Annotated in this window: 50 protein-coding genes, 1 tRNA gene and 1 pseudogene (1 of these 52 running past the window's edge); 38 read left to right on the plus strand and 14 right to left on the minus strand. The window is 55.1% G+C overall.

What is annotated here, in order from left to right; all coding sequences use genetic code 11:
- From U8U01_RS09000 to U8U01_RS09010, 3 genes and pseudogenes are all read left to right on the plus strand, one after another.
- Positions 1 to 99 (plus strand): annotated as a pseudogene (locus tag U8U01_RS09000) (IS5/IS1182 family transposase); the annotation flags it as partial.
- Between the two features lie 51 nt (positions 100 to 150).
- Positions 151 to 1,506, plus strand: a complete 1,356-nt coding sequence (locus U8U01_RS09005; RefSeq protein WP_322173508.1) for a sulfatase family protein — start codon at positions 151 to 153, stop codon at positions 1,504 to 1,506.
- Positions 1,507 to 1,518: 12 nt separating this feature from the next.
- Entirely contained in the window at positions 1,519 to 2,328 is an 810-nt protein-coding gene (locus tag U8U01_RS09010; RefSeq protein WP_322173510.1) for an alpha/beta hydrolase, read from the plus strand.
- A gap of 921 nt (positions 2,329 to 3,249) precedes the next feature.
- Here the strand turns inward: U8U01_RS09010 and U8U01_RS09015 are convergent.
- Positions 3,250 to 3,336 (minus strand) — tRNA-Leu (locus tag U8U01_RS09015).
- Between the two features lie 163 nt (positions 3,337 to 3,499).
- On the opposite strand from U8U01_RS09015, the gene U8U01_RS09020 reads away from it, so the two are divergent.
- From U8U01_RS09020 to sigE, 6 genes are all read left to right on the plus strand, one after another.
- Positions 3,500 to 4,456: an ROK family protein gene (locus U8U01_RS09020; protein WP_322173512.1), complete on the plus strand. Its 957-nt coding sequence runs from the start codon at positions 3,500 to 3,502 to the stop codon at positions 4,454 to 4,456.
- Positions 4,457 to 4,459: 3 nt separating this feature from the next.
- On the plus strand, positions 4,460 to 5,497 hold the full coding sequence (locus tag U8U01_RS09025) for an aldose epimerase family protein (protein WP_322173514.1): 1,038 nt from the start codon (positions 4,460 to 4,462) through the stop codon (positions 5,495 to 5,497).
- A 60-nt stretch (positions 5,498 to 5,557) separates the two neighbouring features.
- Positions 5,558 to 5,971, plus strand: coding sequence for a bis(5'-nucleosyl)-tetraphosphatase (locus tag U8U01_RS09030; protein WP_322173516.1), 414 nt, complete (start codon positions 5,558 to 5,560; stop codon positions 5,969 to 5,971).
- Between the two features lie 291 nt (positions 5,972 to 6,262).
- On the plus strand, positions 6,263 to 6,502 hold the full coding sequence (locus U8U01_RS09035) for a helix-turn-helix domain-containing protein (RefSeq protein WP_322173518.1): 240 nt from the start codon (positions 6,263 to 6,265) through the stop codon (positions 6,500 to 6,502).
- A gap of 126 nt (positions 6,503 to 6,628) precedes the next feature.
- Positions 6,629 to 7,474 (plus strand): sigma-E processing peptidase SpoIIGA, encoded by an 846-nt coding sequence (locus tag U8U01_RS09040; protein ID WP_322173520.1) that lies wholly within the window; start codon positions 6,629 to 6,631, stop codon positions 7,472 to 7,474.
- Between the two features lie 23 nt (positions 7,475 to 7,497).
- Entirely contained in the window at positions 7,498 to 8,226 is a 729-nt protein-coding gene (sigE, locus tag U8U01_RS09045) for an RNA polymerase sporulation sigma factor SigE (RefSeq protein ID WP_437124390.1), read from the plus strand.
- Positions 8,227 to 8,333: 107 nt separating this feature from the next.
- Here the strand turns inward: sigE and U8U01_RS09050 are convergent, their stop codons facing one another.
- The gene (locus tag U8U01_RS09050; protein WP_322173522.1) at positions 8,334 to 11,060 is read right to left on the minus strand and encodes a family 78 glycoside hydrolase catalytic domain; all 2,727 of its coding nucleotides are present in this window, start codon (positions 11,058 to 11,060) and stop codon (positions 8,334 to 8,336) included.
- A gap of 254 nt (positions 11,061 to 11,314) precedes the next feature.
- The gene (locus U8U01_RS09055; RefSeq protein WP_322173523.1) at positions 11,315 to 11,542 is read right to left on the minus strand and encodes a hypothetical protein; all 228 of its coding nucleotides are present in this window, start codon (positions 11,540 to 11,542) and stop codon (positions 11,315 to 11,317) included.
- Between the two features lie 255 nt (positions 11,543 to 11,797).
- On the opposite strand from U8U01_RS09055, the gene U8U01_RS09060 reads away from it, so the two are divergent.
- The 18 genes from U8U01_RS09060 (at position 11,798) to U8U01_RS09145 (ending at position 31,431) form a co-directional block, all read left to right on the plus strand.
- A complete protein-coding gene (locus U8U01_RS09060) occupies positions 11,798 to 13,474 on the plus strand; it encodes a formate--tetrahydrofolate ligase (protein ID WP_322173656.1) in 1,677 nt (558 codons plus the stop codon).
- Entirely contained in the window at positions 13,461 to 13,910 is a 450-nt protein-coding gene (tsaE, locus tag U8U01_RS09065) for a tRNA (adenosine(37)-N6)-threonylcarbamoyltransferase complex ATPase subunit type 1 TsaE (RefSeq protein WP_322173524.1), read from the plus strand. The genes U8U01_RS09060 and tsaE overlap by 14 nt, the downstream gene beginning before the upstream one ends.
- A 1-nt stretch (position 13,911) precedes the next feature.
- Positions 13,912 to 14,607, plus strand: a complete 696-nt coding sequence (tsaB, locus tag U8U01_RS09070; RefSeq protein ID WP_322173525.1) for a tRNA (adenosine(37)-N6)-threonylcarbamoyltransferase complex dimerization subunit type 1 TsaB — start codon at positions 13,912 to 13,914, stop codon at positions 14,605 to 14,607.
- Between the two features lie 45 nt (positions 14,608 to 14,652).
- On the plus strand, positions 14,653 to 15,099 hold the full coding sequence (gene rpiB / locus U8U01_RS09075) for a ribose 5-phosphate isomerase B (protein ID WP_322173527.1): 447 nt from the start codon (positions 14,653 to 14,655) through the stop codon (positions 15,097 to 15,099).
- 12 nt (positions 15,100 to 15,111) lie between these two features.
- Positions 15,112 to 15,750, plus strand: a complete 639-nt coding sequence (gene upp / locus U8U01_RS09080) for a uracil phosphoribosyltransferase (RefSeq protein WP_322173528.1) — start codon at positions 15,112 to 15,114, stop codon at positions 15,748 to 15,750.
- A gap of 204 nt (positions 15,751 to 15,954) precedes the next feature.
- Positions 15,955 to 17,214 (plus strand): EF-P 5-aminopentanol modification-associated protein YfmF, encoded by a 1,260-nt coding sequence (yfmF, locus tag U8U01_RS09085; RefSeq protein WP_322173530.1) that lies wholly within the window; start codon positions 15,955 to 15,957, stop codon positions 17,212 to 17,214.
- Positions 17,214 to 18,482, plus strand: a complete 1,269-nt coding sequence (gene yfmH, locus U8U01_RS09090) for an EF-P 5-aminopentanol modification-associated protein YfmH (protein WP_322173531.1) — start codon at positions 17,214 to 17,216, stop codon at positions 18,480 to 18,482. The genes yfmF and yfmH overlap by 1 nt, the downstream gene beginning before the upstream one ends.
- A 35-nt stretch (positions 18,483 to 18,517) precedes the next feature.
- Positions 18,518 to 19,531: a prolipoprotein diacylglyceryl transferase gene (lgt, locus tag U8U01_RS09095; RefSeq protein ID WP_322173534.1), complete on the plus strand. Its 1,014-nt coding sequence runs from the start codon at positions 18,518 to 18,520 to the stop codon at positions 19,529 to 19,531.
- A gap of 20 nt (positions 19,532 to 19,551) precedes the next feature.
- Positions 19,552 to 20,409, plus strand: coding sequence for a bifunctional methylenetetrahydrofolate dehydrogenase/methenyltetrahydrofolate cyclohydrolase FolD (folD, locus tag U8U01_RS09100; protein ID WP_322173535.1), 858 nt, complete (start codon positions 19,552 to 19,554; stop codon positions 20,407 to 20,409).
- A 10-nt stretch (positions 20,410 to 20,419) separates the two neighbouring features.
- Positions 20,420 to 22,309 (plus strand): 1-deoxy-D-xylulose-5-phosphate synthase, encoded by a 1,890-nt coding sequence (gene dxs / locus U8U01_RS09105; RefSeq protein WP_322173537.1) that lies wholly within the window; start codon positions 20,420 to 20,422, stop codon positions 22,307 to 22,309.
- Between the two features lie 10 nt (positions 22,310 to 22,319).
- Positions 22,320 to 23,099: a TlyA family RNA methyltransferase gene (locus tag U8U01_RS09110; RefSeq protein WP_322173658.1), complete on the plus strand. Its 780-nt coding sequence runs from the start codon at positions 22,320 to 22,322 to the stop codon at positions 23,097 to 23,099.
- 11 nt (positions 23,100 to 23,110) lie between these two features.
- Positions 23,111 to 23,647: a hypothetical protein gene (locus U8U01_RS09115; protein ID WP_322173539.1), complete on the plus strand. Its 537-nt coding sequence runs from the start codon at positions 23,111 to 23,113 to the stop codon at positions 23,645 to 23,647.
- A gap of 25 nt (positions 23,648 to 23,672) precedes the next feature.
- Positions 23,673 to 24,506, plus strand: coding sequence for an NAD(+)/NADH kinase (locus tag U8U01_RS09120; RefSeq protein WP_322173541.1), 834 nt, complete (start codon positions 23,673 to 23,675; stop codon positions 24,504 to 24,506).
- Between the two features lie 29 nt (positions 24,507 to 24,535).
- The gene (argR, locus tag U8U01_RS09125) at positions 24,536 to 24,988 is read left to right on the plus strand and encodes an arginine repressor (protein ID WP_322173543.1); all 453 of its coding nucleotides are present in this window, start codon (positions 24,536 to 24,538) and stop codon (positions 24,986 to 24,988) included.
- A gap of 45 nt (positions 24,989 to 25,033) precedes the next feature.
- A complete protein-coding gene (recN, locus tag U8U01_RS09130) occupies positions 25,034 to 26,692 on the plus strand; it encodes a DNA repair protein RecN (RefSeq protein ID WP_322173545.1) in 1,659 nt (552 codons plus the stop codon).
- Positions 26,693 to 27,043: 351 nt separating this feature from the next.
- Positions 27,044 to 27,517 carry a GNAT family N-acetyltransferase gene (locus U8U01_RS09135; protein WP_322173547.1) on the plus strand — a complete coding sequence of 158 codons (474 nt, stop codon included), beginning with the start codon at positions 27,044 to 27,046 and terminating at the stop codon, positions 27,515 to 27,517.
- Between the two features lie 5 nt (positions 27,518 to 27,522).
- Positions 27,523 to 28,743 carry a tyrosine--tRNA ligase gene (gene tyrS / locus U8U01_RS09140; protein WP_322173549.1) on the plus strand — a complete coding sequence of 407 codons (1,221 nt, stop codon included), beginning with the start codon at positions 27,523 to 27,525 and terminating at the stop codon, positions 28,741 to 28,743.
- Positions 28,744 to 28,866: 123 nt separating this feature from the next.
- Positions 28,867 to 31,431: a YfhO family protein gene (locus U8U01_RS09145; protein WP_322173551.1), complete on the plus strand. Its 2,565-nt coding sequence runs from the start codon at positions 28,867 to 28,869 to the stop codon at positions 31,429 to 31,431.
- A 162-nt stretch (positions 31,432 to 31,593) separates the two neighbouring features.
- Here the strand turns inward: U8U01_RS09145 and U8U01_RS09150 are convergent, their stop codons facing one another.
- From U8U01_RS09150 to asd, 4 genes are all read right to left on the minus strand, one after another.
- Positions 31,594 to 32,052, minus strand: coding sequence for an ACT domain-containing protein (locus U8U01_RS09150; protein WP_322173552.1), 459 nt, complete (start codon positions 32,050 to 32,052; stop codon positions 31,594 to 31,596).
- Position 32,053: 1 nt separating this feature from the next.
- Positions 32,054 to 32,821 (minus strand): 4-hydroxy-tetrahydrodipicolinate reductase, encoded by a 768-nt coding sequence (gene dapB, locus U8U01_RS09155; protein WP_322173554.1) that lies wholly within the window; start codon positions 32,819 to 32,821, stop codon positions 32,054 to 32,056.
- 30 nt (positions 32,822 to 32,851) lie between these two features.
- Entirely contained in the window at positions 32,852 to 33,742 is an 891-nt protein-coding gene (gene dapA, locus U8U01_RS09160; protein WP_322173555.1) for a 4-hydroxy-tetrahydrodipicolinate synthase, read from the minus strand.
- An 80-nt stretch (positions 33,743 to 33,822) separates the two neighbouring features.
- A complete protein-coding gene (asd, locus tag U8U01_RS09165) occupies positions 33,823 to 34,902 on the minus strand; it encodes an aspartate-semialdehyde dehydrogenase (protein WP_322173557.1) in 1,080 nt (359 codons plus the stop codon).
- A gap of 190 nt (positions 34,903 to 35,092) precedes the next feature.
- Here asd and queA point away from each other — a divergent pair, with 190 nt between their 5' ends.
- A complete protein-coding gene (gene queA / locus U8U01_RS09170) occupies positions 35,093 to 36,118 on the plus strand; it encodes a tRNA preQ1(34) S-adenosylmethionine ribosyltransferase-isomerase QueA (RefSeq protein ID WP_322173660.1) in 1,026 nt (341 codons plus the stop codon).
- Between the two features lie 532 nt (positions 36,119 to 36,650).
- On the opposite strand, the gene U8U01_RS09175 is transcribed toward queA, so the two are convergent.
- Positions 36,651 to 37,541 (minus strand): LysR family transcriptional regulator, encoded by an 891-nt coding sequence (locus tag U8U01_RS09175; RefSeq protein ID WP_322173559.1) that lies wholly within the window; start codon positions 37,539 to 37,541, stop codon positions 36,651 to 36,653.
- Positions 37,542 to 37,672: 131 nt separating this feature from the next.
- Here U8U01_RS09175 and U8U01_RS09180 point away from each other — a divergent pair, with 131 nt between their 5' ends.
- The 4 genes from U8U01_RS09180 to U8U01_RS09195 all read left to right on the plus strand — a co-directional run bounded on the left by U8U01_RS09180 (position 37,673) and on the right by U8U01_RS09195 (position 40,962).
- Entirely contained in the window at positions 37,673 to 37,915 is a 243-nt protein-coding gene (locus U8U01_RS09180) for a hypothetical protein (protein WP_322173560.1), read from the plus strand.
- Positions 37,916 to 37,920: 5 nt separating this feature from the next.
- Positions 37,921 to 39,105 (plus strand): MFS transporter, encoded by a 1,185-nt coding sequence (locus tag U8U01_RS09185; RefSeq protein WP_322173561.1) that lies wholly within the window; start codon positions 37,921 to 37,923, stop codon positions 39,103 to 39,105.
- A 22-nt stretch (positions 39,106 to 39,127) separates the two neighbouring features.
- Entirely contained in the window at positions 39,128 to 39,691 is a 564-nt protein-coding gene (locus U8U01_RS09190; protein ID WP_322173563.1) for a flavodoxin, read from the plus strand.
- Between the two features lie 80 nt (positions 39,692 to 39,771).
- The gene (locus tag U8U01_RS09195; RefSeq protein WP_322173565.1) at positions 39,772 to 40,962 is read left to right on the plus strand and encodes a DUF362 domain-containing protein; all 1,191 of its coding nucleotides are present in this window, start codon (positions 39,772 to 39,774) and stop codon (positions 40,960 to 40,962) included.
- Between the two features lie 88 nt (positions 40,963 to 41,050).
- Here the strand turns inward: U8U01_RS09195 and U8U01_RS09200 are convergent, their stop codons facing one another.
- From U8U01_RS09200 to U8U01_RS09220, 5 genes are all read right to left on the minus strand, one after another.
- Positions 41,051 to 41,509, minus strand: a complete 459-nt coding sequence (locus U8U01_RS09200) for a nucleoside deaminase (RefSeq protein ID WP_322173566.1) — start codon at positions 41,507 to 41,509, stop codon at positions 41,051 to 41,053.
- Positions 41,509 to 42,666 (minus strand): CPBP family intramembrane glutamic endopeptidase, encoded by a 1,158-nt coding sequence (locus U8U01_RS09205; protein WP_322173568.1) that lies wholly within the window; start codon positions 42,664 to 42,666, stop codon positions 41,509 to 41,511. Before U8U01_RS09205 ends, U8U01_RS09200 begins: the two co-directional genes overlap by 1 nt.
- Positions 42,667 to 42,894: 228 nt before the next feature.
- A complete protein-coding gene (locus U8U01_RS09210) occupies positions 42,895 to 43,812 on the minus strand; it encodes a helix-turn-helix transcriptional regulator (protein WP_322173662.1) in 918 nt (305 codons plus the stop codon).
- 42 nt (positions 43,813 to 43,854) lie between these two features.
- The gene (locus U8U01_RS09215; protein WP_322173569.1) at positions 43,855 to 44,406 is read right to left on the minus strand and encodes a response regulator; all 552 of its coding nucleotides are present in this window, start codon (positions 44,404 to 44,406) and stop codon (positions 43,855 to 43,857) included.
- Positions 44,407 to 46,104: a sensor histidine kinase gene (locus tag U8U01_RS09220; protein ID WP_322173570.1), complete on the minus strand. Its 1,698-nt coding sequence runs from the start codon at positions 46,102 to 46,104 to the stop codon at positions 44,407 to 44,409.
- A gap of 216 nt (positions 46,105 to 46,320) precedes the next feature.
- Between U8U01_RS09220 and U8U01_RS09225 the strand changes: the two genes are divergently transcribed.
- From U8U01_RS09225 to U8U01_RS09245, 5 genes are all read left to right on the plus strand, one after another.
- On the plus strand, positions 46,321 to 47,871 hold the full coding sequence (locus U8U01_RS09225; RefSeq protein WP_322173571.1) for an ABC transporter substrate-binding protein: 1,551 nt from the start codon (positions 46,321 to 46,323) through the stop codon (positions 47,869 to 47,871).
- Between the two features lie 103 nt (positions 47,872 to 47,974).
- Positions 47,975 to 48,898, plus strand: a complete 924-nt coding sequence (locus tag U8U01_RS09230; RefSeq protein ID WP_322173573.1) for an ABC transporter permease — start codon at positions 47,975 to 47,977, stop codon at positions 48,896 to 48,898.
- A 22-nt stretch (positions 48,899 to 48,920) separates the two neighbouring features.
- Positions 48,921 to 49,811: a carbohydrate ABC transporter permease gene (locus U8U01_RS09235; protein WP_322173574.1), complete on the plus strand. Its 891-nt coding sequence runs from the start codon at positions 48,921 to 48,923 to the stop codon at positions 49,809 to 49,811.
- A gap of 83 nt (positions 49,812 to 49,894) precedes the next feature.
- The gene (locus U8U01_RS09240; RefSeq protein WP_322173576.1) at positions 49,895 to 51,001 is read left to right on the plus strand and encodes a Gfo/Idh/MocA family protein; all 1,107 of its coding nucleotides are present in this window, start codon (positions 49,895 to 49,897) and stop codon (positions 50,999 to 51,001) included.
- Positions 51,002 to 51,200: 199 nt separating this feature from the next.
- Complete coding sequence (locus U8U01_RS09245) at positions 51,201 to 52,166, plus strand: uroporphyrinogen decarboxylase family protein (protein WP_322173578.1); 966 nt, start codon at positions 51,201 to 51,203, stop codon at positions 52,164 to 52,166.
- A 208-nt stretch (positions 52,167 to 52,374) separates the two neighbouring features.
- Here the strand turns inward: U8U01_RS09245 and U8U01_RS09250 are convergent, their stop codons facing one another.
- The gene (locus U8U01_RS09250) at positions 52,375 to 55,020 is read right to left on the minus strand and encodes a glycosyl hydrolase family 2 protein (RefSeq protein WP_322173580.1); all 2,646 of its coding nucleotides are present in this window, start codon (positions 55,018 to 55,020) and stop codon (positions 52,375 to 52,377) included.
- A 197-nt stretch (positions 55,021 to 55,217) separates the two neighbouring features.
- Between U8U01_RS09250 and U8U01_RS09255 the strand changes: the two genes are divergently transcribed.
- Positions 55,218 to 57,671, plus strand: partial view of an extracellular solute-binding protein gene (locus U8U01_RS09255; protein ID WP_322173582.1) — the 5' portion only. Its footprint extends 21 nt past the window's final position; only the first 2,454 of its 2,475 coding nucleotides appear in the window; the start codon lies at positions 55,218 to 55,220; the stop codon falls past the right edge of the window.

Here is a 57,671-nt window from a genome sequence, read left to right on the forward strand (position 1 = left end):
TGGAGAGGTATTGCCACTCGTTATGCCAAAACCTCGGATGCTTTTATCGCCGCGGTACACGTCCGTTGTATCGCCATTTGGGCTGCTATCCGTACTTAATTCGTGTAGACACTATCTAGAAGAAATCTATTATTTTAGGAGTGATTCTGCATGAAAAAACGACCCAATATCCTCTTCCTTTTTTCTGACCAGCAGCGGCATGATACGGTGAGTTGCTATGGGGAACCCTTAGGAGCCCACTTCAAGTTGACCCCCAACTTAGACCAGCTTGCGGCCGAAGGTACCCGGTTCGACAATGCCATGACCTGCCAGCCAGTATGTGGCCCGGCCCGGGCTTGTATACAGACAGGGAAACTTCCCTCCCTTTTGGGATGCCAAGTCAATGACCGTATGCTTCCCTTAAGTGAAAAGGGCATTGCCCATTTTTTTAACGAGGCCGGATATGAAACCGCCTATGTGGGCAAATGGCATCTGGCTTCCCACCACTCCTTAGAAGGAGGGCCGGATAGTGTTGACTATGAAACCACTGCCATACCACCCATTTACAGAGGGGGATACAAGGACTTTTGGGTGGCAGCGGATATTCTAGAGTTTACTTCTCATGGTTATGGGGGCTATATGTATGATGGAGATGGGGTAAAGAGGGAGTTTACCCACTACCGGGCCGATGCCACCACCGATTTTGCCCTGGAGTACCTACGCAAGGAGAAAACAGCCCCTTTCTTCCTATTCGTTTCCTATATTGAGCCGCACCACCAAAACGACCGCCGGTGCTTTGAGGGACCAGAGGGCAGTAGAGAACGGTTCAGTGACTTCCCAATACCTGGCGATCTGGAGGGAACAGCGGGGGATTGGCGAGAGCAGATGCCCGACTATTTAGGCCAATGCCAGAGCCTGGACGAGAATGTAGGGCGCATAGTGGAAGAACTGAAACGGCAGGGGGTGTATGAGGACACTATCATCCTGTATACCTCTGACCACGGCTGTCATTTTTGTACACGTAACGGCGAATATAAGCGTGCCTGCCAGGATAATAGCATCCATGTGCCGTTTATAGCAAGGGGCGGCGTGTTCAACGGCGGCCATGAAGTTAAGGAACTTACAAGCTTGCTGGATATTGCGCCAACCCTTCTGGAGGCAGGGGGAATCCAGGTTCCAGCCTATATGCATGGTGTACCCATGCAGCAACTGCTCACCCAGCCAGGCGTGCCTACCCATCAGGAAGTCTTTATCCAGATAAGCGAAAGCTGTGTAGGCCGGGCCTTGCGTACTCCGCGTTGGACCTACTGCATAGAGGCTCCAGAGGGTACGAACCCGTTGCTGGCAAGTTCACCGCTGTATGAGGAGCGCTACCTCTATAACTTGGAGGAGGATCCCTACCAGCGGGTAAATTTGGTCGCGGATCCGAAACATCAGTCAGCGCGGGAGTTTCTGCGGGCAAGGATGTTGGAACTCATCTGCCAGGAGGAAGGGCTACGTCCAGAAATCCGTCCGGCCCTTTCTTGAAAGGAGAGGCCTATGAAAATTGTTCGCTTTCATCCCACAACTGATACGGAGGCTAGCGTAGTGGGCTATCTGCACAGCCCTATGGGGGAGATGGAACAGCAGAGAGAGCGGTTCCCGGCCATAATTATTTGTCCGGGAGGAGGGTACCAGTGGATTGCTGACCGGGTGTCTGATCCGGTGGCCCTTCCCTTTTTTGCTAGGGGCTATCAGACCTTCATACTTAGTTATTCAGTAGGGGAGAATGCCCGGGGATTGCGCCCGTTAAGAGAACTGGCGGAAACAGTGCGGGCCCTACGGGATAATTCGGTGTGGCAGGTGGATCCGGGGAAGGTTGCGCTATGCGGGTTTTCCGCAGGAGGGCATCTTGCGGCATCCCTGGCAACGCTATGGGATTCCCCGGCGATCCAGGGACACTTGGAAATCCAAGACGACTGTTATCGTCCCAATGCCCTATTGCTAGGGTACCCAGTCATCACTGCCGAGGAGTTTGGCCATGTTCCGTCCATAGAAACTGTCAGCGGTTGCAAAAAAGGTGAGCCCGGATACGAGTTTTTCTCTATGGAACAGCACGTTACCTCCAAAACCTGTCCTACATTCCTCTGGCATACCGCTGCTGATGAGTTAGTTCCTGCAGAGAACAGCCTGCGCTTTGCTGAGGCTCTTCAGCAGGCGGGAGTGCCCTACGAACTACATATCTTCCCTAATGGCGGCCATGGTGCATCTGTATGTACCCAGGAGGTGGGACACTTAGACCCTCATACAGGGCAGTGGCTGGGATTGGCGCTTAACTGGCTAGACAGGGAATTTGGATTCAGGCAGTAGAAGGGGAGAAAAAGCCCAAGGGGAAGAACGCAGCGGGCGGCAAAGAGAGATTGTAAGAAAAGAGAGGAAGTGGCAAAAAGTTAGCATACAAAACCTCTCTTCTGAAATTTTGAAATAGGGATTGCCAGGTAGGACGGTGTGCGTCACGTCATCAACCTGAAATGTACAGGTGCTTTGTCTATCCTTCGATATAAAAAGGTTTATAACTGTGCTGCTATCGACCTGTTTACCTGGAAAGCAGTTGCCTAATAAATTGGGGGAAACTAACAGTACCCAAATGAGTCAAGAGCGCTTTCCACACGGTATACGGAAACTGAAAACAGGAGAGCCTTCGGTATTCTATATCGACCGCGGTATGATATACTTGGAGAAAGCATTTTGTGCTTAACTTAAGAATTGTTGGGAGTTACCCAATCGTTTTCAAGAGCCCATGTTCCATATAATAACTCCGTAACTGAGGAATTCTTCTTCAACCTAAAAGAGGGAGAACTCTACGGAACAAAATGCCGCTCTGGAAATGGTTGCAGGGTGGCAGTAGGCCATTACATGGCTTTCTATAAACGAACTGTGGCCCTATATTGTCAACCGACACTAGACACCTGATCAAAATGAACTTGTTTTTTCAGGAATCATATGGGGGCAAGTGAAAATTCTGATTAGAACATAGAAGATTGATGTTGGACAGTGCTTTTTTACAGCCATTTTGGACTTTTGGGACGTATATGTCCAAGTCAATAGAATGAAGTGCATACTCAGAACTCCATAGAGAGCCTGAAGAAAAGAAAATCACCTATTGTTGTCCAAACCCTGAGGTTTCAGATTGCAGTAGGTGATTTACTTAATTACAAAACCGTCTGCTTGCGGGTAAAAAAATTCGCGCACCCATCCATGTGGGTGCGCGAATTAGGATCAGCATTACGCTGGTGCCGCCGACCGGGCTTGAACCGGTACAGTATTTCTACCGAGGGATTTTAAGTCCCTTGTGTCTGCCAATTCCACCACGGCGGCTTATTTAAGGTTATTTTAGCATGAATAAATGTAAAAATCAAGAGTGCTGCTTTTTTGTAAAAAAATATGGAAATATTTTCAGAAAATATTTGCTTTCGAAGATGAAATATAGTATACTGTAACAGAAGGGGTGCGCCCCAATTTTTTCTAAGGAGTATGCGCTATGTATTATCTGGGAATTGACCTTGGCGGCACCAATATCGCCGTCGGAATTGTGGACGAGGACTGCAAAATCGTGGCAAAGGCCAACTCATCTACCGCGACCGAGAACGCGGAGCAGATTGCCGACGCTATGGCGGCCACAGCCCGCCAGGCGCTGGAAAAGGCTGGTATCACCCTGGCAGATGTACCTTGGGTCGGCCTGGGCTCTCCCGGCACCATTAACAAGGCCACGGGCATCATTGAGTATGCCAACAACCTGCCCTTCCTGAACACCCCCATGCAGAAGATGCTTTCGGAGCGCCTGGATGGTAAGCCTGTGTATATGGAGAATGACGCCAATGCAGCGGCCTTTGGTGAGTACATGGCCGGCGCGCTGAAGGGTGCCCAGGTGGCAATGGCCATTACCTTAGGCACCGGCGTAGGTGGCGGTATTATCATCGACGGTAAAATCTTCTCTGGTAGCAACTTTGCGGGAGCGGAGTTGGGCCATACGGTAATTGTGGAGGATGGTTGGCCCTGCACCTGTGGCCGGTTGGGCTGCTGGGAAGCCTATGCCTCTGCCACAGGGCTGATTAAAGCCACAAAACTACATATGGATGAGGCGCCTAAGGATGCCCCCCTGTGGACCATTGTGGGTGGGGATATTGACAAGGTGAACGGCCGCACAGCCTTTGACGCCATGCGCCAGGGTGACCCGGTCGGCCAGAAGATCGTAGATGAGTATGTAAAGCATTTGAGTGTGGGCCTGATCAACATGATCAACATTTTCCAGCCCAACATTCTGTGTGTAGGCGGCGGCGTGGGCAACGAGGGTGAGAACTTGCTGGCCCCTGTGCGGGTCATCGTGGAGAAGGAGCAGTACGGCCACAACCCCAACGCGGCTACTAAGATCTGCAAGGCACAGTTGGGCAATGATGCGGGCATTATTGGCGCTGCGATGCTGGGTAAGGAAGGCTGAGTTATGGCGGTTGAGAGCAAACACTTTGGAAACCTGCCTGGCGGACGGGCGGTACACGCCTATACCCTGCGTAATAAAAACGGCATGGAGGTCATTGTGTCCGATTATGGTTGCCGCGTGTTGCACCTGATGGTAAAAGACCGGGACGGTGTGCCTGGTGATGTGGTGCTAGGCCACCGGTCGTTGGAGGAATACTTCGGCAAGAACTATCAAGGGGCTGCGATTGGCCGGTTTGGGAACCGTATTGGCGGGGCTAGCTTTACCGTAGACGGTCAGGATTGTATGCTTGCCAAAAATGATGGGGAAAACTCTTTGCATGGTGGACCGGGCGGTTTCCATCAGGCCCTATGGGCTGCTAACTGCCAGGAGGATGAAGTGGTCTTTACCTTGGAGAGCCCGGACGGGGAGGAGGGTTTCCCCGGTGCGGTGCAGGTGTCTATTACCTATGCGCTGACAGAAGATGACATCTTGGCCATTACCTACCGGGCGAAAAGTGACAAGAAAACCCCCTTTAATCCCACGAACCACAGCTTTTTCAACCTTTCTGGCAACCCGGACAAGGATGTACTTGGTACCACGTTGACCATTAACGCCCAACGGGTTACGGCGGTCAGTGATGATCTTATTCCAACTGGTGCATTTATCCAAGTGGCCGGCGGACCACTGGATTTCCTCAGCCCCAAGCCTCTGGGGCAGGATATGTTTGCCCAGGATCATCTGATCCAGCTTTGCGGTGGGTTTGACCACAATTTCTGTGCCGACGGGTTTGGCTACCGCAAGATCGCAGAAGCCCATGAGCCGGAAAGCGGCCGTACCATGGAGGTATTTACCGATATGCCCGGCGTGCAGCTATACACCTTTAATAAGCCTGAGGAAGGGCTGACCGGTAAAAATGGGCGGCCTATGATGCCGCATACAGCTTTCTGCCTGGAAACACAATTCTACCCGGATTCCGTGCATCACCAGCACTTCCCGGGTGGTTGGCTGGAAAAGGATACGGAGTTTGTAAGCAAAACGGCCTATAAGTTTTCTGTAAAATAATTCAAAAGGGGCGTGGAGCGCTGAAAGCGCCCGCCCCTTTGCTTATATGGGGTGATGTAAATGAAGATGGAAAAATCCTGTGGGGCCATTGTGTGCAGGGAGAAGGAAGGCCTGCCGCAGGTATTGGTCATCCGCCATAGGAATGGGGGGCATTGGGGGTTTCCAAAGGGCCATGTAGAGGGTAACGAAACAGAGGAAGAAACGGCTAAAAGGGAAATCCGGGAAGAAACTGGGATGAAAGCCAGGATCGATACGGGGTTCCGCAAGGTGATTACCTACTCTCCTAAACCTCAGGTAATGAAGGATGTAGTTTTTTTTGCAGCTTCCTTAAACGGTGGCAATCTGGAACGCCAGGAGGCCGAGGTGGAGGAAGCACGTTGGGCCACCCTGGGCGAGGCCCTGGAACTGCTGACCTATGAAACGGAACGTGCGGTCTTGCGGGCATTTATTATCTATTACGAAAACAGGGGGTAAAAAGCCAGCATATAGGCTTACCGTCGTGGGCGCTGAAAAGGCCCACGGCGGTTTTTTGTTTCCTCCCCTTGTAAAAGACAAATAACCCCTAAAGCCAGCCCAAGTCCCCATGCAGCCCGGTGAAGGAACGCCAGTATGATGAAAACAATCCAGAAGTCCATGCAGCTAATCTCCTTTTCTTTTTGTTGAGTATACAACATTTGTGTTCATTTGTCAACATATGTATTCATAAGGCGTTGATGGGTATACTACACTCTTAAGATAGAGAGAAGAGGAGGGGATTTGCCTGTTATGAGCACAGCACAGTTGGATCCGCGGCTGGTAGGGCAAGTGATTGCCCGGTTCCGCCGCAGGAAAGGCCTAACCCAAGAGGTGCTGAGCGGGTTGGCGGACATTGGCCGTACGCATTTAAGTGCCATAGAAAACGGTGAGCGCAAGCCAACTCTGGAAACGCTCTATCGGATTAGCGGCGCATTGGGGGTGTCTATGTCTGCTATTGTGGCTGAAATTGAGAAAGAGATCGGGGAATAACCCTGATCTCTTTTTTTCTTTGATAGAATTTTTCTGCCACCCATAAACCGACAGAATCAAGCCCTGTGCCAGTCCTATAATGAAAGGGCGCGGAAAAACTGGTGGAGAGCGTTAGGGAGGAGCCGCATGACTGTTTATGCTGACGTGCTGGTGATTGTCAATCTCTATGTGGATTTCCTTTTGCTGCATTGTGTGCGGGGGTTCCTACGGCTGAAAACCGGGAACGGCAGGCTGATACTGGGGGCCTTGGCAGGGGCGGTTTGCGCGTTGGTGGGACTTCTGCCTATGCCGCGATGGATGGGGCCTTTAGCAGGTGGGCTTTGTGCTTTGGCTGCTGCCGCCGCTGCCTTTGCGCCGGTGCGTTTCCGATTGTTTGTACGTTGTTGGCTGTGTACCTGGCTGTTTTCTTTCCTATTGGCGGGGTTCCTGCTGTTCCTTATGCAGTTTGCCCCGCCCGGCTATATGGCGGTGGTAGGTGGGGCGGTCTACTTAAGCCTTTCTTTGCCACTGCTGTTTGTGTCCACCTGCCTGGCTTACTTGGGGTTTTGGCTATTTCGTCGGGTATTCCCCAGGGAATCATCAGCCCCTTTATGCCGGTTACGGGTAGAATACCAAGGGAAAAGTACCGAGTTATTTGCCAAGGCCGATACCGGTAATGCCTTGCGGGAGCCTTTTTCAGGCTTGCCGGTGATCGTCTGCCAAGCTGCGCCGTTAAAGGGTTTGGCTCCCCAGGCAGCCCTCCAAATGTTAGGGGCGGATACATCTTCAGCCGGGCTTGATGGCTATGAGGGGCTGCGGCTGATTCCCTTTGAAAGCGTGGGGGGCAAAGGATTGTTACCCGCCTTTAAGCCGGAAAAGGTCATACAGTCCAAAACGGGCCGGCAGCTAGAATGTTGGCTTGCTCTGACACAGACGCCCCTTTCTGCGGGACAGTTTTCGGCGCTATATAACCCGGATTTGTTTCCCGAATAAATCCACGAAGGAGGTCTTTTCCTATGTTGACAACAACCCTTTCCTCAATGATCCTCTGGGGGAGAATCCTGTTGCGCCGGCTGTTCCCCTTTTGGGGCGCAGAGCCGTGCCACTATATCAACGGCCCGGATACCTTGCCGCCACCGCTTACCAAAGAGGAGGAGGCCAGGGTTATGGAGGACATACGCAATGATGTGCCTGGGGCGCGGGAACCATTGATCACCCACAATTTGCGGCTGGTGGTGTACATAGCGAAAAAGTTTGAGAGCCCGGGGGCCGGGGTAGAGGATTTGATCTCTATTGGCACAATCGGGTTGATCAAGGCAGTGAACACGTTCCGGGTAGAGAAGAATATCAAGTTGGCTACTTATGCCTCCCGGTGCATTGAAAATGAAATTTTAATGCATCTGCGTAAAAGTTCCCAGCTACGTAACGAAGTTTCCATTGATGACCCCCTGAATGTGGACTGGGACGGCAACGAATTGTTACTCTCGGATCTCCTTGGCAGCGAGCCTGACGCGGTGAACCGTGACATCGAGCAGGAGGCGGAACGGGATATGCTGCTTAATGCGGTGAGCAGGCTGCCGCTTAGAGAGCAGAAGATCATGACGTTGCGCTTTGGGCTAGCATCTACCAGAGAGCACACCCAGAAGGAAGTGGCGGATGAGTTGGGGATTTCACAGTCCTACATATCCAGGTTGGAGAAACGGATTATCACCCGGCTACGGAAGGATTTGGAGAAAGCAGGATGAACCAAAAACAAAAAAGCGCCCCCACATAGCCGCCAAAGGCTTGTGGGGGCGCTGAATGTTGCTGTAGGTATTACACTCTGCTGGCCTGCCTATAATGACTTTAAGGCTTAGAAATGATAGGTGCCGGCACTTAAGGTTGCCTCCCTGCCGTCGGGTAGGGACAGCCGGGCAGTACAGTCAAAGGGGATCGTGACAGTGTAGTGGAGTGTTTCGCCGTCATACCGCCAGCTTACCTCATAGAAACCGGACGCCGTGTGCATGGACATTTTTGCACTGCGGATACGGGGGTCTGGCATTGGCCGTATAATGGCACGCTTATAACCGGGTGCATCCTCCACTGGGTTGAAACCGCACATATTCCGATACATCCAGTCCACAATAGATCCATAGGCGTAGTGGTTCAGGCTATTCATACCCATGCCGCTAATGGAGCCGTCCGGCAGTAGGGAATTCCAGCGCTCCCACACGGTGGTGGCTCCTAGCTTGACCTCGTTGAGCCAACTGGGGTAGTCGTCATTTAGGAAGAGGGTATAGGCCACGTCATTGGCCCCATTGTCCGAGAGGGCTCGGCATAAGAAGGGGGTGCCACAGAACCCGGTATCCAGGTGCCAGTTTTTGGCCTTGAGGCGGTCCTTTAACTGTTCCATGACCCGGTCTTTACAACCCTGGGGATAGAGGCCAAAAAACAAGCTGAGCACACAGGCGGTCTGGGTACCCTCAATTTTAAAGCTGCCGTCCGCGTGGAAGTATTCGCCCACAATGGCGGTGCGGATTTTTTCATGTAGAGCGGTATAGTCTGCCGCATCCTTTTCGTAGCCCAGGGCTTTAGCAGCCTTTGCGGTCAGCAGTGTGGAGTAAAAATAGAAACAACTGGCAGTGTATTGCAGGTCAGTGGCACCGAAGGGATTTTCCGCATCTTTAGGGTCGGGCTTGTCCAGGGCCAGCCAATCGCCTAGCTGATTACCACGCAACCATAGGCCCCGGTTACCGTCCAGTTGATCGTCTTGCCGGATGCGTTCTACCCAGGCTTTCATCACCGGGTACTCTGCCCGCAGAAGGGCCAGGTCGCCGTAATTCTCATACACAGCCCAGGGCATCATGGTGGCTACATCGCTCCAGATGGCACAGCCCTTGTGATTGTTCTTCTCAAAAGAGATATTGTCTGCCAGAACTCCTTTCAGGAATTCCTCCCGTTCGCCGGCAGGGCGGGCCTCCATAGCCGCCCGCAGAGCAGGATATTTGGCTAAAGCAGCGGCAAGCCCTTCGGTATCTTCCGGTTTCAGGCGGACAAAATCAGCCGGGTCAATGTCAAACTCGAAAGTCCGCTCTTCGGCTGCCTTAGGCGCGGGCACGTATACCGGCACTGCCCCCTTGTGATAGATCTGTTCCGCCCGCACATTCTCCATAAAATGGTGGAAGAAAGCAGGCATATAGATATTTTTGCAGGCAGTAGCGCTGATAATGGCCGCATCGCCTGTCCAGCCCAAGCGCTCATCCCGCTGGGGACAGTCGGTGGGGAGATCCAGGAAGTTGTCAAACTGCCCCCACAAAGCATTATGGAACAGTTGGTTTACCCGCACATTGTCTGTTTCAATGTGGCCAATGGGGTCTATGTCCGAGCGGATATGGCAGGCGGTGAAGTCACCGGGGTTTAGTGTTTCCAGACCCTCTACCATTACATAGCGGAACCCATAGAAGGTAAAACGGGGACGTACCCGCCGGGGCTTGCCATCAGAAATATATATGTACTTGGCCTTGGCAGAGCGCAAATTGTCCCGGTAGAAGCAACCCTGCTGCATGACCTCGCCGTAGCTGAGTTTTACCGTCCGCCCAGCAGGAACATCCACATTAAACTCTACCCAACCGGTCATATTCTGTCCAAAATCCAGCACCGTTTCCCCCTTCGGGGTGTGGATGACCTCCATAGGGGCAAACTCTTTTTTCTTCACAATCTTTGGCCCACGGCGGGGAACCAGAGGTGTCTGCTCCACCCGCTCTATTGCCGGGTGGGCGCTGGCTGTACAGCCAGGGGCGGACCATCCGGGGACGAGCCGGTTGGCGTCAAAGTGTTCGCCATCGTATATGTTGCTGAAAGTAACAGGGGAAGGGTAGCTTTTCCAACTGTTATCGGAACATATCATCGTTTCGCTGCCGTCTTTTGCGGTGATATGCAGTTCACAGATGGCTTGCATGGTATCGCCATATAGGTCATGGTAGCGGCTAAACACAATGTCGCCTTTATACCAGCCAGGGCCAAGCGCCAGCCCGATCACGTTCTGGCCGGCCTGTAGCAGGCTGGTCACATCAAAGGTCTGGTATTCCAGCGCAAAATCATAGCAGTGGTAGCCAGGCAGCAGGTATTCGTCCCCTGCCTTTTGGCCATTGATTTCTAGTTCATAGATGCCAAGGCCGCACACATAAGCCCTGGCGCTGGCAACCTCCCCAGCAAAGGTGAATTCTTTTGCCAACAGGGGCTGGGTTTCTTTGTCGGTGAACCCCCCGGAGATCCAACGGGCCTGCCAGGGTTCATCCTGTTTGGCGGTTTCAAACCAGGAACAAGCGCTGGCGCAGTCACCACCATCGCCCCATACGGTAACAGTCCAGTCATATCGGGTACGGGGGGCCAGGGGAATAGGGACCTCAAAGCCCAGGGAGGAGATATCTGCCCGTTTGCCACTGTCAAAAACCGTGTTGCCGCCTGTGGCAACAGTGATCTGTGCGGCGGCCTGTTTTTTGTCGATGGTATTCCCTGCGACCCAGGAGAATACCGGGTGTTCCATAGCAAGCCCTAACGGGTTAACAATGTGATTGGTGCGTAAATGGGTTAGTTTCACCTTTATCGTCCTTTCATTTTTAAATATGCCGGGCGGACTGTGTAAGTTACCTGTGAGATAGTGTTGAATGGGCAAATTGAGCAGGGAAAGCGGCGGGGTGTGCTGGAGTTTTCCTGTGCTACCTGCATTATACACCAAAACCATGCGGAATGGTAGGGGGATTTTGAAAAAACTACCAACTGAATTTGTAACAACCCAATGTAAAAAGGCAAACCGCTTAATTTTTGGCGGCTTACCTTTTTGGTACAGGGCGATTACAGCTTAAAGTCTTCCGGGTTGAAGGGGTTGGGTTTAAAGGTAGGGGCAGGGCGTGGATCCCGAAGGAGCGGGTCATACAGGTATTTGGGGCAGCCCCCCTCTGCACCGGGCGTACGGCCCAGGGTACAGACAGGGGAATCTCCGGGCTGGCCGTTATAGCTACAATAAGAGCAGTCTGGCGGTACCGAACCGCCGAAAGGCAGGGCCTGTTTCTTCTTAAACATATGCATCACCAAGATGATTATACCCGAAAAACCGATGGATTGCAAGGGAACATTAGGGATGTGGGATACCTATCTGGCAAGAGTAAGCGGCGTTTATCCCCGCTGCTTTTTCTCCGGCGAAAATACACGTAGGTTTGTTGCCTGATATAGCCGGTTTGTGTATGCAATTTTCATTTTCTCTCTTTACTAATCGCCCAAAGTCCATTATAATAAAGTAAGCAAGAAAAATCTGCCGGAAAGGTGTTGAGGGAACAGATGCTGACAGATATTGAGATCGCCCAGAGCGCAAAACTGAAACCCATTAAGGAGATTGGCGAATCCCTGGGGCTGTTGGAGGAAGAGTTGGAGTTTTATGGGAGATACAAGGCCAAGGTCAATGCCGCAGCCTTTGAGCGCCTATCTCAGAAACCCAATGGAAAGCTGATATTGGTCACAGCTATAAACCCAACCCCCGCCGGGGAGGGCAAGACCACAACAACTGCTGGGCTAGGCCAGGCAATGGCGAAGATCGGCAAAAACACCATCATCGCCTTGCGGGAGCCCTCTCTTGGGCCGGTATTTGGCATTAAGGGCGGTGCAGCCGGCGGCGGCTACGCCCAGGTGCTGCCTATGGAGGACATCAACCTGCATTTTACCGGGGATATGCACGCCATTACCAGCGCCAATAACCTGTGTTGCGCCATGCTGGACAACCATATGCAGCAGGGCAACCCCTTGGGTATCGATCCCCGGCGCATCCTGATCAAGCGCTGCTTGGATATGAACGACCGGGCCCTGCGCAATGTAATTGTGGGGCTGGGTGGGAAGATCAACGGCGTACCCAGAGAGGATAATTTCATCATCACCGTGGCTAGCGAGGTCATGGCGATTTTGTGCTTGGCAAAAGATATGCCTGACTTGAAAAAGCGTTTAGGGGATATCCTGATTGCCTATAATTATGAGGGCCAGCCGGTCTATGCCCGGAATATCAAAGCGGAGGGGGCCATGGCTGCCCTGCTGCGGGACGCCATCGACCCCAACCTGGTGCAGACCTTGGAGGGCACCCCGGCCATTATGCACGGCGGGCCTTTTGCCAATATAGCCCACGGGTGTAACTCGGTGCGGGCTACCCGGCTGGCTTTAAAACTGGCTGATTACTGTATTACGGAGGCTGGTTTTGGCTCCGACCTGGGGGCCGAGAAGTTTATGGACATCAAGTGCCGCATGGCAGGTCTGGCCCCTGATTGTGTAGTGGTGGTGGCTACAGTACGGGCCCTCAAGTACAATGGCGGCGTAGCAAAGGCAGATTTGGCCGCTGAAAACGTAGAGGCCCTTCGTAAAGGCTCCGTGAACCTAAAGGCCCATGTGGAGAATATGCGCAAGTACGGTGTGCCTGTGGTGGTAGCCATCAACCGTTTTGGCACGGATACAGACGCGGAGTTGCAGGTCATTGATGACTGCTGCAAGGAGTTGGGCGTCAGCTATGCCCTGTCCGAGGTGTTCGGCAAGGGGGGAGAGGGCGGCACTGCCCTGGCGGAAACCGTGTGCCAGGTGATCAGCGAGAATGCCGGCCAAGCCTGTTTTGCGCCCATCTATCCTGACGAGACCCCGGTGGAAGAGAAGATCGAAACAGTCGCAAAAACCATCTACGGTGCGGATGGCGTTACATTTACCAACCAGGCGCGTAAGTCGCTAAAGGAGATCAAGGACCTGGGCGGCGATAAGATGCCTGTCTGTATCGCCAAAACCCAGTACTCCCTTTCTGACGACCCGGCACTGCTGGGGCGGCCCAGCGGCTTTACCATTACCATCCGTGACCTTAAACTTTCTTCCGGGGCAGGCTTTGTGGTGGCCTACGCTGGGGACATCATGACCATGCCCGGCCTGCCCAAGGTGCCTGCCGCAGAGAAGATCGACGTGGACGGCCAGTCGGTGATTCATGGGCTGTTCTGAAAAGGCGCTGACCTTTACAACCCACTCTCCTCAGGAAACAGCCGCCCTGGCCCGGCGGCTGGGAGAGCAGTTGGTAGGCGGGGAAGTGATCGCCTTTACAGGTGGAATGGGTGCGGGAAAGACTGCTTTTACCCGCGGGTTGGCCATAGGCTTGGGGGCCGGGGATGTTGCCAGTAGCCCAACGTTTGCTATTGTTAATGAATACCCTGGCCGGCTTACCCTGGAACATTTCGATATGTACCGCATAGAGAGTTGGGAAGACCTGTACTCCACAGGGTTTTTTGATTACCTGGACACGGAGCGGGTGTTGGCGATTGAGTGGAGCGAAAACATTGAGGCGGCCTTGCCGGAGCAGGTTGTCCGGGTGGACATCCGTCCCGGCAAGGGGGAGGACGAACGGGTTATTACCATTACGGGCTGGAAGGGGGCGTTGTGATATGCTGGTTTTAGGGATAGAATCCTCGGCAGGGCCGGCCTCGGCGGCGGTAGTGCGGGATGGGAAACTGCTGGGGGAGTTCTTTGTGAACACCAAGCAGACCCATAGCCAGACGCTGCTGCCTATGGTAGAGGCGTTGCTTTCCAGCCTGGATATTGCCTGTGGGGACATAGAGCGCATTGCCGTGGCCAACGGGCCGGGCTCTTTTACAGGGGTGCGGATTGGTGTGGCTTGTGTAAAGGGAATTGCCTTGCCGAATCAGACGCCATGTTGTGGCATATCTACTTTGGAGGCGATTGCTTATGGCGGGCTGGCCAGTCAGGGAACGATCCTTTGCGCAGTGATGGACGCCCGATGTGGGCAGGTGTATAATGCCCTGTTCGAGGCTGGGGACGGTGGCCTTGTACGGCTAACGGAGGATCGGGCCATTTCCATGGAGGCGTTGGGGCAGGAGTGCCGGCAGTACGGGCAGCGGCTGATCTTGCTGGGGGATGGGGCAGCTTTGTGCCACAGGGAGTTTGCTGATTGGGGCGCGCAGTTGGCCCCGGAGAGCATACGTTTTCAGCGGGCAGCCAGCGTGGCCCTGTTGGCGCAGGGGAAACAGACGGTTTGTCCGGGGAAACTTTTGCCTACCTATCTGCGGATGCCCCAGGCGGAACGGGAATTAAAAGCAAGACGGGAACGGGACGGCGCTTAGCGGCCGGACATTGGTTTCACTATTGGGAAAGGAAGTTGTGCAGATATGAAATTAGCGATTGGCTGTGACCACGGTGGATTTGAGGTTGCACAGGCTCTACGGGAATATTTAAAAGAGCAGGGTATTGCGTACCAGGACTTTGGTACGGACAGTACAGAATCGGTAGATTACCCTCTTTTTGCTGTAAAGGTTGCCCGCGCCGTGGCAGGGGGCGAGGTTGATTTTGGTGTGCTGGTTTGCTCTACGGGTATCGGCATTTCTATGGCCGCCAATAAAGTGAAAGGGGTGCGGGCTGCAGTTTGCTGTAATGAACTTTGTGCCCGGCTGACCCGCAACGACAACAATGCCAACGTATTGTGTATGGGTGGTAAGATGGTAGATTGCGGCACCGCCGTAAAGATATTGGACACTTTTATCCATACCGGGTTTGAGGGCGGACGGCACGCCCGCCGGGTGGAGCAGATTGGGAAAATAGAAAACGGGGAACTTTAAGGGGAGGATATCATGAAAAGCTATGAGAATGTTTTTGTTATGGATCACCCGCTGATCCAACACAAGCTGACCTTTTTGCGCAGTGTTGAAACCGGCACCAAAGAGTTCCGGGAGCTGGTTAGCGAGATTGCGAATTTGATGTGCTATGAGGCCACCCGTGATCTGCCCTTGATGGATGTAGAAACTGTGACCCCCATGCAAAAGACCATAACCAAAGTGATCGCAGGCCGTAAGCTGGCCTTTGTGCCAATCCTCCGGGCGGGGCTGGGCATGGTAGAGGGGATGCTCAAGCTGGTGCCTTCGGCGAAGGTAGGGCATATTGGCCTGTACCGGGATCATGATACGCTGAAACCCGTGGAATACTATAACAAACTGCCCCAGGATATTACCGAGCGGGACGTGATCGTGCTGGATCCTATGCTGGCTACCGGCGGTTCGGCCATGGATGCCATTACTATTGTGAAACGCAGCCAACCCAAGAGCATCAAGTTCCTGTGTGTGATTGCCGCGCCGGAGGGCATAGAGGCACTTACCAAAGCGCATCCAGATGTGCAGGTTTATTGTGCGGCGGTAGACGAAAAACTCAATGAGAACGGCTACATCCTTCCGGGCTTGGGTGACGCTGGGGATAGGATTTTCGGCACGATCTGAGAGGGCTTTCCTTTTTTAGAAAGCTATGATATAATATGTACACGGCCGGAAAGTATACGGCCGTGTACAAGCGTTTGGCAGGGCTTGCTGCGTAAGGAGCCACTTTATTGCCGTACCTGCTGGGTACCGATGTTTTACTAAATTGAGGGTAATCCTAAAAGGGGCTTGGTGCCCTTTTAGCCAAAGCCCTAAGGGAGCGTTTCCATGAGTGAGATCAAGACCTGTAAAATTAGCGATGCTGTGACCCTTCACAGCTATATTGACCCAAGGTTTAAAACCATGCGCCTGGCAGTGAACCTGTTGGTACCCATTACCCGCCAACGGGCTGCACAGTATGCGCTGTTGCCATCGCTGGTCAGCCGTGCCACACGGGAATACCCGGATTACACCGCGTTAAGCGCGCGCCTTGCTGGGCTTTATGGTGCCTCGTTGGGTTCCGGGGTGCAGAAAATTGGGGATCACCAGGTACTGGGCCTGTCAGTGGGAGGGATTGCCAGCCGCTACGCCTTTGACGGCGAGGATATGTTTGCCCAACTTACCGGGCTGCTGTTTAGCGTGCTATTCGACCCTCTGAAGGATAGCGGCGGGTTGTTCCCGGAGGACGGGTTCTCCCAGGAAAAACGCCAGCAGTTGGAACAGAAGGATGCAGATTTCAGCGATAAGATGATCTATGCCCACCAGCGTTGCCATGAGCTGCTGTTTGAGGGCAGCCCCGCCGGCGTGAACCGCCTAGGGAGCCGGGAGGACATTGAGGCCCTGACCCGGCAAGGGTTGACCCCGGCTTGGGACGAGCTGCTGCGGGAGGCCAGGTTTGAGATATTCGCCTTGGGCGACTGCCGGCCGGATGTGGATTTGCTGCGGGAAAGGTTTGCCCCACTGGGCAGTTACCGTAAGCTGGGGGCAGTGGCTTATACCCAACCCCAGGAGGTGCGCAGGGTAACAGAGGAACAGCCAGTGGCCCAGTCTAAGTTGAGCATAGCCTTCCGGGTGCAGGCCTCTCCGAAGGATCGGCTACTGTATAACCTGATGGCTGCTGTATTAGGGGGCTCGCCCAGTTCCAAGCTGTTTTTGAATGTGCGGGAAAAACAAAGCCTGTGCTATTATTGTAACTCCATGTACACCTGGGCTGGCGGAGCCATGTTTATTGAAAGCGGCGTAGAAACCGCCCGGCTGGAACAGGCCGAACAGGCTATTATGGAACAGGTTGCCGCTATGCAGAGGGGAGAGATCACCCAAGAAGAACTGCGGCATACCCAGTTGTATCTGTGCAATAGCCTGCGGGCGGTAGGGGACTCCCTCCATCGTGTGGAGGACTGGTATCTGGGCCGCACCTTTGATGAAGAGGGGCTGTCGCCGGCCTGGGCCGTAGATCGGCTAATGCAATACACGGTAAACGATGTGGTAGAAGCCGCAAACAGGCTGCAACCGGCCGTGGTCTATACCTTGAAAGGAGGTGCCGGCTGATGGAGTTACAAAAAATTGAGAGCAAACGGACAGGGGATTACTATTTCAAGGGGCGCCATGCCTCTGGGCTGGCAGTTTACCTATATCCAAAAGAAAACAGCAGCAGTACCCATGCTATGTTTGGTACCCGGTACGGCTCCATGGACAACTGTTTCCAACGCAGTGATGAATCTTCCCCGGAAACGGTGCCAGAGGGTATTGCCCACTATTTGGAGCATAAGCTTTTTGAAAGCCAGGAGGGCGACGCTTTCGCCCGCTTTGCCGAAACAGGGGCCAGCGCCAACGCCTTCACCAGCTTTGAGTCTACTTGTTACCTTTTTACCTGTACCGACCGGCTGTATGACTCGCTGGAAATCCTGCTGGATTTTGTCCAGTCACCTTATTTTACGAAGGAAACCGTGGAAAAAGAGCAAGGCATCATCGGGCAGGAGATTCGGATGTATGACGATATGCCGGAATGGCGGGTGATGTTCGAATATCTAAAGGCCATGTACCACACACACCCGGTTCGCATCGACCCGGCCGGCACAGTGGAAAGCATTGCGCAGATCACATCCGAACTGCTGTACCGCTGCTATCATACTTTTTATAATTTGCATAATATGCAGCTAGTACTGGCGGGCAAGTTCGATGTGGATAAGGTGTTGGAGGTCTGCGACCGTATGCTGAAACCCGCGCCACCAGTCCGTGTGGAGCGGATACTCCAGCCAGAACCGAGTACCGTCCTCCGGGCCAGTACCGAAACCAGCCTGTCGGTGGCGATGCCTCTGTTCCAGTTTGGTTATAAGGATAGCGGTAAGCCCCGAAACGAACAGGACCTGGCTGCGATGCATATATTGCTCTCCATCATGGCATCGGATGCGTCGCCCTTATTCCGGCAGCTCATGGACCAGGAACTGATCAACGATTCCAGTTTCAGCTACCAGTATTTTGAGGGCACAGGCTTTGCCACAGTCATGTTTGGCGGTGAATCGCGGGAGCCGGAACGGGTAGCGTCCTTGATCCGCCAGGAAACAGCCCGGCTGCAACGGGAGGGCGTCCCGGCCGAGGCCTTCCAGTGGGCTAAGCGTAGCCAGTATGGGGAGGGTGTTGCCGGGTTGAATAGTGCCACTGGTGTGGCAAACTGGCTCATGAACTTGACCTTCCACGGCCTGGAGCCTTTTGCCTATATTGATGCGCTGGCAGCGCTGACCATAGAACAAGTGGCTGAGAAACTGGCAGTGTTCCAGGATGATAGAAGTGTGTTGTCTGTGATCCGGCCCCTGTAGGCCACCTATTTTCTTACAAGAAAGGACGGATACCCATGAGCCATGTGGTAGATTTTCCGGGGTTGGGGCTGCAATTTACGGTCAATGAGGTAGCTTTTTCCATTGGCGGCTATGACATTCGCTGGTATGGGGTGATCATTGCCCTGGGCTATTTGCTGGCGATCCTCTATGCATTCCGCAGTGTAAAAAAGATGAATATCGACCTGGACCGGCTGATCGATGCAGTGATTGCGGGGACACTGGGCGGCATTGTCTGTGCCCGGCTGTACTATGTGTTGTTCTACCCCGGTGACAAATACTGGAAGGACCCTATCCAGATACTGTATATCCATGATGGAGGAATCGCCATATACGGGGGGATGATCGGTGCTTTGGTTTTTGGCGGGCTGGTAGCCCATTGGCGGAAACTCCGGGTACCCGCAGTGCTGGACTTGGCCTCCCTGGGCTTTCTGATCGGCCAGGGTGTAGGGCGATGGGGGAACTTTGTCAACCAGGAGTGTTTCGGCGAGGCCACAACTCTTCCCTGGGGCATGGCCAGCGATAATACCCGGATCCTGTTCCCGGATAGCCCGGTGCATCCCTGTTTTCTTTATGAGTCCCTTTTGTGCCTGCTGGGCTTTGTAGTTTTGCATATTTTTACCCGGCGTTTCCGGCGTTATGACGGCCAGACTTTTATCCTTTACTTGATCTGGTACGGGGCGGCCCGGTTCTTTATTGAGGGAACCCGTACCGATAGCCTGATGGTGGGCCCGCTGCGGGTATCCCAGGTGGTGGCAGCGGGTTGTGTGGCAGTAGGCCTGGCCCTTCTGGTCGTTTTCCGCAGGCGTAATGACCTGACTGGGTGTGGCAGCAGGTATGTGATGGAGTCCATTGGCCTGACAGAAAGTACAGCGGCTGCCGATGCACCCAAGAGTACGATTTTCGGGGACTTGCCTCCCTTTGAGGAGGAAACAGAGGGAGAGGATCCGGGGGAACCTCCCCAGCCCCAAGGGGAATCAGAAGAACAGGCGGCTGATGAAACGGGGCAAGAGCAAACAGGGAAAGAGTGATATAAGGGAGGGAGCAGAATATGGCGCAGATCATAGACGGCAAGAAGATAGCTGACCAGGTTAAGGCTGGTGTGGCAGAGGATGTGGCCCGGTTAAAGGAACAGGGTATTGTCCCCGGCCTTGCCGTGGTCATTGTAGGGGATGACCCAGCCTCGCGGGTGTATGTCAATAACAAAAAGAAAGCCTGTCAGGCAGTGGGCATTTATTCGGAAGAGTACGCCTTGCCCGCTGGTACCTCCCAGCAGGAATTGCTGGACCTGGTCAATAGGTTGAACCGGGAACCGTCCATCCACGGCATTTTGGTACAGTCGCCGCTGCCCGGCAGCCTGGACGAGGCCGCATTGGTAGAGGCCATCTCCCCGGAAAAGGACGTGGATGCGTTCCATGCCTATAACGTGGGCAAAATCATGCAGGGCAAATTCCGTTTCCTGCCCTGCACCCCTGCGGGGGTTATGGAATTGCTCCGGGCTGCCGGGGTGGAGGTCTGCGGTAAGCACTGTGTGGTGATCGGCCGTAGCGACATTGTGGGCAAACCGATGGCTATGCTGCTTTTGCAGCAGAACGGCACGGTTACCATCTGCCATAGCCGAACCCAAAACCTGAAAGAGATTTGCCGTTCAGCGGATATTCTCGTGTCTGCGGTGGGTAAAGCAGGCTTTGTTACCGGCGATATGGTCAAGCCCGGTGCGGCGGTTATCGATGTAGGTATGAACCGCAATACCCAGGGGAAACTCTGCGGTGATGTATGCTTTGAGGAAACCAGTGAGGTGGCTGGGTGGATCACCCCGGTGCCTGGTGGCGTAGGCCCTATGACCATTGCTATGCTGATGAAAAACACCGTCACTGCCGCCAGGTTGCAGAATGACATCCAGCCCTAAGGAGGCTGCTATGGGTAATTTGTTGGGAGCGCTCCATTCCCCGGAGGATTTGCGCAGTCTGCACCGGGAAGAACTGGATCAGCTTTGCGAGGAGATGCGGGAGATGATTATCCGCACGGTGTCGGATAACGGTGGGCATCTGGCCTCCAATCTGGGGGTAGTTGAACTGACCGTGGCGCTGGCGCTGAGTTTTTGCCCCCCAAAAGATACTATTGTTTGGGATGTGGGGCACCAAAGCTACCCCTATAAGCTGTTGACAGGGCGGTATCCTGCGTTCCCCACTCTCCGGCAGGAAGGCGGGCTGTCCGGGTTCCCCTGCCGGGAAGAGAGCCCTTGCGATGCCTTTACCAGTGGCCACAGCAGTACGTCTATTTCAGCGGCGTTGGGGCTTTCCGAGGCGAACAGCCTACAAGGCCGGGAAGGCCATGTGGTAGCGGTAATCGGTGATGGCGCGTTGACCGGCGGCTTGGCCTTTGAAGGGCTGAATAATGCCGGCCAGTTGCGGCATAACCTGATTGTGATCCTCAATGACAACAAAATGTCCATCTCCCGCAATGTGGGCTCATTGGCCCGGTATCTCTCCCATATGCGGGCCCGTCCCGGTTATATCAGGGCGAAAAGCAGCGTGGAAGATGCCCTGCGCCACCTGCCGCTGATTGGCCGCCCCATTGCCGCCGGGCTGCGCCGGGCTAAGAGGAGCCTGAAAAAGCTGCTGTACAGCTCCAATGTGTTCAGTGACCTGGGGTTTGCCTACTATGGCCCTTTTGACGGCCACAACATCAAAGAACTTACAGAAACGCTGGAGGCCGCCAAGCTGGTGCGCAAACCGGTGTTGCTCCATGTGCGCACTTATAAGGGCAAGGGCTATCAGTATGCCGAGCAGTCGCCTACCCGCTACCATGGGCTTTCCGGGTTTGATGTAGACACCGGCGACCCAGGTGAGCATTCCCTAACCTTTTCTGATGTGTTTGGTAAGACCCTTTGCCGCTTAGCTGAACGCAATGCCAAACTGTGCGCTGTCACGGCGGCTATGGCGGAGGGTACAGGGCTGTCGGAGTTTAGGCGGCGGTTTAAAGAGCGTTTCTACGATGTGGGCATCGCCGAGGGCCATGCTGTGACCTTTGCCGGCGGGTTGGCGGCAGGGGGGATGCTGCCGGTATTCGCGGTGTATTCTACCTTTTTGCAGCGGGGCTATGACCAGCTTATACACGATGTAGCCTTGCAAGGTACAAAAGTGCTCCTGGCTATTGACCGGGCCGGCGTGGTAGGGGAGGACGGCAAGACCCACCAGGGGCTATTCGACACGGCATTTTTGCAGACCGTGCCAGGGGTGACGCTCTATTCGCCCGCTTATTTTCAGGAGATGCGGGAACAACTGGTGTTCCTGGTAGAGCAGGGGAAAGGGCTGTGCGCTATCCGCTATCCGCGGGGCAGAGAGTTGTACAAGCCAACCTGGTTCCAGGACAGCACAGCCCCTTTCACTATGTACGGCGATAATAATGCAGCGTTGTGCCTTATCACCTACGGCCGGATATTCTCCTTTGCTGCCGAGGTGATGGAGCGCTTGCAAAGCCGGGGCCTTAAGGTCAGGCTTTGCAAGCTGAACCGTGTCATCCCCATGGATCCGGCGGTTTCGGAGCAGTTGGCAAGTTGCCGTTGGGTGTTCTTTTTTGAGGAAGGTGTGGCCCGTGGGGGCATTGGCGAGGGCTTTGGCAGTATGCTCTTAAAGGCAGGGTTTACCGGGCAGTTTACCCTACAGGCTGTGGAGGAGCCTTTTATCCAGCATATGCCCATGTTTCGAGCGCTAGAGGGGCTTGGGTTCAGCGCCGCCGGTATGGAGCGCATGGTGTTGGAGGGACTGGGAGAGGAGGTGTCAGGCTGTGTCGAAAAAAAGACTTGACCTGCTGGTGATGGAGCACAATCTGGCCCAAAGCAGGGAGCAGGCCAAAGCCCTGATCATGGCAGGGGAGATTTACGTCAACAATCAGAAAAGTGATAAGCCGGGGGATACCTTTTCTGAGGACGCGGCGGTGGAACTGCGTGGGACAGGGCTGCGGTATGTCAGCCGGGGCGGCCTGAAACTGGAAAAGGCTATAAAGGCCTTCCGGCTATCCATGGAGGGCCTGACCTGTATGGATGTGGGGGCATCCACCGGTGGTTTTACTGACTGTATGCTGCAAAACGGGGCCCGGCGGGTCTATGCGGTGGATGTGGGCTACGGCCAGTTGGCCTGGTCCCTGCGCAATGACCACCGGGTAGTAAACCTGGAACGTACCAATGCCCGGCATCTCACGGCCCAGCAGGTGCCGGAAAAAGTGGCTTTCTTCTCTGTGGACGTTGCCTTTATCTCCCTTTCGTTGATCTTACCGGCAGTTGCCCCCTTGCTGGAGGAAGAGGGGCGGGGCGTGTGCCTGATCAAGCCGCAGTTTGAGGCGGGCCGGGGAAAGGTAGGAAAGAAGGGCGTAGTCCGGGAGCCGGCTGTCCATATGGAGGTAATAGAGCGGGTGGAGGGCTTTGCTTTGGAAAACGGGTTCTCCGTATGTGGGTTGGATTTTTCCCCGGTGAAGGGCCCGGAAGGGAACATTGAGTACCTGATTTTGGTGGAAAAATCCCCGGCACCCCGGCTGATGGAGGGCTTGCCAACCGCCCAGGAGATAGTGGCAAACTCTCACGCGGCGTTGGATAGATAGGAGGGGGTTCGGTGACCTTATACCATTACTTTGACAAAAGGGGAAGGCCGTTTCAAACCCTCTCCGATCTGCCGGTGGAGGAGGCGAAAGGCTTGCTGGCGGCGGTTAAAGAGATGCGGCCCCGCTCGCAATGTGCGGGGCGGCATGATAAGTATGTGGAGTACCGGCATAACTGTGAGGACATCCTCCGGCGGGAGTTTGAAAAAAAGGGAGGGTTGATCCTTTGGCATTCACCTCATTATATGGTAGTGGAACACAGCCCATGGCTCAGCACCTGGTATGAGGAATGCGGTGTTGTGCAGATACCTATAGAAGAATTCGACCTGCGTACCCTGTCCTTTACCTACGGCGACTCTATGCCAACCTTCAGCCCCACTGTAAATGACGGCAAAGCGTACCGCCATCAGCTTTACACCTATGAGGAGATTGGAACGGTTATAAAGCGCTATGGGCTGCCCCAGGATTGGAACGATGATGGCCAAAAAGGACCGGAGCGATATATAGAGGTACACGTGTGGAGCGACGAAACCATAAACCGCTATCGGTAAGACAGCGGTAGAAAGGCGGTATGCCATGAGGATAGCCATTGCCCCCAACCCAGCCAAAAAGCAGGCCCCTGCCCGTGCCCGTCAGGCTGTAAAGGTACTGCATAGCGCTGGCTGTGAAACGGTTTTCCTGGACGGGCTGTATGAGGACGGCCCCCGGCGCCAGGAGGCTGCTAAACGTCTGGAGAGTTGCGACGTGCTGCTGGCAGTAGGGGGGGACGGTACCATCATCAGCGCGGCCAAGCTGGCAGCGGGGTTGAATAAGCCCTTGCTGGGCCTAAATGCCGGCAAGTTAGGCTTTACCGCCGGGGTGGAGCCGGAGCAGACCCACCTGCTGGCTGGCCTGGCAAAGGGCCGTTGGCGGGAAGAGCGCCGGATGATGCTAGAGGTCACGTTGCTGTCCGAAGAGGGGAAAAGGGCTTTTCAAGCCCTGAATGACGTGGTGGTTTCCGCTGAACTGGCGAAGATTGTGGAGTATCGGATGGCTATTGATGGGAACCCTGGCTATGTATACCGGGCCGATGGTTTTCTGGTGGCGACGCCTACGGGTTCTACTGCATACTCCCTCTCAGCGGGCGGGCCGGTCACAGAACCCACCTTGGACTGTATGCTGTATACCCCCATATGCCCGCATTCCCTGTTTAACCGTAGCGTGGTGTTTGCCCCGGATACCCGGCTGGCGGTAGAGATACCCAAAAACCGGGGCAGGCTGTTCCTCACCGTAGACGGCGATGCCCCGGTGGAGTTGCGGGCCGGTGACCGGTTAGGTTTTACCCGCTCACGGCGGTATGCCCGATTTATTAAGCTGACAAACAGCAACTTTTATGATATACTGAACCAAAAGCTACTGGAAAACCAATAGTAGGCGAACATCGCCGGAAAGGGATTGAGATGAAAAGCCGACGTCATGCCAAAATACTGGAGCTGATCCGGGCGTTTGACCTGGAAACACAGGACGAACTGTTGAGCCATCTGCGGGAGGCCGGGTTTGATGTGACCCAGGCCACGGTTTCTAGGGATATCAAGGAACTGCGTTTGATCAAGACCCTGACCCCCGGCGGCAGGTACAAATACGCCACCGGCAACGAAACGGCAAACGATATGTCCGCCAAATTCTACTCGCTCTTTACCGACTCTGCCCTGTCGGTAGACTCTGCCCAGAATATGCTGGTCATCAAGTGCATGAACGGCATGGCCCAGGCAGTGTGTGCTTCTATGGATGCCATGTATTGGAAGAATTTTGTGGGCACTTTGGCAGGCGAGGATACCATCTTTGTGGTATGCCGTAGTGAGGCTGCGGCCCAAGAGGCACGGGACGAGTTGAAAAAGCTACTCAGGGCATGACACTGGGCGTCCTGGCCGTAAAATTGAATGAGGGAGGCTTTGCGTGTGCTTGCACAACTGTTTATCAATAATATTGCCGTGATTGAGCGGGCATCTATTGACCTGGAACAGGGTTTTACCGTGCTGACCGGTGAAACGGGCGCGGGCAAATCCATTATTATAGATGCTATCCACGCGGTACTGGGAGAGCGTACCTCCCGAGAACTGGTGCGTACCGGTGCCCAGGAGGCGTCTGTATCGGCCCTATTCACGGGGCTGGGGACAGATGCCCTGGCTATGCTGGACGAGTTGTCCGTCCCCAGGGAAGAGGATGGCTCCCTGCTGGTGCAGCGGAATATCCGCCTGGAGGGGCGCTCTACCTGCAAACTGAACGGTGCCCCGGCCACTGTTACCATGCTAAAAACGATTGCCCCCCGGCTGGTGGGCATCCACGGCCAACACGAAAGCTATGAGCTACTTTCACCGGAACTCCATATGGCTTATGTGGACAGCTTTGCCCGGCTGGAGCCTTTGCTGGAAAAGTACCGGGCCAGTTATAAGCGGCTACGGGACTTGCAACGGCGCCTTAGGGAACTGAACACCGATGAAGGGGAGAAGAGCCGCCAAGCAGACCTGTTGCGTTACCAGATCGATGAGATCCAGTCTGCGAACCTGGTGCCCGGCCAGCGGGAGGAATTAAACCAGGAGCGGGAGGCGGCGCGGAATAGCGAGAAAATATCCGCTGCCATAGAGTTGGCCAAAGCGGCCCTGGCAGGGGATGAGGAAAATAGTGGGGCGGTGTCGGACTTATCTGCTGCTGCCGGCGAATTGGAACGGGCCAGTGCTTTTTTTCCGCAGTTGGAAGAGCCCCTGCAGAAGTTACGGGAGGCCGGTTTCCTCTTGGAGGACGCTAGCAGCGCCTTGCACAACCTTTCAGTAGAGTTTGACCCTGCTGCCCTGGACGACATTGAGGAGCGGTTAGACCAGTTATACCGGCTGGGCCTTAAGTATGGCGAGAGCGAGGAAGAGATGCTGGCCTATCTGGAGCGCTGCCAGGAGTCCCTGCACCGCATAGAGTTTTCCGATGAGGAGAGGGAGCGCCTTTCTGCCGAATATGAGGCTGCCAAGCAAGAGGCCATCGCCCTGGCCCGGGAGCTTTCGGAAAAAAGGAGGGCAGCAGGGGAACGTTTTACCAAGCAGGTGAAGGGGGAGTTGGCTTTCCTGAATATGCCGGGGGTAGAGTTCGTTACGGAAATAGAGCGGGTGCCTTTGAACCCTACCGGCTGCGATAAATTACAGTTCCTGGTTTCCGCCAACCGCGGGGAGCCTGCCAAGCCCCTGTCTAAAATCGCCTCTGGCGGCGAGCTTTCCCGTATCATGTTAGCGGTTAAAACTGTCCTTTCCGGGCGGGATAAGATTGATACGCTGATCTTTGATGAGGTGGATGCCGGTGTTAGCGGGGCAGCGGCCAATAAGATCGGCGAAAAGCTAAAACAGGTAAGCCAAAACCGCCAGGTATTGTGCATCACCCACCTGGCCCAAATTGCCGCCATGGCGGACCACCACCTGCGTATTAGCAAGCATATGGAGAAAAGCCGCACCTATACCCAGGTGGAACCTTTAGATTTGGAGGGCCGCAAGCGGGAACTGGCCAGGATCATCGGGGGGGAAGAAATTACCCAATTGCAGTTGGACATGGCCGGGGAAATGCTGAAAAAAGCTTGACAAGGGCTTATATCTCTGCTAAAATAACTGTTAATGGCGATGACGGAACTGGGGCTTGCCCCAAGTAAGCGTTGTTTGAAATGGTGCAGAGAGCCTGCGGCTGGTGCGAGCAGGACCATGGCAACGGCTGAAGTTACCTTCCTGAGCCGTTTTTCGGAAAGCCCACGGGGCAAGTAGGGGAAACCGTTTGGCGGGCGTTATACCGCCAGGGTATGTATGTACCCGTTGAGGCCGGGATTGTGAGGTTCCGGTAAACTGAGGTGGTACCGCGATGTTGATCGCCCTCTGTTAAAGCTATGCCGATGCAAGGCTTTAACAGAGGGCTTTTTGCATTGGCGGGAAGGTGATGTTATGATAACACTAAGACCGGCGGCCGTTGAGGACGCTGGTGCCCTGCTGGCCCTGCAAAAGCAGGCGTTTCGCGCCCTGCTGGTAAAGTATCAGGACTATGATTCAAATCCGGCTATGGAGCCGCTGCCGTCCCTGATACGCAAGCTCTCGGAGCGGGACTACTACTTTATCCTGCTAAATGGCAGGGAGGTGGGGATGATCGGTGTGCGGCACGACGAGGATTGCCTGCATATCTCCCCGATCGGCCTGCTGCCGGATTGCCAGGGGAGGGGGATTGGCCACGCTGCCATGGCCCTTTTGGAAGGCATCTACCCGGAAAACCGCCGCTGGACCTTGGGGACCATTTTACAGGAGCCGGGCCTCTGCCGGTTTTATGAGGGCCTGGGATACCGGCGCACAGGGGAGCTGAGCCCCATCCAGCCGGGAATGGATGAGATAGGCTACGAAAAAATACGGAGAACAGAGAAAGGATGATACCTATGCAACTGTATGAGGAATTGCAAGCCAGGGGACTTGTTGCCCAGATGAGTAATGAGGCGGAAGTACGGGAGATGATCAACGCCGGGAAAGCTACCTTTTATATTGGCTATGACTGTACGGCGGACAGCCTTACCGCCGGGCACTTTATGACGCTGGCGCTGATGAAACGCCTGCAAATGGCGGGGAACCGGCCCATCGCCCTGATCGGTGGGGCCACCACGATGGTGGGCGACCCCTCTGGCCGCACGGATATGCGCCCCATGCTTACGCGGGAGGATATTGACCACAATGCCGCCTGCTTTAAAAAGCAGATGGAGCGGTTCATTGACTTTGGCGAGGGCAAGGCCCAGATGCTTAACAATGCTGACTGGCTGGTCGACCTAAACTATATTGGCCTTCTACGGGAGGTAGGGGCTTGTTTCTCCGTTAACAATATGTTGCGGGCAGACTGCTATAAGCAGCGTATGGAGAAGGGCCTTTCCTTCCTGGAGTTTAACTATATGATCATGCAGTCCTATGACTTCTACCACCTGTTCCAGCATTACGGCTGCAATATGCAGTGTGGGGGCAATGACCAGTGGAGCAATATGTTAGGCGGCACAGAACTTATCCGCCGTAAGCTGGGCAAGGACGCGCAGGTTTTGACCATCAGCCTACTGACGGATTCCCAGGGGAATAAGATGGGCAAAACCGCCGGCAATGCTGTTTGGCTAGACCCCAACAAGACCTCACCATTTGACTTCTACCAGTACTGGCGCAATGTTGGGGATGCGGACGTCATCAAATGCATCCGTATGCTCACATTCCTGCCGCTGGAGGAGATCGATGAGATGTCCCGCTGGGAGGGCAGCCAGTTGAACCAGGCAAAAGAGATACTTGCCTACCAGCTTACCGAGATGGTTCACGGTGAGGAAGAGGCCAAGAAGGCCCAGGAAGGGGCTAGGGCCCTGTTCGGCGTGGGGAACCACACGGACCATATGCCCACTACCCAGTTAGCGGAAGAGGATCTTACTGCGGGGCAGATCACGGTCCTGGATCTACTGGTCAAGGCCGGGCTGGCTGCCTCTAAGGGGGAAGCCCGCCGGCTGGTACAACAGGGCGGGGTTTCTGTCAATGACGGGAAGGTAACGGATATTGCGGCGGTATTTACCCAGGCACAGTTGGGTGAGGGCCTTGTGATAAAGAAGGGAAAAAAGGTATTCCATAAGGTGATACTGTAAGCATACCAGATAGGCCCCATCCGGCGGCAGTTGCCGGGAAAAGCTCCCAGTTGGGGGCTTTTCTTTTTTGTGCGCTCCGCCGGAAAGGGGAATATCCTATGAAAAAGCTGGCAAACTCTCTATATGAGAGAATTTTGCATAAAGAAGAAAATATGGTTGCCTGCCGCGTCATTTTTCCTTACCGTGCTTACTCTAAGTGCGGTATTTGCTGTGGCGGGGCTATTCCCTTTTGGGGAGAAAACCCTTGCCTGGGGGGATATGTCCCAGCAGGTCGTGCCGCTGCTGATGGAGTGGAAGGATATCCTGTCCGGGCAGGCAGGGATGTTCCTCAACCTGCAAAATGCCGGGGGCATGAGTTTTTGGGGTGTGTTCTTTTTCTTTTTGGCCAGCCCACTACATCTGTTGGTGGTTTTCGTTTCCAAGCCCAATATCTACCTGCTGGTGAACCTGTTGGTGCTGCTGAAACTCTCGCTGGCGGCAGCCACAGCAGCCGTTTTTTTTCAGCGGGAGAGCCCGAAACTTTCACCGCCGGCCTGTGTGGCGCTGAGCCTGGCCTACGGCCTGTGCGGCTACGGGATGCTTTACTATCAGAACCTGGTGTGGCTGGACGTGCAATGCCTGTTTCCCCTGCTGCTGCTCAGTTTTCTACGGCTGATAGAGGAGGGGCGCAGCCTGCTCTTCACCCTAGTATTGGGGCTGACAATCGTGCTGAACTACTACCTTAGCTACATGGTGCTTTTGGTATTGATCCTGTGTGGAGGGGTGTTTCTGGGCCTGTACGTGCCCAAAGAACGCAGGCGGGAGGTGGCTGGCAAGCTGGGGTATAGCGCATTGGCGGCGTTACTGCTGACCGGGGTGGTCTGGCTGCCCGCATTGCTCCAGTGCCTAGGCTCTGCTCGTACCGGGGGCGGGCTGGTAGAGGGCCTACGGGAGGGGCCTTTTTGGGCGAAAATGACCACAACCCTGCCGGTATTGCTGGGCAGCATAGGCGGGGCCGCGCTGCCGGCCCTGTTTTGGCGTGGGAAAGGCAGCCCGAAGGCCAGGGCCATAGGGGTTTGTTGGGGGCTTACGGTTCTGCCGATGCTGGTGGAACCGGCCAATAAGCTGTTTCATACGGGTAGTTATCAGGCGTTCCCTGCCAGATATGGGTACGTTCCTGTGCTGTTAGGACTATGGTATTTGGCAGTTGTTGAGGGGGTATCAGAGGGTAAATTTGGCCGCCGGAGAGGGGAAACACCCCTTTGGGGGGTACTGGCCCTGCCATTGGCGGCAGGGGCGTGGCTGCTCCTCTGCCAGTATGAGAGAGCCACCGGCTATGTGCGCACCCTTTGGGTAGACGGCCCGGCCTTTCAGGTGCTAGGCGTTTTTTGGCTGGCCTGTCTGGTGGCGCTGCTGGTTATATGCTTTTGGCCGGCCAGGAGGACTATGGCCGGCTGGGCCCTGCTGGCCCTTTGCCTGTTACAGGGCGGGGTACAGGCGGGGGTATTTATAGCCCCTGCCGCCAACGTCCCCTCTACCAGCCTGGCGGTATTGGGGGCGGGCGCGCCGGCGGACAGCGGCCTGTACCGGGCTAAGCCCCAGCAGAAGTTTTGCCATGTGAACCTGCTGGGGGCGGCGGGGTTCCCCAGCCTGACCCATTATACCTCTTTGACGGACAGCCGCTATCTGGACACCATGAAAAAGCTGGGCTACTCTGCCTACTGGATGGAGGTTTCCGGGTGCGGCGGCACGGGGGTCAGCGACATCTTGCTCTCGAACAAATATGTATTGGGCAGGGACTTGGCCTGGTATGCCACCGGCAGCGGGGACTTGGGGTATGTGCTGCCTGCCGGCAGATTGCCGGAAACATTGCCGCTGGGCGACCGGCTTGCCCTGCAAAACAGTTTGGCCAGGGCCATAACCGGCGAGGACGCCTTTACCCGCTATGTGCCGGTGGAGGGCGGGCCTGCCGGCAGCGGCGGGCAGCTTAGCCTGGAACCGGGGGTGGTGCGCTACCGTGTACAGGCAACCCGGCCCATCACCCTGTATTTTGACGCTTTTGCCTGCGTTTCTACCCGCCTGCGGGAGGAGATCAACGACGCCTTTGCCATCAGCGTAAACGGGAAGGAGCAGGTAGCCCGCTACCCGACCCAGGGGCAAAACGGTATTTTGGAACTGGGCAGCTTTGAAGGGGAGGCGGTGGAGGTGGAAGTGACAGTGAAAAAACCGGTGGAGTTGTGTTCCTTTGGCCTGTGGGGGCTGGAACGCCAGGCTGCCGGGGAACTGGCCGCGGCCCTGCCCAATGCCAGCCTGCGCTGGGAAAACGGCGGGCTGGTGGGGACGGCCCAAGCCGGGCCCGGACAGGCGCTGTTCCTCTCGGTGCCCCTGTACCGGGGAATGGAGGTGCGGGTCAACGGGGCGTGCACCCAGCCCCGCACCGTACTGGGTTGCCTGATGGAGATACCCCTGCCAGAGGGGGAGAGCCGTATCAGCATAAGCTATACCCCGGCGGGCCTGTGGGCAGGCGGGGCGGCCAGTTTGACCACCGGGCTGCTGCTGGGCGCGCTGTGGGCCCTGCGCCACAACCCGGCTGTTAGGCGGCTGTGGGCAGGGTGGTGCCGTATAGCGCCGGCCCTGCTGTATACGGCCGTGGGGGCCGTGCTGCTGGGCGTTTACCTGCTGCCGGTGCTCCTCTGCCTGACAGGATAAAAAAAGGGGGCCTTCCGGGAGGCCCCCTTTTTTTGCTGCCCTGCCTGCCCCATCGAAAACGCCGGGTGGACCGGGCGGACCGGCCAGGCTGGCCGGCGGATTTTCCCGCATTGGGCTGCGGCGGGGCAAAATACCGCCAGTCCCGCCGGTTGCAGGCAAGTTTTAGGCCATGGCCTTTTCGATGGCGGCAAGTACGGTGTCAAAATCCGCCTCTGTGACCAGCAGGGAGATTTCCACTTCCGAGGTGGTGATCAGCCGCAGGTCGGCCTTGGTGTTGGCAATGGCCCCAAACACCTTGGCCGCAATACCCGGAGTGTTTTTCATGGCTGGGTCATAGACGGAGATTTTGTGGTTGACCGAACTGACGATCACGTTTACGTCGGTTTCCTTTTTTAGCTGGGTGGTGAAGGCCAGCACATCCACCAGGTCGTTGTCCGAAATGGTAAAGGACAGGCCGGTGAATGCCCCGTGGGTGGGGGCCATGGAGATCATGTCGATATTGATGTGGTACTGGGCGATGGAGTCAAAGATTTTGGAGAGGGAGTCCACCTGGGCGGGAAAGCCCACCAGCGTGACCAGTGTGATGTTGTCTACTGTGCTGATAACCGTGCCTGCGCTCATTTTAACCTTCCTTTCCGCTGTGCACCAGATGGGACATATCGTAAAGCCCGGCGCCCTGCCCGGCCATGAACACCGCGGCATTGACCGCGCCGGCGGCAAACAGTTCTTTGGACTGGGCCGAGTGGGAGAGGGTGATCACCTCGTGCCGGCCGGCGAAGATCACCTGGTGCTCCCCCACAATGGTGCCGCCCCGGATGGAGTGGATGCCAAGTTCCCCGGCGTCCCGCTTTTTCCGCTGGGAGTGCCGGTCGTAGGTGAACTTCATGGCATTGCCCCGTGCCTGGTTGACGGCATCGGCCAGCATAAGGGCCGTGCCGCTGGGCGCGTCGATCTTCTGGTTGTGGTGGGCCTCCAGAATTTCCACGTCAAAACCGGGGCCCAGCACGGAGCCGGCGGTTTTGGCCAGTTCCATCAGCAAGTTAATGCCAAGGGACATATTCCTGGAGTAGAAAACCGGCAACTCTTTGGCGGCGGCCCGGACTTCTTCGGCCTGCTCCGGGCTGTAGCCGGTGGTGCACAGCACCGCGGCGGTGCCGGGGTGGGCGCGGCAGTAACTTAAAATGGGGGTAAGGGCGCTGGGGTGGGAGAAGTCCACCACCACGTCGGCCTCTTCCGCCACCTCATGGATATCCCGGTACACCGGGAACCCGAACGCGCCCCCGGCCAAGTCTACCCCTGCCACTACCGTGCAGTCGGGGCGCTCGTTTACAAAGCCTCGTACAGCCGCGCCCATTTTGCCGGTGCAGCCGCAAAGCAGCAATTTGATCATGGTTTCACATCCTGGCTTTTCTCAAGATTTTTACACCAGCCCGTGCTTTTTCAGGAGGGCGGCCATGGCGGCCTGTTTGCCCTCCGGCATGGTGGTCAGGGGCATACGGCAGAAGTTAGTGGAGATCAGGCCCATCTGCCAAAGGGCCTCTTTTACGGGGATGGGGTTTACGTCCATAAACAGGCCGTCCATCAGGTCAATGTACTGGCTGTTAAGCTTTCTGGCGGTGTCCAGATCGCCGTCCAGCACGGCGTGGGTCAGGTTGCGCATTTCTTGGGGCAGCACATTGGAGAACACCGAAATGACCCCCTTGCCCCCCAGGGCCGTAATGGCCAGGGCCTGGCTGTCCTCGCCGGAGTACACGGCCAGCTCATCGCCGCAAAGGGCGATGGTACGGGCCACGGAGGCGGTGTCGCCGTTGGCCTCTTTGGTAGCTACGATATAGGGGTTTTTCGACAGGGCCTGGTAGGTTTCCGGCAAAATGTTGCACCCGGTGCGGCTGGGCACATTGTAGAGGATGCAGGGCAACTCCACGCAGTCGGCAATATAGTGGAAACTTTCCACCAGCCCCTTTTGGGAGGTCTTATTGTAATAGGGGGTGACCAGCAGCAGCCCTTCGACGCCCAGGGCCTTGGCTTGCAGGGAGAGGTTGACGCAGAAACAGGTGTCGTTGCTGCCGGTGCCGGCAATGACAGGCACCCGGCCCTTGGCTTTTTCCACAATAAAGGCGATGGTTTTTAGGTGCTCCTCGCTGCTCATGGTGGCGGCCTCGCCGGTGGTGCCGCAGGCGATGATGGCGTCTACGCCGCCTTCTACCTGCATTTCTACCAGCTTTTCCAACTCATCCCAGGCAACCTCGCCCCGGCAGTTAAAGGGTGTGGCGAGCGCGGTGCCTACGCCGGTGAAAATGGTGTTTTTCATAGGGGATCCCTCCTGAAAATTGTGTGGGCAGATACCCCCCGGCACCCTAGGCCGGGTGCCGGGGGCGGAGTGAAACGGAATCAGTCAAAATAGCCCAGCTTGCACAGCAACTCGGCCATCAGCACGCCGCCGCCGGCCGCGCCCCGCAGGGTGTTGTGGGACAGGCACACGAACTTGTAATCATACTGGCTGTCCGGCCGCAGCCGCCCGGCGGAAATGGCCATGCCGCCCTCCAGGTCCCGGTCCAGCTTGGGCTGGGGCCGGTCGGGCTGGTCGAAGTAGTGGATGAACTGTTGGGGGGCGCTGGGCAGTGCCAGCTCCTGGGCAGGGCCTTTAAATTCTTTCCAGCGCCGGATGATCTCCTCGACGCCCACCTTTTTTTCCAGGGAGAAGAACACGGCCGCCGTGTGGCCGTCGCTGACCGGCACCCGTAGGCACTGGGAGGTGATGGAGGGGGCCGTGGCGTTGACGATCACCCCGTTTTCCACATGGCCCCAGATCTTCATGGGCTCCTGCTCGGATTTCTCCTCCTCGCCGCCGATGTAGGGGATGACGTTATCCAGGATTTCGGGCATGGTTTCAAAGGTTTTGCTGGCGCCGGAAATGGCCTGGTAGGTGCAAGCCAGCACCTTGGTGACGCCCAGGTCCAGCAGGGGATGCAGGGCGGGCACATAGCTTTGCAGCGAGCAGTTGGACTTAACCGCGATAAACCCTTTTTTGGTGCCCAGCCGCTGGCGTTGGTGGGCGATGACCTGGTGGTGGTCCGCGTTGAGCTCCGGGATGATCATAGGCACATCCGGGTCGCCCCGGTGCTCCTTATTGTTGGAGATGACCGGGCACTCGGCCTTGGCGTAGGCCTCTTCCAAGGCGGTGATCTCCGGGGATTTCATGTTGACGGCACAGAACACAAAATCTACCAGGGGGAGGATCTTTTCCATATCCGCCTGGGCGTCATAAACAGGGAGCCCGGCCAGGTTGGCCGGCACAGGGGTAGGCATGGCCCAGCGGCCGGCTACGGTTTCCGCATAGGTTTTTCCGGCGGAACGGGCGCTGGCGGCCAGGGCCGTCACCTTAAACCAGGGATGGCCTGCCAACAGGGTGGCAAACCGCTGGCCTACCATGCCCGTGCATCCGATGATCCCAACACGATACTGTTTCATTTTTTCAATCCCTTTCCAAAAGAAGATAGGCAACCGGTTGAAAAATCCCCGGCCATCCGGTATAATAAATGCTATAAATACCGCTTTATTATACCCCAGACCAGCCCGCTTGTCAATTTTTTCAGCGCGGTTATCCTACCTATATTATGAATTTTTCTTTGGGAGAGTGACCAATATGGAGCAAAGCCCGATGCGGACCCATGATTTTTTCTTTGACCTGCCCCCGGAACTGATCGCCCAGACCCCGGTAGAGCCTAGGGATTCCTCCCGGCTGATGACCCTTGACAAGGGTACCGGCCAGGTGGGGCACCGGCGGTTTACGGATATACGGGACCTGCTGCGCCCGGAGGACTGCCTGATTTTGAATGATTCCCGGGTGCTGCCCGCCCGTATTTTCGGGGTTAAGGAGGATACCGGGGCCTATGTGGAGTTCCTGCTTTTGGAGAACAAAGGCCAGGACACCTGGGAGGCCCTGTGCAAGCCCGGCAAGCGGGCAAAGGAGGGGAGCAGGTTCCAATTTGGCGGCGGGCTGTTGGCCGGGGAGGTAACGGAGGTCCGGGAGGACGGGAACCGGCTGGTGCGCTTTACCTACCAGGGGGAGTTCTTCAGCCTTTTGGACAGGATTGGCCAGATGCCCCTGCCACCGTACATCCGAGAAAAGCTGGCGGACCAGGAGCGCTACCAGACGGTTTATGCCAGGGAGGCGGGATCGGCCGCGGCCCCGACGGCAGGGCTGCATTTTACCCCCCGGCTGCTGGAGGAGATCCGGGAGAAGGGGGTAGGGGTGGGCTTTGTGACCCTGCACGTGGGGCTGGGGACCTTCCGGCCGGTGAGCGCCGAGCGCGTTACGGACCACAAGATGCACGCCGAGCACTACCATATGCCCGCTGCCACGGCCCGGCTGATCAACGAAACCAGGGCGCGGGGGGGCAGGGTGATTGCCGTTGGCACCACCAGTTGCCGCACCATTGAGTCGGTGGCCCAGCGGGAGGGCTGTTTCCGGGAGAGCAGCGGGTGGACGGATATTTTTATCTACCCGGGTTATACCTTCCAGGGGGTGGACGGGCTGTTGACGAACTTCCACCTGCCGGAAAGCACGCTGATCATGCTGGTTTCCGCGCTGGCGGGGCGGGAAAATGTGCTGGGTGCCTACCGGCAGGCGGTGCAGGAGCGGTACCGCTTTTTCAGCTTTGGGGATGCGATGTTGGTGGTGTGAGTGGGGGAAGGCTTGTGGGGGATGGGGGCGGCGTAAAACACGAAATGTTTCAATTTGAGCTGTAGCCGCATACCACCAGCACCTGGGAGCAGGTCACGGCCAATGTCAATGCCGCCCTCGGCCAAATTTTTTCAGCCGATCTGGTGCTTGATGTCCTCCACTTTCAAATCCAGCAGGGCGGCCAGTTCACTGGGGAGCGTCTGATATCTCTGCTTGTTGTTTCCTTCTCGGAAAGGCAAGTGCTATTCGGCCGGCAAAGCGCGGCTTATCAACCCAGTAGTAATCGTGAGATTAAAAAAATTATGAAAAGGAAAGCCCGCCTGTAAGATAGCACAGGCGGGTTCTATTTTTGAAAGCTGAAAGAAGAAACAGGGGAGAACGCCCTGGATTTTTGATGATTTATTGAAACTGTGCAGATTTTAAGACAGGCAGTGACTTGAATTTTGAGAAACGGAAAACAAAAAAGCTTGCTGTTTCTCGGATAATTCCTGAGAACCCCATTCATCTGTGAAGGATGGTCTGCCTTGGATGGCTATTCCTCATGCGAAAAGCCATACCGTCCTTTCATTTCCTGCAACAGCAATTCCGCTGCCGGAGAGAATACCTGGTACTTCTTCCAAATCACATAAAGTTTGGTTTCCAGCCTGGGAGATAGGGGACGGAAACAGAGATTGTTCTCCAAGCCGGTGTTTGCCAGCTTGTCAAAAGAGAGCAGGTAGCCAATGCCCTCCCGGACAAGGATGGAGCCGTTATAGGCGAGATTGATGGTGGCAGTCACGTTTAGCTGGTCGACTTTTTCGCCGAACAGCCGGGGAAGGTCCTCACGCAGTCCCTGGCGGGATACGATCAAGGGCTTGTCTAGCAGGTCCTCCACGCCCAGACTCGCTTTGGCGGAAAGGGGGTCGTCACGGCGTAGGACTACACCCCAGATATCCGCCCAGGGCAGTTCCAAATAGTTGTGCTTGGACAAGTCTACCGCCTGCGCCGTTACGGCATAATCTAGAAGGCCCTGCTCCAGGCGCCCGGCCAGGTCATTGGTATCGCCGCTGTAAAGATGAACTCTTATCCCTGGATGCTGTTCCTTGAGGTCCTTCATGCACTTTGCCAGGTGCTTTATGCCCTCCGATTCGGCGCAGCCGATATGGATGTCCCCGCCGGTAATGGCTCCCAGAGCCTTAAACTCCTCTTCAGTCTTGTCCACCATGTCCAGAATATCCTCGGCCCGCTTTCTGAGGAGCATACCCTCCTCAGTCAAGCGCACGCTGAAACTGCTTCGGGTAAATAGCTTTTTACCCAACTCGCCCTCCAAGTCCTTTAGCTGCTTGGAAAGGGTGGGTTGGGAGATGTGCAGCCTTTGCGCGGCATGGGTGATGCTGCCCTCTCGCGCCACCTCTAAAAAGTAGCGCAGAACGCGGATTTCCATTTTTGAATCACCTCCCATACAGTATAGCATAGGACGTTATTCTATTCAAGAATAACATGATATAGAAACTAGGTATTTGCTATTTCAACGCGCCCGCCTTATAATTAAGACCACAAGGAGAGTGATGAAAAATGCCTGAGGCTCACGACGTTTCCGAATGTATCCGTCAAAATCTGTTGGACGCGGGATGTGATAAGCAGACGGTTGATTCCTGCATGGACGATTTTACAGCAGGCGCCCCAGGGAAAATGCTCCGAAGGCTGGCAAAGCACTGGCGGGCGCTGCTGGATGCCCTACACCGGGAACAGAAACATATAGACTGCCTGGACTATCTGGTATACACAATAGAGAAGAATAAAAGGGAAAAGGAGTGACCTACATGAATCAAAACAAAAATCTTGCCTTAAAAATTGCTCTGCTGTCCACCTGCCTGGTGTCCGCCTCGTTGAACGCTGTCACGGGACTGGTGCCGGAAATGGCGGCGGCTTTCCCTGGGGTGTCCCTGCCCACCATTGAACTGATAGCAACGGTTCCCTCTCTGTTTCAAATGGTGGGCGTGCTGGGTGAGCAGTTCCTTGCAAAAAAGCTGGGACACAAGGGGGCCATGCTGCTGGGCCTGCTGTTCTGCGCCATGGGTGGGATCATCCCGGTTTTCCTGCCGTTGTTCCCGGTGATTCTTGTTACCCGCTGTTTCTTCGGTACCGGCTGCGGGCTGCTTATGTCCTCGCTGCTGACGCTGATCGTCCACTTCTTTGACGGCCAGGCCCGTAGCACCATGATCGGCCTCAACGGCGGCATTTCCGGCGTTGGCAGTGCCCTTGCCACCTTTGCGGCGGGCCAGTTGCTTGCCTTTGGTTGGAACGCGTCCTTCTCTGTGTACTTCTTGGGGTTTGCGGTCATGGCACTGGTACTGGTGTTCGTGCCTAAGACTGGCAGAAAGGACACAGTCCCGGCTGAAACTGTGGAAAAGAAAGGCGGCAAACTGCCGCTGGGTTTGTGGGGCCTGGGCGTGTTGATGTTCATCTCCGTTATGCTAGCAACTATGTACGTGATAAAAGCATCCACACTTATCGCTGATTACGGCTACGGTACCGCCAAAGAGGGCAGCTTGGCTATTACTTTCCTGTCCCTGGGATCTTTTGCCGCCGGGCTGACTTACGGCACTCTCCGGGTTAAGCTGAAAAAGCACGCCTTGACCATGGCCTTTGTTATATGCGCGGCAGGTTTCCTGCTGGGAGGATTTGCCAACAGCCTGGCTATGGTGTGGGCTGGGGCATTCCTGCTGGGATACGGCTACCTGATTTTCATGCCCTACCTGCAAGACCAGGCTAGCCGCAGCTACGGTGCTTACGGCGAAACTGCCACCAACCTGGTGCTGGTGTTCCAGAGCGTGGGGGCCTTTGTCACCCCCTGGTTGGGAAATCTGTTCGGTATGGTGAGCGAAGATTTGAAGGTGCAGTTTTTCATGACCGCCGCCTGTTTTATTCTGCTGGGTGCAGGGGCCCTTTGGCAGACGGTGAAATCTACAAAGGAAAATCATGTGAGCAAAGCTGTAAACGCATAAAAGGATAGAGTGGGGTGTGTTTATGGCGCAAAAAATCGTATTTCTCCTGCTGTCTGTTCTCCTATTGCTGACAGGCTCAGCCTGCGCGGTGGAGGGGGAATCAACAGTGAGCAGCGCTGTTGTGCCGCCCGGCCAGGATAGCTCGAAGATACTGGTTGCCTACTTCTCAGCGACCGGTACCACCCGCCCTTTGGCAGAGTATGCCGCGGAGCATCTTGGTGCGGACATCTACGAAATTACGCCCCAGGAGCCATACACGGAGGAGGATTTGGCCTATTACACAGACTGCCGTGCCGACCGGGAGCAGAATGACCCTAGCGCCCGGCCCACCATCTTCGGCAGCGTGGAGGACATGGGCCAGTATGACGTGGTGTTCTTTGGCTATCCCATCTGGCACGGGCAGGCCCCTCGTATTATCAGCACGTTTTTAGAGAACTATGACTTTGCTGGCAAGACCATCGTGCCTTTCTGTACCTCCCACAGTAGCGGCATCGGCTCCAGCGCGGATAATCTGTATGATTTGGCGGCGAGTGCGGAGTGGCTTGAGGGAAGCGGTTTGGCGCCGGCACCAGCAGAGATGAGATAAACGGCTGGATAGATGGCCTGGATTTGCCTATTCAATCAGCAACCCTTCCTTATGATGGTACTTTCCCCCAGCACGAACATATGGGCGAGGGAACCGGAGCCATGCCGGGCCGGGTGGTCTGGGCGCATGACCCAACTTCTGTAAGCTGGGATGGCAGCGGCTACTGGTGGGAACTTTCCCACTTTGACGAAACAGCCATACAGAAGATGGTGGATGAGAGCATTGCCCATCTGGGCGGCAAGTCTACCCAGAAAGAGGGATGGCAGGCACTGTTCGCCTACAAAAGCGAGGGCGGCTACCGTGCCGGGGAAAAAATCGCTATCAAGGCCACCATCAACGGATCGGCGGTGATGGATGAGGATAACTCTGGCGAAACTGCCATGAGTTATACAAACCCGGTGTTGCTTAAGGCTCTGCTGGTTTCTCTGGTAGAAGATGCGGGAGTTGCTCCGGGTGATATTACGGCGTATGATGTGTCCAGGCTGTTCCCAGATTACATGGTGGAGTTGTGTACCAGAGGCGATTTACAAGGTGTGAACTTTGTGGGACGCAACAACGGTATTGCTGACGAGAGCGCGCCTATCGTCTGGCCCCAGGAGTTCAGCGGGCGGGTCAACTACCTGCCAACCCGTGTGACGGAGGCTAAGTACATAATTAACCTCGCCAATCTCAAGGGGCACAGCTATGGTATTACCCTTTGCGGCAAGAACCACTTCGGGAGTTTTATCAACGGCAACGCCATGCGCCCACCGGAGGGGGCAAATCTTCACCAATGGCTGACCAGGGACGAGATGGGTATTTACAGTCCCCTCGTGGATCTGATGGCAAACGCTGACCTGGGCGGTAAGACGGTTCTCTATATGCTGGACGCATTGATCTTCGCCCCCAGCGAAGGGGCGTCTATCACGAAAGAGAATGCTACATGGCAGCAGGAGCCTTTTAACGGCGGCTATACGGCCAGTGTGTTCGTCAGCCAAGATCTGGTTGCTATCGACAGTGTTGGCGCGGATTTTCTGAGCAATGAACCTACGGTTACTGGCTATAATCGGGCCACAGCCAGTGTGAATAATGAGAATTATCTCCATGAGGCCGGGATGGTGGGGAATGCTCCCTCTGGCACAGCTTATACAGACAGCCAGGGGCACAGTGCCACAAACCTGGGGACGCATGAGCACTGGAATAACAGCATAGAGAAAAAGTATAGCCGGAATCAGGGGAAAAGTGAGGGCATTGAACTTGAATCATTTTTTTATCATGGATATGGTGTGTAAAGTGCTGAGATGATAAAATAAAGCACATGAGATAAGCGAACAACAGCAGAAAGGCTCTGGGACAACACCTTGTCCCAGAGCCTTAACCTTACCGCAACCGCTGAAAGAAGTCGCGGAGCAATGAGCGGGCGGCATCCTCGCAGAGGCCGCGATAGACGTGGATGGGTGGGGCAGCGGGCAGCAGGCGCAGGTCGGTGGCAGAACCACAGCAACCAGCGGCGGGATCGTCTGCGCCGTAAATGACCCGTCCTAACCGGGCATTGATGGCCGCCCCCATACACATGGGGCAAGGCTCCAGGGTCACGTACAGGTGCGCGCCGGTGAGCCGCCAGGTACCGGCTTTCCGGCAGGCTTGCGCGATGGCCTCTACCTCGGCGTGCGCCAAGGCATTACCAGAGGTTTCCCGGCGGTTGCGGCCCTCCCCTATCACTTGGCCGTCCCATACTACAACCGCGCCTACGGGTACCTCACCAGCGGCGGCAGCCTCTTGGGCCAGGGCAAGGGCCCGGAGCATATAGCGCTTTTCCGGTAGGAACTCCCGTTCCATTACAGGAAGAGCACCGCGGTGTCCAGCAGTGCCAGGACAAACACAGCCCATATCAGCGGGGTGGAGAGGATGCAGGCAACGGTTTCCCCACCGCGCAGCGGGGGAAGGGCCATGGGCGCCGGTTGGGGTTGGGCATAAGCAGCCCGTGTGCGCTGTTTGCGGAGGTGGCCGATTATCAGCAAGATAACAAAGGCAATAGCACCCAGGAGCAGGGGGGCCAGCGTGAGCAGGGCCTGGAACAGCGTTTGCATCCAGGAATTCAGGGGCAGAAGTTTGGCATAGCTGCCCAACACCGCCAGGCCGTTGTTGGCGATATGGATAAAGACAGTGATCCAGAGGTTGCGGGTTTTTGCGTAAGCTATGGCCATGCCCAGCCCGGCAATGGTGGCAAAAACCACGCTGTAAAGGGTGAGGTGGGCTAGACCAAAGATCAATGCAGAGCCCACAATGGCAAAGCCCTGGCCAAAGGGCCGTAGGGCAGAGAAGATCACGCCACGGAAAGCAAATTCCTCTACAACAGGTACCAGTATGGCAACGAGGAAAAAGTCCAGGGCAAAGCGGCCCCAGGTGTCGCCCTGGCCAATCACGGCAAAAGAATCGTTAGCACCCAACATTTCTAACAGGGTTTCCAGGACAGCCGCAGGGTAATTGCCGGCTATGGATAACCCAAGCCCGGCTAATACCCATAAAAACCCGGTGAAAAAGCCGGTCTTTTCAAAGCGGAGAAAATCACCCCAACTGCCTTTATAGGCAAACATATAAATCAGCGCTGGCCCGGCAGTGCAAACCGGTGCCATGACCCCGGACATCAGCGTAAGGGACAGGGTGTCCGTACGGACGTCGATACCGGCGAACAGGAAGATTTGTGTAAGCAATAGTTGTAGCAGTACACTGGCCGTTACCTGTAGCAGGACAATGGCAGCGGCGCGGTTTAGGGTAAACCGTGCCCGGACCTTGCGGGGATCTTTGCGCTGAACGGCAAAGCTTGGAGCGGGATACCCGGCCGGGATATAATAGGGCACAGCCTGAACCGGCTGCGGATAGGTTGGCTGGGGCGGGTAATAGGTAGGGTAAGCTTGGTGAGCAGGGGCCGCAGACGGGGCAGGACTATGGTTGGTAGGTGGGGCAGGGTTATAAAACTGGTTCATATGGTTCATGGCCATTTTTCCTTTCGGTGGAAACGAAACTTGATAGAGAATATATCAAAATATATTATATACCAAAAAGCGGAAATGTACAAGGAGAAAAATTATCAGGGTGAGTTGAGGGTGAGTGGACGTTAGGTTCCTATACAATGGCAAAAAGGTGAAGGGAATAGTGGCGGTTGGTTCTCCGGGCGGGCAATTCCCCTATGCAGGCAGAAAACGCATTCGGGTATGCTCAGATTACGAATGCACCCTGCGGAATTCTGAAGGGGAAAGGGAGAAGTGGTCCCGAAACAGTTGGGAAAAGTAAGAAAAATTGCTGTATCCCAGTTGGGCGGCGATCTGGCTTACCGGCTGATCTGAGTGGGTCAGCATTTCTTTGGCAGCGTTCATTTTGGCATCTGTAATAAACTCCACCAGGGATTGGCCGGTTTTCTGGCGGAAGGTCCGGGAGAGGTACTCCGGGCTTACGTGGATATTTTCCGAAACCTGGTTGCGGCTGATTTCTCCCAAAACATGGCTTTCTACATAGGCCTTGGCGCGCTCGACTACAGTGGCCTCATCTCCCAGATCCAGTAGGCGGCAGACCTGCTGGTTGATGGTTTCCACCCAGTTAAGTAGCTGCGGCAGAGAATGGGCGGCCTCCTCTTGAAAAAAACTTTCCAACTTTTGAAAGGGAATTTGCTTTTGATTGAGGAAGGTCCCCAGCATTTGAAGATAGTGCTGATAGAACCGGGATAGGAATTCCCGGTTGAGTTGGGGGCAAGACTCCAAGTACTGTTTGACATGGGACGTCACCCCTTTGGGCTCCCCTTGCCTCAACAGGATGGTCCACAGCGGGAAGTCGGGTTTGGGCTTTGTCCAGGAGTGGGTGCCGCTTTCCTCCCGGTAAGGGAAGAAAAAGACCCCTGAAACTTCTACGATATCATGTTCTGTGTGTAAAAGCATAAGGAGCTCCGGCCTAAGCTCGTCTAGGGGGACTTCCCGGCCTGCACAGAGTAGGAAACCGGCCGGTAAGGTGGCGGCTGCCGTTTCCAGAAAAGAACCAAGCGCCTGGGAAAGGATGTCCTGGGGGATGGAACCAGGGAACAGGAGGAGAATTTGGTGGGCCAGGAGTAGGGGGCGGCAGAGGAGTTGGGGGAAGGAGTCTACAGCCATATTGACCACTGCCGGCTTGGTGCCCCAATAGCTGTTTTCCTCCTACTTTTGAAAGTCCTGCTTGCTGGCAATGAGTACAGGGGTACAGGTGTATTCCGGCGTAATGTCCACATGGAACTGGTGGGCGGCGCGCCGGATGGAATCCCATACAGGGAGTATCTCCCCCTGAACCAGTTGACGGAAAAAGGCCAACTGCCGGTTACCCCGTTCTGTCTGCATATCCTTCATGTGGGCGACGGCCTTACCAACCGCCTGTTTGACTTCATCGAATGAAACAGGCTTTAGGATGTACTCCAAAGTTTCCAGGGAAAGGGCCTCTTTGGCGTAAGCAAAGTTGGCATGGCCGGTGAGGAAAATACTGATGGTGCCATAGCCCTGCTCCCTTACCCAGTGCAGCAGTTCCAGGCCGGTGCCTGCGGGCATCTCAATATCGCAGAGCATAATGTCGACCTGTGCCTTGCCGAAAATCTTTTGGGCCTGGCTCATACTGAAAGCGGTGGACACCTGGGCGACACCCAGGGAATCCCAATCAATGGAATCCCGTAGGCGCTTTACGGTAAGATCCTCGTCATCAACAATCAAGAGATGTGCCATTTAAGCGTTTCCTCCCTCTATTGGGATGGTGATCGTGGTCAGGGCGCCCCCGCCCGGCGGATTGGATAGGGTCAGGCTGGCTTGATCCTGATAGAGCAGTGCCAGCCGCTTGCGCACATTTTCTATGCCCACATGGGGATTACCGGGGGCCTCCGGCAGCGTTCCATCCAATACATGGGCAGGGTAGCCGGGGCCGTTGTCCTGGATGGACACAACCAGCCGCCCGGCAGAGAGATAGGCGTTGATTTCCACCTGCACCGAATCCTCCCCGGTAAATGCGTACTTCATGGAGTTCTCTACAAAGGTCTGCAACAAAAACAGGGGTACTTTCCGTTCAGTTAGTGCCTGGGGGATTTGGCAGCACACGGAAAGCCGGTTGCTGTAGCGCAGTTTTTGTATGGCCACATAGCTTTCCATATGCCGTATTTCGTCTTGAAGGGGTACAAGGTCCGAGTGGGACTTCAAAGAGTATCGGAAATATTTCGTAAGGGCCAGCACCATTTCCTGAATGGTGGGAAAGTCCCCTACCTGGGCCAGGCTGTAAATTACATTGAGGCTGTTGATATAAAAATGTGGAGTCAGTTGTAGCTGTAAAAACTGCATCTCTGTCCGTTGGGCATCCAGTTGCTTTTCATAGGCGGATATTTTCAGTTGGCTGATTTCCGCGGCCATACGGTTAAAGTTGGCCCCGATCAGTTGGAATTCCTTGTAGACCCGGGGCTGTTGGAAACGGATAGACAGGTTCCCGTGGCCGAAATTCTGCATAACGGAGCAGATCTGGTGGGTAGGCGCCACGACCCGGCGGTGGATCAGGAGCAAAAAGAAAGGGGCGGCCAAAACCAGCAGGACAGTGATCAGGGCCGTTACATCCTGAAAGGTGCTAAGCCCACGCAGAATACTAGTGGTATGCAGTAGGGCCACCAGGGACAGATCCCCGCTATCCAGTGAAGCGGCGATGGTGTTATAAGTTTCCCCGTCAAAGCGGCAGATACCAAAGTCCTGTTGGCTTTTCTGGAGGTCAAATTGCTGGGAGAACTGGGGATAGCCGGAGAATAAAGGTGCTCCTGTCTGGGATACCAGCCCTACATAGTCCAGCTTATGGATTTCCGACTTGCCCAGATAGCCCAGGAATTTGGTAATGTCAATCCACACACCGATGTCGTAGTTACCCCGCCGTAAAATGCGTAAAAGGCAAAAATCATCCCCGATCTGGATGCCGGTCCAGTTAGAAACCCCGCCGTCTTCAAATGCCTGGGCATAAACTTTTGTTTGGGATACCAGGGCCTGCTTTTTTGCAAGATTATCGTAGCTTACCATGCTGGCAGTCAAACGGTCTTGCTTGGGACTGTAGGTGAATACACCGTCCAAAAAATCGTAGGTGCCCAAAATTTCCCCCAAAGCGTTGCGCACCCGCATCTGGCTCAGAACCTGGTCATCCTGTACAGAAAGGCCGGGGGAGGCCACCCCATCCTTCATATCCATGTTTAACAGGTTTTTCTCAATCATCGCCAAAATGGAATCCACCTGGTTGCCAAATAGGGAGATGGTATTCCGGCCTAAGCTGGCCGCTTGGCTTTGCAGCAGCCAGGCGGAATAGACGTTGCTGATGACCAGCAGGGCCAAAAGCGGCGCGATAATGGATACCAACAAAAGCGGGATGGCGGTTCGGATACTGTTAGAGAAGGGAAACTTTTTCACGTTTATCACCTCGCCGATGGCCGTTCTTTTTTATCATAATAACGGAGAAACTTGCCGATGTCAAGCGGTGGGAAGGTGAGAAGAAGGGGCGGGTTTTAAAAGGATGGCACAAAATCAACAATTCCGGTTACAAAAACGGCAGTTTTGAAAAAGCCTTTTGGTTATAATACAGTTGAACGAAAGGACGCTATTTGAAAAACAAAAGGAGGAAACGCAATGAAACGTACAAGGGAATGGGGCTACAGAATGCTGGCCCTGTGCTTGGCAGTGGCCCTGCTGTGCTCCATCAGCGCCTGCGGTGGCAAGCCCCAGGACAGCAGCAGTACCAGCAGCCGGGGGGAGGTTTCCGCCGTCCAGCCAGAAGAGCCCCAGGGCGGGGAGGAGCCAGCGGAACTGGTTATGTCCTTTTGGGCCTCTACCGAGCCTGCTGCGTTGAACCAGGTATTTGAGGCCCTGAGCGAGTACACAAAGGGGAAGATCGGTGTGACTGTAAAACCCTTTACGGTCAATATGTCCAACTATCCGCAGCAGATCAATCTAATGCTGTCCAGCGGGGAACAGATTGACCTGATGTGTTGCTATTACCAGTGGTTCCAGAGCCTGTATTCCAAGGGGCATTTGAAAGAGCTGGAATCCCTGGTAGAGTCGGAGGGCCAGAGGATTATAGATGCCATTGGCTGGGACTTTTTGAATGCCGGGCGGGTTGGTACAGGCTTATACGGGTTGACGACGAACCGGGATTTGGCCAAAGAGTATGGGTTCTTGATCGATAAAGAGATGGCCGAGAGGAACCATATCGATTTGGACAGCCTCCACAGCTTTAGCGATATGGAGGCAGCGTTTGAGATCATCAAGGCCAACGAGCCCGGTGTTACCCCTGTTACCGGCACGGAGGTCACGTATGCTGCCGAGTATCTGATTCCTGGTGCGGATTTGTTGACGGATGGTTTGGGGGCCCTGCTGGACTATGGCGAAGACTTGACCGTAGTCAATTTGTATGCCAGCGATGCGTATATGGAAATGGCGAAGATGACGCGCAACTGGTTTGAAAAAGGGTACATTTCGGAGGATGTGGTAACATCCGGTGAGAACGCCCGCTCTTATTTTAAGGCAGGGACGGCTTTCTCGGCCCTGTCTACCTTAAAGCCTGGTTACGCTTTTAAGGAGTCTAAGAGTATTGGCAAAGAAATGGCGCAAGTTGGCGTTATGGCCCCCACAACGAATACCACAGTGGTGCAGTCCATCCAGTGGACAGTCCCGGAAAATACCGACTACCCGGAGAAGGCTATGCAACTGCTGAACCTGATGTATTCTGATGAAACCGTAATGAACCTGCTGGCCTGGGGGATCGAAGGGGAACACTATGAGGTGCTGGATAGCGGCCTGATCGATTATCCCGAAGGTGTTACCGGCGAGAGTTCCGGGTACAACCTTAACGCGGGCTGGATGCTTGGCAACCAGTTTATCTCCCATGTCTGGAACGGCGATTCCCCCACCATTTGGGAGGAAACCGATGCATTCAATAAAGATGCAAAAAAGTCCAATGCTTTTGGGTTCTCCTATGATTCGTCTACGGTCAAGACCGAATTGGCCGCCTGCTCCAATGTGGTCAGCGAGTATGCCGTGTCCCTAACCTCTGGCCTGGTAGACCCGGAAACGGCCATCCCTGAGTCTGTAAAGAAACTGGAAACTGCCGGTATCGATAAGATTATTGCGGAGAAACAGGCCCAGTTGGACACCTGGGCTGCGGAAAACGGAAAGAAGTAAAAGGGGAGTTCAGATATATTACATGGATCTCTTCTTGCGGAGGGCCTCCCAGCTTGCGGATGGAGGCCCTTCGCAAAGCAAAAAAGACTGGAGGAGAGCAGCTATGAGGAGCAAGAATAAGCTGCAGAAACTGAAAAAATTCATCCCACTTTACCTGATGATGGTACCTGCGCTGCTTTACCTGCTGATCAACAACTATCTGCCCATGTTTGGGCTGGTCATTGCCTTTAAAAATGTAAATTTCAAAAAGGGTATATTGGGCAGCGACTGGGCCGGGTTTGACAATTTTAAGTACTTATTTGCCACCCAAGATGCCTGGGTCATTACCCGGAACACCCTGCTGTATAACATTGCTTTCATCATTGTCCATACCTTCCTGGCGATTTGCCTGGCTATTATCCTCAGTGAACTGACTGCCAAAAGGAGCAAACGGTTTTACCAAAGCGTAACGCTGCTGCCCTATTTGATCTCCATGGTGATTATCAGCTACTTAGTCAACGCTTTTTTAAGCAGCGACACAGGGTTCCTTAACAACAGCGTGCTCCCTCTGCTGGGGTTGGAGCCGGTTTCCTGGTACACAGACCCCGGCAAGTGGCCAGCCATCCTGATAATTGTGGATGCCTGGAAAAATGTGGGGTACCTGAGCATCATCTACTACTCCGCCGTGCTGGGCGTGGATCGGGAGTATCTGGAATGCGCGGCCCTGGAAGGGGCTACCAAGATGCAGCAGATCCGTAAAATCATTTTGCCGCTTATATCGCCGGTTATCACCATTATGGTTCTTTTGGCCATTGGGAAGATATTTTATTCGGATTTTGGCCTGTTTTATCAGGTGCCTATGGACGCAGGCCCCCTGTATCCAACCACCAATGTAATCAGCACCTACGTGTACCGCGGCCTGATGCAGTTAGGGGATATCGGAATGTCCTCCGCAGCGGGGCTTTACCAGTCGGTGGTAGGGTTTATCCTGGTGCTGATTTCCAACCTGATCGTACGTAGGCTGGAGCCGGAGAACGCTTTATTCTGATACATGGAAAGGAAAAAACCTTATGAAAGCACGGGAGGAACGGGTTTTCCAGGCAGTGTCCCATGTGATTATGATTTTGGCGTCCGCTGCTTGCGTTATTCCCTTTTTACTGCTGATTATTTCATCGTTTACAGACAACAACACCATCGTGGCAAACGGCTATTCCTTTTTTCCGGAAAAGTGGGGCCTGGATGCTTACCGCTACCTGTTCCAGCGCAGCGGCCAGATCCTACAGGCTTACGGGATCACCGTGCTGGTCACAGTGGTGGGTACTGCGGGGAACCTGCTGTTTACAACCATGCTGGCCTATCCTCTGTCCCGGGCAGACCTTCCGGGTAGGAAAGCTTTAAGCTTTATGGTGTTTTTTACGATGCTATTCAATGGGGGCCTGGTACCAACCTACCTTTTGTATACCACCTACCTGGGGGTGAAGAACACACTGGCTGGGTTGATCGTCCCCCTGTTGTTGCTGAATGCCTACTGGGTAATGATCATGCGCACTTTTTTTCAGAACAGTATCCCAAAGGCAATCATTGAGTCGGCCCAGATTGACGGCGCCTCGGAAATGCGGATATTCTATAAGATTATCCTGCCTATGGGCAAGCCTATCATTGCTACGGTGTGCCTGTTCGCGGGGATTACCTACTGGAACGACTGGTATAACGGGATGGTCTACGTTACGGAAGCAGATCTGTTTAGCATTCAGCAGTTACTGAACCGGATGCTGTCCGATATCCAGTTCCTACAGACCAACGCCTCCATGACGGGGGCGGCAGATTACATCAGTAAAATTCCGGGAACAACGTTGCGCATGGCCATTGCTGTGGTGGGCATCCTGCCCATTCTGGTGATCTATCCCTTTATGCAGAACAACTTTGTAAAGGGTATCGCTATTGGTGCGGTGAAGGGGTGACAGGCTCTTAGCATATCTAAGAAAATCATCCTGGTTCACGGGAAATACCAATCAAACAATATAAATAAAGGAGCGATAGACAGATGGAAGAGAAAAAGATCCGGATTGGCATCATTGGCTGCGGCGGGATAGCCAACAGCAAACATATGCCCTCCCTCAGCAAGCAGCCTGATGTGGAACTGGAAGCCTTTTGCGACATTATGGAGGAGCGTGCGCAAAAAGCCCGGCAGGATTTTGGAACAGAGGACGCAAACGTGTACACGGACTATAGGGAGCTGCTTAAAGACGAGTGCATTGACATTGTACACGTCTGCACCCCCAATCGTGAACATAGTTTCATTACAGTGGACGCCCTGGAGGCAGGAAAATATGTGATGTGCGAGAAACCTATGGCCATCAATGGAAAAGAGGCCCAGAAGATGCTGGATGCAGCCCGGCGTACCGGCAGGAAATTGACCATTGGCTACCAGAACCGCTACCGGCCTGATGCCTGGTATCTGAAACGGGCCTGCGACGCGGGAGAACTGGGGGAAATCTACTATGACAAAGCCCATGCCCTGCTCCGCCGTGGGGTACCTACCTGGGGCGTGTTTATAGACGAGTATGAGCAGGGTGGCGGGCCCTTGATTGACATCGGCACCCATGCCTTGGACCTGACCCTGTGGATGATGGACAACTATAAGCCCCACTTGGTCGTGGGTAGTGTATTCCGTAAACTGGGTGGCCAAAAGGAAACCGGTAATTCTTATGGGGATTGGGACCCTGATAAAATCACGGTGGAAGATTCCGCTTTTGGTTTTATTGTGATGGAAAACGGCGCCACCATTTTATTGGAGTCCTCTTGGGCGTTGAATACATTGGATATTGGGGAGGCAAAAACTTCCCTTTGCGGCATAAAGGCCGGCGCGGATATGAAAGATGGGCTGCGCATCAACCGGGTTAAGTACAACAAATGGGTGACGGAGCAGGTTACGCCGGATTCAACGGTGATTACCTCGTATGGGGTGAAAGTGGAAAAGCCCTCCGATGTGGAGGCCAGGATGTGGCTGGATGCAGTGAAGAATCATACTGATGTGGTGGTGAAACCGGAACAGGCCATCGTTGTCACCCGGATACTGGACGCGATCTATCGTTCCGGGCGGACAGGAAAACCTGTGATTTTTGGCAAAAACGGGCTGCCTGAGGAATAATTAGGAAGAAAGCCGCTTGCAAAACTACCTGTAAGCGGCTTTCCATGTGGTTAAAAGTGGGAGGGGGTTCCCAGTTCCACACAGGCTGAACAGTTTTCCCATCCCTGCTGTTTACTTTCTCATCCCTATGGTTTAAATAAAGCAGCATCCACGCACCAGCTTTGCGCGACGCTGCCTTTTAAGAAAAGGAGGATACAGTATGACAAAAAAACAAAGGGTTTCAGCCGTTTTGCGGGGGGAAAAGCCCGACCATATACCCGTGGGGTTTTCCTTACATTTCCCTGAGGGCAAAAACGCAGGGGAGGCCGGGGTACAGGCCCACCTGGAGTTTTTCCGGGAAACAGATACAGATTTGGTGAAGATCATGAATGAGAACCTGGTGCCTGCCCAAGGGGCGATCCGGCGGCCAGAGGATTGGAACTGTATTGCGCCTGTTAAGCAGGAAACGCCCTTCGTAAAAAGGCAGTTGGAGTTTTCAAGGGCTATTTTGGATCAATATTCTGGGGAGGGGTATTCTCTGGGGACGCTCCACGGCATTACGGCCTCCACCATCCACCCCATTGAACAGGCATATGGCTATGATGGGGCACGGACCCTTTTAGTGGAACATCTGCGGGAAAACGAGGGGCCTGTACTGGATGCCATGAAACGGATTGCCGAGGGGATGTGCCAACTGGCCTGGGGTTATCAAGAGGCAGGCGTAGATGGGGTCTACTACGCGGCTTTGGGGGGCGAGGGCCGATGGTTTACAGACGGGGAGTTCTCCCAGTGGATTGAGCCGTTTGACAAGCTGATCCTCTCTGAAATCCGCAAAGCAGGGCTGGGCGTTTTCTTGCATATTTGTAAAGATCAACTACAGATGGAGCGCTACCGGAGCTATGGGGCATTTTGTGATGTGGTAAACTGGGGCGTCTATGAGGCTCCCCTGTCTATGGAAGAGGGCCAAAGGCTATTTCCTGGAAAAGTGTTGATGGGCGGCTTGCCCAACCGCAGCGGTGTGATGACCGAAGGCAACAAGGAACAGTTGACCCAGGAGGTAAGGGGGCTAATCCGGCGGGTTGGCCCTACCCATTACATATTGGGCGCAGACTGCACCTTGCCCACTGAGTTGCCATATGAGAAGATCAACTGGCTGGTGAAAGCCGCCAGGGAAATCGGTTTGTGATAGGCGGTGGAGATAGAAACGGTAGACTGCTACCCATACCGGGAAGGGCGGAGCATCCTTGGCAGAGACGGGATGACCCAGGCCGTCCCAGAGCAGGGTTTTAATGGCGAAAACCCCGCTGTAGGGAATATAGCTGCGGTACTGGTTCCAAATTCAGTCGGCTGGCGGCCATTCCAGATCAGCGGGTTATAGGAAGGCTAGGCCGGGTTTAGGTTTGCATGGTGAGTTTGACCTCCCCGGTGATCCCGCTGCCACAAGTTGGTTCCTGTACGCCCATAAACTGAGCAGTGGGGTCATCCTTGCTGACGGTGTAGGCCCAGCGCTCCAAAGTGGTGGCAACCTCAATGCGCAAGGTGTTTTCTCCGGGCCGGGCAAGGGCCGTCAAATCATAGCGGAAGGGTGGGACGATCTGGATACCGGCAGTCTGGCCGTTGACAAATACTTCAACGCCTTCCATGGCGTTGGTCACTTCCAGGGTTAACTGGCCGCTGCTGTAAGTAAAGGCACTGTCATAGCGCACAAACCCGGAAAAGGTTGGTTGTTCCTCTGCCAACCGGTCAGGTAGTGTGACTGCTTTTGCCGGGCCAAAAGTGGGGTATTCAATGCTTTGGCAAGTAGAACGCTGCCAGGGGGCCAGGGGAAGTTCCTTGCAACCGGGGGTTACGGGGGCTTTAAGCAGGGACGGGTCAGGTTCGTCCAAAATTAGCAGGTAGCCCCGCAAGGGTTCCAGGCACAGGGAGAGGCTGCCGCTGTTGATTTGCGCGGGAAAAATGGTGTTTTCCCAGGGGTCATACCAGTAACAGGGGCCGGTTTCAGGCAGTTCTGCCGTACCTATGTATGGGATAGTGCCTTCATTTACAAAGTAGTACAGAGCAACATCCCCCTGATAGTGCAATACCCGCACAAAGCTATCTGCCGGGGCGAGGGCGGCATCCCTTGCCCCGGCTTGTTCCGCAGCGGAAACCACCTGGCCAAGGGGAAGGGCCTGAGCCTGCTGCAAGGTTTCGGGCAAAGGTGCATCACTGTCAGAGAGGCCCTGGGGTGCACCGCCTACAAAGAGGACGGGGAATCCCTGCTCTATCAGACCGGCAAGGGCATGGGCCGCCGCACTGGGGAGGAACTGGCTTGCCGGCACAAGCAGCAGGCGGTAGGTCTGGCCGTTTACCTGTAGGCCCCTCTGGGTTTGGGTGTGATAGCGGTCCGGTTCGGCAAACACATCGCAAGGCAGGGTATCAAATTGAATTTGTGCCTCGGTGAGTGGACGGGCGATCTTTTGAGTTAACATGGCCGTGCCGGCCCATTCGGCCTCGCCGTGGTACAGCACCGCTGCCCGGCTAAGCCGCCGGCCACCGGAGATCAGCGTGCAGACCCGGTCCATGTAGGCCATCAGCCGGCCAAAATGCCGGTACTGGGGGTTGTGTCCATGGGCGTAGAAATGAGGCGGGCAGTCTGGATCCGGGAAGAGCGCGGGGCTAAAGGCATGGGGCACAAAATGGTTGATCCCACGCACCATGAAGTGGTCGGCCAGATATTTTTCCAGGCGCAAGCCCTCTGCCCAGCCATAGGCCCCAAAAATCTCACACATAGCGTCGCCGTGCTTTTGGGGTTCAATGGCGGCAGCGCTGGCGGCCAGGTTGCCCAGCATGAAGTGGTAGAATTCCCCGTCCCGCTTTTGGCCCATAGTGCCGGTATCCGGCCCATCCTCGCCCTGAGGCAGTACCTGCCCACCAATGTCATCAATGCCGGCCATATCTTGACCGTCCAAGCCACGGAAGTAATGGCCCAGGCTGGCCCCGGTGCGGGCGTGGGCGTTGCCGTCCTCAATCAGGTGGCCGATGTACTTCACCCCATGCTCCCGGCACCACCGGCCGATCTGCCGGCTGAAACATGACCGTACCTGCCGGGTAGCGATGTCCATATAGGTATAGCGTAGCCGGGCAGTTTTCCGGGGATCGGCGGCGTTGTCCCACAGCAGGTATAGCTGGTTGGCCCAATGTTCCCCCAAGGCCTCTTCCAGCAGGGGAGGCAGGGTATTGGCAAAAGGTAGATCCTGGTCCGTGCCCAGCGGGTTGTCAAACCAGAACAGATGGCCGTTACCCAAGTCGGGTTCGTCAGAGAAGAAACCGGCAATGGTCTTGCCGAAATCAGCCTGGTAGTGGGCCCAGTGGGGCGCATATACCGCGTCGATGAGCAGACGGCAGGCCCGCTCGTCCATCATATTCATATATTCCCGGCGGTAGCCCAGGTTCCGGCTCAGGCCAATGACATACACGTTCCAGTTACCCGTGGGCTTTTGCCAGGTTACGGTATCTTCCCCGGCATAGGGGATATAGACAGCCTCCCCGGTACCCTCCTTTACGGCGGTCAGGGCAATAACCTGGTCATCGTCAAAGTGGGGCGGATCCGGCATCATGGCCGGTAGAGCAAATTCCTCCATTGGCCCCATAGAGGGATAGGCAGGAGGGATAAGCCCGGCCAGCGGCAGGGTAACGGTTTCCGCCTGGCCCTCCAGATGCAGTATGGTAGCACAGACGCTCTGCCGGTGCAGTTCCGGCGGGGCGTTTTTTAACGCGCCGTTGGCATAGCCGGTGGGGAAGTGGCTATCATCCAAAATCCACACTTTCATCCCCCGACGGCGGGCCTCATCCAAAATCACGTCCATATCCTGCCACCATTTTGGCCCGCAGAAGTCCGGGTGGGGACGGCTTTCTACACAGACAGCCTGGCAGTTGGCCTCGTCTATGGCCTGCATATAGCGGCGCAGGGTGGTTTCGTCCTCCCCGTGCTGCCAGAAGAAAGGCATCAAATGCCCGTCTGTGTGGCCTGCCAGTAGTGCCTTTACCTTGTCATTCATATGGAAACTCCTTCCTATATCAGCATTTTTGTGCTATAATTTTACCAAAAAATGGGATGGCTGTCAAATAACTTTCTCAGTAGAACCGGATACAGTACCTGCCAAAAAGGAAAGAATTCTTTATAGTTTTAGAGATGATTTAGAGATTGATGGTGTAAGATGGGGGTAGAATCTAACGGAGAAAGGATGTTAGCGCGATGAAGAAACGGATACAGAGATGGAGGAGAGCAGGATTGCGGGCTGCGGCCTGGTTTCTGGCCGGAACTATGTTGCTGGCGTGTACCGCTTGCCAGGGCAGCGAGCCGGAGAGTTCGGAGGTTGGGGACGGACGCCAGGGCAAGGGCCGTTATGTGGAAACCACGATGGGCAAGCCGGATACAGCTTGGGTACAGGCCCTGGCAGTGCAGGATGACCGGCTGATAGCCCTAGGAGGCAACGGGCTGTTCCAATCCCTGGACGGGGGAGAGAACTGGGAACGGATGGATATAGCAACCCCCGAACTGCAAGAAGCGATGGATACCTACGCTATCTGCAGCGGTTGCATAACAGAAGAGGGCGAGATCATTTTCTCTACCTTGAGCGAGGAAGATGGAACCATGGACGAGAAAACGGGAACTGTGAAAAGCATCTACCGCTACTATCTTTTGGACAAAGATGGTAACCAGCGGCAACTGCCTATCCAGTTGCCTGATGATCCTCCTGCAACCACAGGGGAAGATGTGGGGGCGGAGGACGGCCCCAGCGAAGAGGGCAGTGCCGATGAGGAAGAAGTGGTTACGGGAAGTTCTACCACTGTTACAGTGGGGGAGGAGGATGGCACCGTTTATTACGAGCCCCCTGCCAATGCCCCCCAAAAGATGATGGTAGGCCCTGATGGCACACTGCTGATAGGGGATATCAAAAACTGTATCCATCAGTTCGACCTGGAAACCGGGGAGATACTGCATACGCTGTACAGCGATACCCCTTGTGATAGTTTTGCGGTAGTGGGCAATACCCTGGTAGCCGGCTACTTTGATGGCGCTGGCCTGTACGATATGGATACCTGGGAAAAGAAGGACCCGGACCCGGTTCTGAACCAGTTCCTTACCGGCCGTATCCCGGAAGGGGAGGAAGACCTGATCAAACTGAATAGCGAGAACCTGAACGAGGCATATATCGGCGAGGGACCGGTGCTGCTGTTTGGCAGTGAGGAGGAGAATATCGTCTATATCAGCGGGCGAAACGGGCTGTACCGGCACCCCTTGGGGGGTACCAGTGTAGAACAGTTGGTGATGGGCGGGCTTACCTCCATGGGGGATCCTTCCTGCAACATAGAATTTATGGTAAAGACCGGGGGCAACAGTTTCCTGGCCTGCTGCGACTCCTCTCAGGGAGGGACAGGGTTCAGCATCCTCCGCTACCACTTTGACCCGGAGATGGACGCCACCCCTGCCAATGAGCTGAACGCCTTTTTGGTATATGAAAACACGTCGGTGCGCCAGGCCATTGCAACCTACCAGAAGGCCCACCCGGATGTGCTCATCAACATGGAGATTGCCCAGGGGTTCAGCGAGGCCACGCCCCTTTCCGATTCCCTGCGGGTGCTCAACGCCAACATCATGGCCGGTAAAGGGCCGGATCTGTTCTTTTTGGATGATATGCCGGTGGACAACTACATTGAAAAGGGCATACTGACCGATCTGAGCGATTTGGTGGACGAGGCTTGCCAGGAGGAAGAATTGTTCGAAAATATTGTGCGCGCTTATACACGGGACGGCAAGCTGTGCGCTGTGCCTACTGGTTTTGATGTGCCCATGCTGGTTGCCCCGCAGGATAAGCTGCCTCAGTTGGACAGCCTAGAGGCCCTGGCCGCAGCCGTGGAGGAGCAGCGCGCTGCCCATCCCTACAGCGAGCAAAACTCCATTTGTGGCCTGGTCTGGCCCTATATGGCGCTTGACAGGCTTTATGACGTATGTGCCCCCTCCTGGCTGCAAGAGGACGGGACCTTAAATCAGGAAAAGCTGCGGGAGTTCCTGCTTGCGGCCAAGCGCATCTACGATGCGGAGAGCACAGGCCGGCCTGAGAATGACGGGACCATGTTCTATAGCAACAGCTTTGGGCTGATGGGAGCGGATATCCTGACAGGGGTTTCCGCCATGGAAGTGGGGGCCATGATAGAGCCCAGTGGATATAACTGCCTGAAAACCGTGCTGGACAAGGTGGAGGGTTATGGTTACGCCCCCCTGAAGGGGCAGGTAGAGAATGTGTTTATCCCTAAGGGGTTGGTGGGCATTGGCGCTAAAAGCCAGCACCAGGAGGTGGCTCAGGATTTTGTAAGGTTTATGCTTACCAACCAGAACCAGGAAAATGCCCATAATTGCCTGCCGGTAGGTATTCCGGCACTGAAAAAGCTGTCAAACGCGGGTTCTTATACCGGTATCAGCGTAGGCGCCAGTGTTTTCGGCCAGGACGGCCAGGAGTTTAATATCCAGTACCGGGATTTGACCCCAGTGGAGGAGAACGAACTGGTAGAATTGTTGGAGGGGCTGGACACGCCCGCATACCAGGACATAGTGATGCGCAACGCGGTGATTGATCCGGGGGTCAATATGCTGATGGGGGAGATGGACCTGGATGCTGCCGTGGAGGAGATTATGAGCAAGGTAAAC

Source organism: Acutalibacter caecimuris, from assembly GCF_034335085.1.
Taxonomy (GTDB): Bacteria; Bacillota; Clostridia; order Oscillospirales; family Acutalibacteraceae; genus Acutalibacter; species Acutalibacter caecimuris.

What these genes read in the sequence shown, in the direction of transcription:
- U8U01_RS09005 (WP_322173508.1), top strand. Translation starts at nt 151, where the DNA reads ATGAAAAAACGACCCAATATCCTCTTCCTTTTTTCTGACCAGCAGCGG.
- U8U01_RS09010 (WP_322173510.1), top strand. Translation starts at nt 1,519, where the DNA reads ATGAAAATTGTTCGCTTTCATCCCACAACTGATACGGAGGCTAGCGTA.
- U8U01_RS09020 (WP_322173512.1), top strand. Translation starts at nt 3,500, where the DNA reads ATGTATTATCTGGGAATTGACCTTGGCGGCACCAATATCGCCGTCGGA.
- U8U01_RS09025 (WP_322173514.1), top strand. Translation starts at nt 4,460, where the DNA reads ATGGCGGTTGAGAGCAAACACTTTGGAAACCTGCCTGGCGGACGGGCG.
- U8U01_RS09030 (WP_322173516.1), top strand. Translation starts at nt 5,558, where the DNA reads ATGAAGATGGAAAAATCCTGTGGGGCCATTGTGTGCAGGGAGAAGGAA.
- U8U01_RS09035 (WP_322173518.1), top strand. Translation starts at nt 6,263, where the DNA reads ATGAGCACAGCACAGTTGGATCCGCGGCTGGTAGGGCAAGTGATTGCC.
- U8U01_RS09040 (WP_322173520.1), top strand. Translation starts at nt 6,629, where the DNA reads ATGACTGTTTATGCTGACGTGCTGGTGATTGTCAATCTCTATGTGGAT.
- sigE (WP_437124390.1), top strand. Translation starts at nt 7,498, where the DNA reads ATGTTGACAACAACCCTTTCCTCAATGATCCTCTGGGGGAGAATCCTG.
- U8U01_RS09055 (WP_322173523.1), bottom strand. Translation starts at nt 11,542, where the DNA reads ATGTTTAAGAAGAAACAGGCCCTGCCTTTCGGCGGTTCGGTACCGCCA.
- U8U01_RS09060 (WP_322173656.1), top strand. Translation starts at nt 11,798, where the DNA reads ATGCTGACAGATATTGAGATCGCCCAGAGCGCAAAACTGAAACCCATT.
- tsaE (WP_322173524.1), top strand. Translation starts at nt 13,461, where the DNA reads ATGGGCTGTTCTGAAAAGGCGCTGACCTTTACAACCCACTCTCCTCAG.
- tsaB (WP_322173525.1), top strand. Translation starts at nt 13,912, where the DNA reads ATGCTGGTTTTAGGGATAGAATCCTCGGCAGGGCCGGCCTCGGCGGCG.
- rpiB (WP_322173527.1), top strand. Translation starts at nt 14,653, where the DNA reads ATGAAATTAGCGATTGGCTGTGACCACGGTGGATTTGAGGTTGCACAG.
- upp (WP_322173528.1), top strand. Translation starts at nt 15,112, where the DNA reads ATGAAAAGCTATGAGAATGTTTTTGTTATGGATCACCCGCTGATCCAA.
- yfmF (WP_322173530.1), top strand. Translation starts at nt 15,955, where the DNA reads ATGAGTGAGATCAAGACCTGTAAAATTAGCGATGCTGTGACCCTTCAC.
- yfmH (WP_322173531.1), top strand. Translation starts at nt 17,214, where the DNA reads ATGGAGTTACAAAAAATTGAGAGCAAACGGACAGGGGATTACTATTTC.
- lgt (WP_322173534.1), top strand. Translation starts at nt 18,518, where the DNA reads ATGAGCCATGTGGTAGATTTTCCGGGGTTGGGGCTGCAATTTACGGTC.
- folD (WP_322173535.1), top strand. Translation starts at nt 19,552, where the DNA reads ATGGCGCAGATCATAGACGGCAAGAAGATAGCTGACCAGGTTAAGGCT.
- dxs (WP_322173537.1), top strand. Translation starts at nt 20,420, where the DNA reads ATGGGTAATTTGTTGGGAGCGCTCCATTCCCCGGAGGATTTGCGCAGT.
- U8U01_RS09110 (WP_322173658.1), top strand. Translation starts at nt 22,320, where the DNA reads ATGGAGCACAATCTGGCCCAAAGCAGGGAGCAGGCCAAAGCCCTGATC.
- U8U01_RS09120 (WP_322173541.1), top strand. Translation starts at nt 23,673, where the DNA reads ATGAGGATAGCCATTGCCCCCAACCCAGCCAAAAAGCAGGCCCCTGCC.
- argR (WP_322173543.1), top strand. Translation starts at nt 24,536, where the DNA reads ATGAAAAGCCGACGTCATGCCAAAATACTGGAGCTGATCCGGGCGTTT.
- U8U01_RS09135 (WP_322173547.1), top strand. Translation starts at nt 27,044, where the DNA reads ATGATAACACTAAGACCGGCGGCCGTTGAGGACGCTGGTGCCCTGCTG.
- tyrS (WP_322173549.1), top strand. Translation starts at nt 27,523, where the DNA reads ATGCAACTGTATGAGGAATTGCAAGCCAGGGGACTTGTTGCCCAGATG.
- U8U01_RS09145 (WP_322173551.1), top strand. Translation starts at nt 28,867, where the DNA reads ATGAGAGAATTTTGCATAAAGAAGAAAATATGGTTGCCTGCCGCGTCA.
- U8U01_RS09150 (WP_322173552.1), bottom strand. Translation starts at nt 32,052, where the DNA reads ATGAGCGCAGGCACGGTTATCAGCACAGTAGACAACATCACACTGGTC.
- dapB (WP_322173554.1), bottom strand. Translation starts at nt 32,821, where the DNA reads ATGATCAAATTGCTGCTTTGCGGCTGCACCGGCAAAATGGGCGCGGCT.
- dapA (WP_322173555.1), bottom strand. Translation starts at nt 33,742, where the DNA reads ATGAAAAACACCATTTTCACCGGCGTAGGCACCGCGCTCGCCACACCC.
- asd (WP_322173557.1), bottom strand. Translation starts at nt 34,902, where the DNA reads ATGAAACAGTATCGTGTTGGGATCATCGGATGCACGGGCATGGTAGGC.
- queA (WP_322173660.1), top strand. Translation starts at nt 35,093, where the DNA reads ATGCGGACCCATGATTTTTTCTTTGACCTGCCCCCGGAACTGATCGCC.
- U8U01_RS09175 (WP_322173559.1), bottom strand. Translation starts at nt 37,541, where the DNA reads ATGGAAATCCGCGTTCTGCGCTACTTTTTAGAGGTGGCGCGAGAGGGC.
- U8U01_RS09180 (WP_322173560.1), top strand. Translation starts at nt 37,673, where the DNA reads ATGCCTGAGGCTCACGACGTTTCCGAATGTATCCGTCAAAATCTGTTG.
- U8U01_RS09185 (WP_322173561.1), top strand. Translation starts at nt 37,921, where the DNA reads ATGAATCAAAACAAAAATCTTGCCTTAAAAATTGCTCTGCTGTCCACC.
- U8U01_RS09190 (WP_322173563.1), top strand. Translation starts at nt 39,128, where the DNA reads ATGGCGCAAAAAATCGTATTTCTCCTGCTGTCTGTTCTCCTATTGCTG.
- U8U01_RS09195 (WP_322173565.1), top strand. Translation starts at nt 39,772, where the DNA reads ATGGGCGAGGGAACCGGAGCCATGCCGGGCCGGGTGGTCTGGGCGCAT.
- U8U01_RS09200 (WP_322173566.1), bottom strand. Translation starts at nt 41,509, where the DNA reads ATGGAACGGGAGTTCCTACCGGAAAAGCGCTATATGCTCCGGGCCCTT.
- U8U01_RS09205 (WP_322173568.1), bottom strand. Translation starts at nt 42,666, where the DNA reads ATGAACCATATGAACCAGTTTTATAACCCTGCCCCACCTACCAACCAT.
- U8U01_RS09210 (WP_322173662.1), bottom strand. Translation starts at nt 43,812, where the DNA reads ATGGCTGTAGACTCCTTCCCCCAACTCCTCTGCCGCCCCCTACTCCTG.
- U8U01_RS09215 (WP_322173569.1), bottom strand. Translation starts at nt 44,406, where the DNA reads ATGGCACATCTCTTGATTGTTGATGACGAGGATCTTACCGTAAAGCGC.
- U8U01_RS09225 (WP_322173571.1), top strand. Translation starts at nt 46,321, where the DNA reads ATGAAACGTACAAGGGAATGGGGCTACAGAATGCTGGCCCTGTGCTTG.
- U8U01_RS09230 (WP_322173573.1), top strand. Translation starts at nt 47,975, where the DNA reads ATGAGGAGCAAGAATAAGCTGCAGAAACTGAAAAAATTCATCCCACTT.
- U8U01_RS09235 (WP_322173574.1), top strand. Translation starts at nt 48,921, where the DNA reads ATGAAAGCACGGGAGGAACGGGTTTTCCAGGCAGTGTCCCATGTGATT.
- U8U01_RS09240 (WP_322173576.1), top strand. Translation starts at nt 49,895, where the DNA reads ATGGAAGAGAAAAAGATCCGGATTGGCATCATTGGCTGCGGCGGGATA.
- U8U01_RS09245 (WP_322173578.1), top strand. Translation starts at nt 51,201, where the DNA reads ATGACAAAAAAACAAAGGGTTTCAGCCGTTTTGCGGGGGGAAAAGCCC.
- U8U01_RS09250 (WP_322173580.1), bottom strand. Translation starts at nt 55,020, where the DNA reads ATGAATGACAAGGTAAAGGCACTACTGGCAGGCCACACAGACGGGCAT.